Genomic DNA, 45,760 nt, shown 5'->3' with positions numbered 1-45,760 from the left:
CCACCTGCGAGGTGGCCGATCGCCCATGATCACGGAGGTGGGGTCAGAGCGGGTACTGGCCCGGCTCGCGCCGCAGGGTGATCCAGCGGGTCTCGGTGAAGGCCTCGACGTTGGCCTGCGCGCCGCCGTGCCGCGAGCCCGTGCCGGAGGCGCCCACGCCCCCGAAGGGGGTGTTGGCCTCGTCGTTCACCGTCTGGTCGTTGATGTGCACGATGCCGGTGGGGATGCGGCGCGCCAGCTCCAGCGCGCCGAGGGCGTCCTTGCTGACGATGCCCAGGGAGAGCCCGTACTCGGTGGCGGCCGCCAGCTCCACCGCCTCGTCGTCGGTGGCGTAGGAGACCACCGAGGCGACCGGGCCGAAGACCTCCTCGCAGTACGCCTGCGCGTCCTTCGGGGTGTGCGCGAGCACGGTCGGGCGGTAGAAGAGCCCCTCGTAGGTGCCGCCGGCGCGCAGCTGCGCGCCCTGGGCCACGGCGTCCTGCACCAGGGTGTGCACCCTGTCGCGCTGCACCTCGTCGATGAGCGGACCAAGGTGCACCTGGCCGGCGGCCGGGTCGCCGACGTGCATGGAGTCGGCCTTGGCGGCGAGCTTGTCCACGTACTCGTCGAAGACCGACTCGTGGACGATGTGGCGCCCCACGGTCATGCAGATCTGCCCCTGGTGCAGGAACGAGCCCCACGTGGCCAGGTTCACGGCCTGGTCGACGTCGGCGTCCTCGCGGACCAGGAAGGCGCTGTTGCCGCCCAGCTCCAGGTGGGCGCGCTTGAGGTGTCGCCCGGCCAGCTCGCCCACGGAGCGCCCGGCGCGGGTGGAGCCGGTGAAGGCGATGACGCGCACGCGCGGGTCGGTGACCAGGGCCTCGCCGACGTCGGCGCCACCGGGCACCAGCTGCAGCAGCCCCGGGGGCAGGCCGGCCTCCTCGAAGATCCGCACGAAGGAGACGCCGCCGGTCACGACGGTGCGGGGGTCGGGCTTGAGCAGCACGGCGTTGCCCAGCGCCAGCGCCGGCGCCACCGCACGGATGCCGAGGATGAGCGGCACGTTGAAGGGGGAGATGACGCCGACGACGCCCACCGGCACCTGCTCGGCCAGCGACAGGCGCGGCTCCTCGCTGGACAGCACCGTCCCGCGCGGTGCTGACGGCAGCGAGGCGGCCTCGTAGCACTCCGCGGCGGTCACGTGCAGCGCGAAGCCGGCCAGCGGCGGGATCGCGCCGACCTCGCGCACGTTCCAGCCCATGACCTCCTCGGCGTGCTGCTCCCACAGCTGCCCGGCGCGGCGCAGGACGGCGGCGCGCTGGGGGTGCGGGGTGGCCGCCCAGGCCTTCTGCGCCCGGGCGGCGCCCTCGGCGGCGCGGGCGACGTCGTCCGGACCCGCCATCCCGACGGTGACGAGGGTCTCGCCGGTCGCGGGGGCGGTGGAGGGGGCGGTCGAGGTCCCCTCGACCCACTGCCCGTCGATGAAGATCCTTCCGGCGAAGACGGCCTCGTCGAGGAGGCTGCCGGTCTCGGCGGGGGTGGTCGTGCTGTTCTCGGCGGTGGCGGTCATCGTCGAACCTCCTGCTCGGGCACTGCTGCGCGTGCCCGGACGGTAGGCGATGCCCCCGCGTGCGCGCACACCTGGTTCCGCCAGGTGGGAGGCTCCGCGCCATGACGCTGACCACCCGCACGCTGCAGGTGCTGGGAGCGTTCACCGCCCGGCACCCGCGGCTGCGGCTGGCCGAGGTGGCCGCGGCCAGCGGGCTGCCCCTGACCACCACCCACCGGATCGTGGCCGACCTGGTGGCCTGGGGGGCCCTCGAGCGGGCGCCGGACGGCACCCTGTCGGTGGGCCTGCGGCTGTGGGAGCTGGCCTCCCTCGCACCCCGCGGCCCGGAGCTGCGCGAGGTCGCGCTGCCCTTCCTGGAGGACCTGTACACCGCCACCCGCGAGAACGTGCAGCTGGCGGTCCGCGAGGACCTCGAGAGCGTCTTCGTCGAGAGGCTGACCGGCCCGGACGCCGTCGGCGTCATGACGCGCGTCGGCGCGCGCTTCCCGCTGCCCTCCACCGGCGTGGGGCGGGTGCTGCTCGCCCACGCGCCCGCCGACGTGCAGGACGCCGCGCTGGCGGTGCCCGTGCGCCGCTGGACCGAGCGCACCGAGACCGACCCCGAGCGCCTGCGCGCGCTGCTCGCCGAGGTGCGACGCGCCGGTGTCGCCGTCAGCGACCAGCAGGTCACCGACGGGGCGGCCTCCGTGGCGGCGCCGGTGCGCCGAGGCCGCGGGGAGGTGGTGGCCGCCGTCTCCGTCGTCTACGGCACCGCGCGCACCACGGCGGCGCCCCTCGTCCCGGCGGTGCGCGCCGCAGCACTGGGCATCTCCCGAGCCCTCGCCGCCCGCTCCGGCTCGCTGCCCTGAGCGGCCCTGCTTCCGCCTGTCGGAAGGCCGGCTGCAGCACCCCGCCGTCGTCGTCGATCCTCACCGCACCACGACGACGTGACGCAGCACGACGAGGAGCGCTCCCCATGACGGACGTGCACGCCGAGCCCCTCGCGGCGCCCGGGCAGGTCAGCGCCAAGATCTTCCCGTTCCCGCTCAACGCCTGGTACGCCGCCGCGTGGGACCACGAGGTGACCGCCAAGGAGCCGCTGGCCCGGACGGTGGCGGGCCAGCCGATGGCGCTGTACCGCACGCAGGACGGGCGCCCGGTCGCCCTGGCCGACGCGTGCTGGCACCGGCTGGCGCCGCTGTCGATGGGGAAGCTCGTCGGACGGGACGGCATCCAGTGCCCCTACCACGGCCTGCAGTACAACGCCGCCGGCCGGTGCACGAAGATGCCCGCGCAGGAGACGGTCAACCCCAGCGCGCTGGTGACCTCCTACCCGGTGGAGCAGCGGCACCGGTACGTGTGGGTGTGGCCCGGTGACCCGCTGCTGGCAGACCCGGCGTCGATCCCCGACATGCACCAGATGGACTCCCCGGAGTGGGCCGGGGACGGCCTGACCATCGAGGCGCCGTGCAACTACCAGCTGGTGCTCGACAACCTCATGGACCTCACGCACGAGGAGTTCGTGCACGGCTCGAGCATCGGCCAGGACGAGCTGAGCGAGTCCGACTTCACCACCCGCCGCGAGGCCGACGGCTCGGTGACGGTGACGCGGTGGATGCGGGACGTGGCGCCGCCGCCGTTCTGGCTGAAGAACATCCGCGACAGGTCCCCCGGCTTCGACGGCCGCGTGGACCGCTGGCAGATCATCCACTACTACGCCCCGTCGACCATCTGCATCGACGTCGGTGTCGCCCCCACCGGCACCGGCGCGCCCGAGGGCGACCGCAGCCAGGGCGTCAACGGGTACGTCATGAACACCATCACCCCGGAGACCGAGCGCAGCTCGCACTACTTCTGGGCGTTCATGCGCAACTACCGCCTCGACAGCCAGCTCATCACCACCCAGCTGCGCGAGGGCGTGCACGGGGTGTTCGCCGAGGACGAGGCGATGCTCGCCGCGCAGCAGCGCGCCATCGACGCCAACCCCCGCAAGGAGTTCTACAGCCTCAACATCGACGCCGGCGGGATGTGGGTGCGCCGCATCCTCGACCAGATGCTGCGCGCCGAGGGCCGCGCGTGAGCGCACCCGCGCCGGCCGGGGCCGCCTCGACGGCGCTGCGGCCCGCGCGCGTGGTCGAGGCGCGCGACGTCGCCGACGGCGTCCGCCGCGTCGTCCTCGAGCACGCGCCCGGGCGACCCGCCGAGCCCGGGGCGCACCTGCAGCTGGCCGTCCACGTCGACGCACCCGGCTCGCCCGGCGGCCCGCGCCGGGAGGTGCGCTCCTACTCCGTGGTCGACGCCAGCGCCGACGGCACCCGCTCGGCCATCTCGGTGCTGCTCACCCCGACCTCGCGCGGCGGCGGGCGCTACGTGCACTCGCTCGCGGTGGGGGACGACGTCGAGTGCAGCGCCCCGGTCCAGGGGTTCCCGCTGCGCCTGGGCGCCGGACGCTACCACCTGCTGGCGGGCGGCATCGGCATCACCGCGCTGCTGGCGATGGCCCGGCGCCTGGCTGCGCGGGGCGCCGACGTGGTCCTCGACCACGTGGTGCGCACGCGGTCTCGGGCGGCGTACGCCGACGAGCTCGCCGCCGTGCTGGGGGAGCGGTACCGCCTGCACGTCGACGACGAGCGCGGCGCCTTCGACGTCGCGGCCCTCCTCGACGCCGTCGCCGGTGACCACGACACGGTGCCGGGAGGGGTCGAGGCCTACGTCTGCGGGCCGATCCGCCTCATGGACGCCGTGCGCCGCGGCTGGGAGGCGCGCGGCCTGCCGGCCAGCACGCTGCGCTTCGAGACGTTCGGCAGCTCGGGCTGGTACGCCCCGCAGCCGTTCGAGGTGGCGGTCCCGGAGATCGGGCTGCGCACGACCGTCGGGCCCGGCACCACGCTGCTGGAGGCGCTGCAGCGAGCCGGAGCCGACCTCATGTACGACTGCCGCAAGGGCGAGTGCGGGCTGTGCCGCCTGGAGGTCGCCTCCGTGCGCGGCACCATCGACCACCGCGACGTGTTCCTCAGCCGCCGCCAGCAGGAGGCGGGCACGGCGGTGTGCGTGTGCGTCTCCCGCGTCGCAGCCGCCCCCGGCGCGGACGGTCACGACGCGGGCGCACCGCCCGAGCTGGTCCTCCGCCTGCCCTGACCGCACCGCCCGTTGTCATGGGCGTTGTCCACTCGACCGACCGTGATCATGGGCGTTCGCCCCCCGCTGGGCGGCTTCGCTCCACACCCGCGCGGGCGCAGGGTGGCCCTGGTCCCGCAGGAGTGGACCAGGGCCACCCTGCGCCCAGCAGGGTGGTCAGCCCCAGACGCGGTCGGCGACCCGGACGATGAGCTCGAGCTTGCGCCACTGCTCGTCCTCGGTGAGGTCGTTGCCCTCCTCGGTCGAGCTGAACCCGCACTGCCCGCTCAGCGCCAGCTGCTCCAGCGGCGCGTAGGTCGCGGCCTCCTCGATGCGGCGCACGAGCGCGTCCTCGTCCTCCAGGGCCGGCACCTTGGTGGTGACCAGTCCCAGCACCACGCGCTTGCCGGGCGGCAGGAAGCGCAGGACGTCGAGGGAGCCCGAGCGCTCGTCGTCGAACTCCAGGAAGTAGCCGTCCACGCCGAGGGTGTTGAACAGCATGTCCGCGATCTGCTCGTACCCGCCGGTCTGCGCCCACGAGGACCGGTAGTTGCCGCGGCACAGGTGGGTGGCCACCGCCAGGTCCGCCGGCCGGTCGGCGATAGCCGCGTTGAAGAGGTCGATGAACGCCGGCAGCTGCGTCTCGGCGGTGCCGGCGTTCTTGGGGTCGCCGAAGAAGGTCAGCGACACGTCGTCGAGCTGGGCGTACCGCAGGCCCTGGGCGTGCACCCGGCGCAGCTGCTCGGCGTAGGCGGCGGCGATGTCGGCGCGCAGCCTCGCGTCGGCCTCGGTGCCCGGGCCGCCCTCGCCGTAGGCCTCGGTGCCGTCGAGGGGGATGAAGGTGTTGTGCACCTGGTTGGGCGAGGGCATCGTCAGCTTGGGGGTCTGCCCGGCTCCGAGCTCCTCGGCGGCCCGCTGGAGGAAGGCGAGGTGGTCGGCGAAGACGGTCTGCTCCAGGTGGACCGGTGAGGTGGCCTTGACGCGGGTCAGCGGCACGTCGATCGGCTCGCCGTCCAGCGTGCGGAACTGGCGGGTGAACGCCTCCTTCGCCTCGACGCCGCCGAGGGAGAGGATGAAGTCCTCGTGCCAGTAGTGGCGCCGCAGCTCGCCGTCGGTGACCACGCGCAGGCCGAGGTCGGCCTGGCGGCGCACGACGTCGCGGACGGCGGCGTCCTCGACCTCGCGCAGCTGGTCGGCGGTGATCTCGCCGGCGGCCCGCTGGGCGCGGGCCCGCTTCAGCGCCGCGGGCCGCAGGAGGCTGCCGGTGTGGTCGGCGTGGAAGGGGACCACCTGGTCGCGGGCGGGAGCCTCGGTGCTCGACGTCATCGCCCCAGTCTGCCCGCGGTCCGCGCGGGGGTGTGCGCCGCCCGCGGTCACGGCTCCTGCCCGGGCACCTCCGGGCCGAAGACGAGCTTGCGCAGCAGCGTCCGCAGCGCGTCCCGCTCGGGCTGGCTCAGCGGCGCCAGCGCGGCCTCCTCGGAGGCCGCGGCGAGCGCCGCGGCCTGGCGCAGCACCTCCCGCCCGCGCGGCGAGGCCTGCACGAGGCGTCGGCGCCGGTCGCGGGGGTCGGTGACGCGGGTGACCAGACCGCGCTGCTCCAGCTCGTCGACCAGGGCCACCACCTGGCTGGGGTCGAGCTCGAGCAGGGTGGCCAGCTCGCGCTGCGTCAGCGGCTGCGGCTCGCAGGCGGTGGAGAGCACCGAGTACGAGCGCGCCCGCAGGTCCAGCGGGCGCAGCTCGTGGTTGAGGCGCCGGGTGCCGGCGGCGAAGGCCTTGACGGCCAGGAACTCCACGTCGTGCGCAAGGGCGGCCGAGGAGAACCTGCCCGCGAGCTCCACCGGCACCGCTCCTGACGCGTCGTCGACCACCCGTCGATCCTGCCCTGCCGCCACCCGGCCCAGAAACCGTTGATTTTCTCAACGGTTAGCCGTACGGTCCGTGGACACCGGGCAGCCGGCACACCGAGGTGCGGAGGACGACGACGTGACCACCACCCTGACCGACCGCGTGGCGATCGTGACCGGCAGCGGCGCCGGCCTGGGCGCCGCCTACGCCAGGGCCCTGGCCGCGGCGGGCGCCGCCGTCGTCGTCAACGACGTCAGCGCCGAGGCCACCGAGCGCACCGCGAGCGAGGTCCGCGCCGCGGGGGGCCGCGCCGCCGTCGTCGTCGCCCCGGTCGGCCCCACCGAGACCGCGCAGCAGCTGGTCGACACCGCCGTGAGCGAGTTCGGCCGCCTGGACGCGCTGGTCACCAACGCGGGCGTGCTGCGCGACAGGTCGCTGCTGAAGATGAGCGACGACGACTTCGACGTCGTCGTCGACGTCCACCTGCGCGGCACCTTCACCTGCGTGCGCGCCGCGTGGACCCACTTCAAGGCCACCGGCACCGCGGGGCGCATCGTCGCCGTCGGCTCGCCGACCGGCCAGCGCGGCAACTTCGGCCAGACCAGCTACGCCGCCGCCAAGGCCGGGATCGTCGGCATGGTCCGCACCTGGGCGCTGGAGGTGGGCCGCTCGGGCACCACCGTCAACGCGGTCGTGCCCGTCGCCGCCACCGCGATGACGCGCACCGTCCCCTACTTCGCCGCCGCCGTGGAGGCCGAGGACGCCGGCCGCCCGATGCCCGGCTTCTACCGCGAGGAGCTCGGCTTCGGCACCACCGACGACGTCGCCGGGCTGGTCGTCTACCTGGCCTCCGAGCAGGCCGAGGGCATCAACGGCCAGGTCATCGGGGTGGGCGGTGACCGGCTGCAGCTGTGGAGCCACCCGGAGCCCGTCCTGTCGCTGCACCACCCGGGCGGCTGGAGCGCCGAGGACGTCGCCGAGGTGGCCGCCAGCCAGCTGCGCGCGAACCTGCAGCCCGTGGGGGAGCGCTTCCCCTCGCTGCCCGCCGAGCTCGACCGCAGCACCCGGGCGTCATGACCACCGCCCTGGGCGGCGCGGGCAGCGCGAGCCGCCTCCGCGTCGAGGACCTCGACGCCGTCGACGTGCACGTGCACGTCGAGGAGGGCTGCCACGGCGAGACGGCGCTGCCCGGGGAGTTCGCCGCGGCCGCCGCGAGGTACTTCCGCAGCGACGGCGTCGGCCGCGACCTGGGCGCCATCGCCGAGCACTACCGCGAGCGCCGCACGGCCGCCGTCGTCTTCACCGTCGACGCGCGCACCCAGCTGGGGCGCGTGGGCGTGCCGGTGGCCGAGCTGCTCGACAGGGCCGCCGACCACGCCGACGTGCTCATCCCCTTCGCCTCGGTGGACCCGCGGCGGGGGAGCGCGGCGGTGGCCGAGGCGCGCAGCCTCGTGCGCGAGCACGGCGCCCGGGGCTTCAAGCTGCACCCGACCCTGCAGGGCTTCGACCCCAGCGACCCCGAGCTGCGCCCGCTGTGGGCCGAGGTCTCCGACCTGGGCGTGCCGGTGCTGGTGCACTCCGGGCAGACGGGCATCGGTGCGGGCCTGCCCGGCGGGGGAGGTCTGAAGCTGCGGTACTCGAACCCGATGCTGGTGGACGACGTCGCCGCCGACTTCCCCGACCTGCGGATCATCCTCGCGCACCCGTCGGTGCCCTGGCAGGACGAGGCGATCTCCATCGCCACCCACAAGCCGAACGTCTTCATCGACCTGTCCGGGTGGTCCCCCAAGCGCTTCCCCGACCAGCTCGTGCGCGCCGCGCGCACCTGGCTGCAGGACAAGGTGCTGTTCGGCTCCGACTTCCCCCTCATCACCCCCGACCGGTGGATGCGCGACTTCGAGGGCCTGGGCATCACGGGCCCGGTCCGGCAGAAGATCGTCAAGGACAACGCCGTCCGCCTGCTCGGGCTCGCCTGAGCCCCCCGCCACGCCACCCCGAGACCCAGGAGCACCCCGTGCCCGCACGCACCACCACCCTGGCCGAGCTGCCTGGCCTCGCCGGCACTGAGATCGGCACCTCCGCGTGGGTCACCGTGACCCAGGAGCGGATCGACACGTTCGCCGACGCCACCGACGACCACCAGTGGATCCACGTCGACCCCGCGCGCGCCGCCTCCGGTCCCTTCGGCGCCCCTGTGGCCCACGGCTTCCTGACCCTGTCGCTGTTCATCCCGCTGTGGTCGCAGCTGCTGGAGGTCACCGACGCCACGACGCTGGTCAACTACGGCCTCGACAAGGTCAGGTTCACGTCGCCGGTCACGGCAGGCTCGCGGATCCGGCTCGTGGCCTCGCTCACCTCGGTGACCGAGGTCAGGGGCGGCCTGCAGCTGGCCGTCTCCGGCGTGCTCGAGCTCGAGGGCAGCGAGCGCCCCGCCGTGGTCGTCGAGTTCCTCTCGCGCGCCCTCGCCTGACCCAGGGCGGTCCCAGAGCACCCCAGATCACCGCGACGAGGCGGAGGGAGACGACGTGGTCCACACCGTGGAGGGCCGGGGCATCGGCAGCTGGCCGCGGCTGCGCGCCGTGAGGTCGGCGGGCCGCCCGGCGCTGGTCTTCGACGGCGAGGCGCTCACCTACGAGGCGCTCGCCGACAGGGTCGACGCCCTGGCCGCCGGCCTGCGCGCCCGCGGGGTCTCCCGCGGCGACCGGGTGGCCTACCTGGGCGACAACCACCCCTCCTTCGTGGAGGCGCTGTTCGCCACCACGCGGCTGAGCGCCCTCTTCGTGCCGCTCAACACGCGGCTGGCGGCCCCCGAGCTCGGCTACGTCCTCGCCGACTGCGGCGCCGGCGCGCTCATCAGCACCCCGGCCCTGCGCGAGAAGGGCGACGCCGCCCTCGCGGACGCGGCCCCGCAGGTGCTGCGGGTGCACGTGGGCGGCGACGGCGAGGCCGGCTACGAGGCGCTGCTGGGCGGGGACGCGCTGGACGACCTGCCGGACGTGGGTCTGGACGACCCCGCGCTGGTCGTCTACACCTCCGGGACCACCGGGCGCCCCAAGGGCGCGGTGCTCACCCACGGCAACCTCACCTGGAACGCCCTCAACGTCCTGGTCGACTACGACCTCACCAGCGCCGACCGCGCCCTCATGGTCTCCCCGCTCTTCCACGTCGCCTCGCTGGGCATGGGGTGCCTGCCGGTGCTGCTCAAGGGCGCCACGGTGCTCCTGCAGGAGCGGTTCGTGCCGGCCGAGGCGCTGGCGGCCGTCGAGGCCCTCAGGGCGACGACGATCAGCGGCGTCCCCACGACGTTCCAGCTCATGGCCGAGGACCCGGCCTGGCCGACGACCGACCTGTCCTCCCTGCGGCTCATGACGTGCGGCGGCTCACCGGTGCCGGACCGGGTGCGCGAGGCGTACGAGGCGCGCGGCCTGGCGTTCTCGGGCGGCTACGGCATGACCGAGGCCTCCCCGGGCATCACCCTGCTCCCCCCGCAGCACACGGCGGCGCACCCGCGCTCGGCGGGCCTGGCGCACTTCTTCACCCGGGTCCGCGTCCGCGACACCGCCACCGGCGAGCTGGCGGGCCCCGGAGCGGCCGGAGAGGTGGAGGCGGCCGGGCCCAACACCTTCCTGGAGTACTGGGGGGACCCCGCTGCCACCGCCGGCGCCCGCACGCCCGACGGGTGGCTGCGCACCGGTGACGTGGGCGTGCTGGACGAGGACGGCTTCCTGCGCATCGCCGACCGCCTCAAGGACATGATCATCTCCGGCGGGGAGAACGTGTACCCCGCCGAGGTGGAGAACGCCCTCCTCGGCCTGCCCGGCGTCACCGGCGCCGCCGTCATCGGCCTCCCGCACGAGCGCTGGGGGGAGGTGCCCCACGCCGTCGTCACCCTCGCGCCCGGCACCCGCCTGGACGTGGAGACCGTGGTCGAGCAGCTGTCGGCGTCGCTGGCCCGGTACAAGGTGCCGCGCACGCTCGAGGTGGTCGCCGAGCTGCCGCGCACGGCCAGCGGGAAGGTGCCCAAGCGCCTGCTGCGCCAGCGCCTGGCCGCCGGCGGTGCGTCGTGAGCACCTCCGGCGGCACCCCCGCCGGTCCTGCTGCCCCTGCAGCCCCCGCTGCTCCGGGCGGCCCGTCAGCCGAGCGCGTAGAACCTGATGCAGACGAAGCCCGGCTCCGGGCGCGCCATGCCCACCACCACCGTGCTCGTCAGCCAGGCGTGGGCGGGGGCGTCGGTGGAGAACTGCGCCGAGGTCCGGTAGTAGAACTCCCGCTCGTCGACGGGCTCGCCGGCGTCGGCGCGGGCCTCCACCGCCGGGTCGGCCCTCCACACGCCGCGGTTGCGGATGTCGATGACGGTGCCGTCGTCGGCGCGCAGCAGGTAGCGCGCGTCCAGCTCGGTCTCGCCCGCGCGGGTCGTGTACCAGTCACCGCCGTGGGGCAGGACGACGCCGGACAGCCGCGGACCGTCCACGGTGCCGCCCGTGATGGGGCAGAACCACAGCTCCTCGTGCTCCCCGCGGCCGATGCGCAGCGGCGGCGCCACGGCCACGCGGGCCTCGAAGGCGAAGGTCAGCGACGGCTCGAGCAGGTCGGGCACAGGTCCTCCTGGGGTCAGCGGGCGGCGCGCCGGCGCCGGTTCCCGTGGTGCGCGGCGACACCGCTGCGGCACCTGAACAGGTGAACGGTCGTACGAGATGATGGCCAGGTCAAGAGGTGTGACAGCTGTGTGAACAGGTCACCGGCGGTGCTCGTCACGCGCCCGCACCTGTGATGAAGTCAGACGAACGTACGAGAACAAGCCCAGGGGGCGCGGCGAGGGAGCCGGCGCCGCCCGACGTCCGAGAGGAAGTCCCGTGTCGACGACCCCACCCCCGCTCCACGTCCCCGCCGGCGACGACGTCCACCTCCGCAAGGGGGTCCTGGGCACCGGCAGCATCGTCTTCATGGTGGTCGCCGCCGCCGGCCCGCTGACCGTCCTGGCCGGGGTCGCGCCGCTGGCCATCGCCATCGGCGGCGTCGGAGCGCCCGTCGCCTACCTGTTCAGCGGCTTCGCGCTGGTGCTGTTCGCCGTCGCCTTCACCCGCATGACCAAGCACGTCGGCAGCGTCGGCGCCTTCTACTCCTACGTGACCAAGGGCCTGGGCAAGGGGTGGGGCCTGGCCGCCGCCCTGCTCGCGCTGATGTCGTACAACACCCTGCAGATCGGGGTCTACGGCCTGCTCGCCGTGCAGACCCAGGCCACGCTGCGCGACCTGTTCGGCGTGGACGTGCCCTGGTGGGCCATCGCCGTCGTCGCCATCGGCCTGGTCTACCTCGTCGGGTGGGCCGGCATCGACGTGGGCGCCAAGGTCCTCGGCGTCCTGCTCGTGGCGGAGACCTCGGTGCTGCTGCTGCTGGCCGTCTCGGTGCTCGCCCGGGGCGGCACCGGCACCGTGGACCTCGCCAGCTTCACCCCCTCCGCGGTCTTCAGCCCCGGCATGGGCGCCGCGCTCGCGTTCGCCTTCGCGGCGTACACCGGCTTCGAGTCCACCGCCATCTACCGCCGCGAGGCGCGCGACCCCGCCCGCACCATCCCGCGGGCCACCTACATCGCCATCATCGGCATGGCCGCCTCCTACGCCTTCATCCTGTGGGCCGTCATCCAGGCCTTCGGCTCCTCCGCGGTGCAGGCCGCCGCCCAGGACGACCCGCCGGCGCTGTTCTTCATCGCGATGGAGCAGTACGTCGGGCCCTGGGCTTCCACCCTGATGGCGGTGCTCATCGTCACCAGCGTCTACGCCGCCCAGCTGGCGTTCCACAACACGATCAACCGGTACGCCTTCGCCCTGGCCAAGGAGGGCCTGCTGCCCTCCTTCCTCGCCGCCACCCACCCGAAGCACCGCTCGCCCTACCGGGCCGGCCAGGTGCAGTCGCTGCTGGCGCTGGTCGTGGTGGTGGGCTTCGCCGTCGCCGGCGCCGACCCCTACCTCCAGCTGCTGCTGTGGGTCAACACGCCCGGGGCCCTGGGGATCTCGGCGCTCATGCTGCTCACCGCCGTCGCCTCGGTCGTGTACTTCACCCGGCGCAACCCCGCCGCCGGCTCGCGCGGCACGGTGGTCGCGGGCGTCCTCGCGGCTGTGCTGCTGGGCGTGGGGCTCTTCGTCGCGGTGGACAACATCGCCCTCATCACCGCCCAGGGCCCGCTGACCAACGCCCTGCTCGCCGGCATCGTCCCGCTGACCGTGGTGGCCGGGCTGTTCTACGCCCGCCACCTGCGGCGCCACCGCCCGGCGGTCTACGCCCAGATCGGCGAGGGCCGTGACGAGGAGCCGGCCACCGGCGACCCCCGGGCCGCGGCGCCCGAGGGCTCCGACGCGCCCGGCCCCGTGCCCACGGCCTGAGACCCCCACCCGATCCCGACTCCCGGACGGAACCCCCATGACCACCACCAGCTCCGGCGCCCGCACCAGCGGGCGGGCGCTCGGCACCCTGGCCGACCTCGACCTGTTCAGCGGCGCCCCGCAGGTGGCGAACTTCTGCCGCATGGCCGAGCTCGTGCCCACGGCCGCGATGGCCCCCTCCTCCCACCCGCGCCCGTGGCCCCAGGGGGAGCCCGTGCAGCTGCCGGAGACCTTCTCCTTCGAGGGCGCGCAGCACTCCGTGGCGCAGTTCCTCGACGAGACCGAGACCTCCGCCGTCCTCGTGCTGCACGAGGGCCGGGTGGTGCACGAGAGCTACTACCGCACCGGCGGACCCGAGGTCCCCTGGATCTCGATGTCGGTGGCCAAGAGCTTCGTGGCCACGCTGGTCGGCGTGGCGGTGGCCGAGGGGCTCATCGGCGACGTCGAGGGCCCGATCAGCGACCACGTGCGCGTGGAACCCGGGTCCGCCTACGACGGGGTGAGCATCCGCAGCGTGCTGCAGATGTCCTCGGGAGCGCGGTGGAACGAGGACTACAGCGACCCCGACGCCGACCCGCTGCGCATCGCCGACGCCACCTCCGGGCTCCGCGGCGACCACGACACGATCGTCGCGACGATGCCGCGCGAGGCCGCCCCGGACACCGTGTGCCGCTACAACTCCTGCGACACCCAGGCGCTGGCGGCCCTGGTCCGCGCCGCGACGGGTCGCTCGATGGCCGACTACATGGCCGAGAAGCTCTGCGAGCCGCTCGGCTTCGAGGCGCCCGGGCACTGGATCGTCGACCCGAGGGGCGTGGAGATGGGGTACGCCGGCCTCAACCTCGTGGCGCGCGACTTCGCCCGCCTGGGAGAGCTCTACCGGCGCCGCGGCGAGTGGGACGGCGTGCAGGTGGTGCCCGCGGCCTGGGTGGACGCCGCCACCACGGCCTCGCTGCCCCACCTGCAGCCGGGCCGGGTGCTCGTGGGCACCGGCACCACGCCCGAGGGCTACGGCTACCAGTGGTGGCTGCCGCCGGGCGGGCGCGCGGAGTGGATGGCCGCCGGCGTCTACAACCAGTACGTCTTCGTCGACCCCGCCGCGGGCGTGACGGTGGTGAAGCTCTCCGCCAACCGGCGCTACGGCACGGCCGACGCCGAGCACGCCCACCGCGAGGGCCAGTCGCTGGAGCTGCTGCGGGCGCTCGTCCGGGCCGTCGAGGAGGCCGCCGGCTGACCCGCGCGGGCGCCCGGGGTGCGCCGCCGCGAGGCGCGCCCCGGGAGCCCGCTGCCGTCAGGGGGCAGCGGTGGGGGCGGAGCGCTCCTCGGCCCAGGTGCGCGCGAGCACCGCCAGCAGCCTGCGCAGGGTGTCGCGCACGGCGCGCTCGGCGGCGGCGTCGAGCGGGACGGCGAGGTTGTCGACCTCCAGGCCCGCGAGCACCGCCAGCAGGAGGCGCGCGTCGGTGCGGGGCTGGGCGGAGGCCAGGGCCGTGACGGCCGCCTCCAGGTGCGCCTGCAGGCCCTGCAGCCACGCGGCCGACGCCCGCTGCAGCCCCTCCCGGCGGGTGGACTCGGTGAGGAACTGGTACTCCACCACCAGCTGGGCGCGGTGGGTCGTCAGGCCCTGCACGACGTGGTCGGCGAGCTGGGAGGCCAGCTGCTCGCTGCTCGCGCTGGGCCCGGCGCGGGAGATGGCCGCTACGACGCGGGCGGTCTCGACCTGGGTGTGGCGCAGGAAGGCCGCCTCGACCAGCTCGTCCTTGTCCGCGAAGTAGTACGTCACCGTGCCCAGCGGCAGGCCGGCCTCGGCGGCCACGGTGCGCATGGTGACCGCCTGCAGCCCACCGCCGGCGATGAGGCGCACGGCGGCGTCGATGATGGCGCCCTTGCGCACCGCCCCCTTGCGGCTCGGGGGGACGCGGGGCAGCCCCTGCGGCAGGTCCTCAGCCGCCACGGGGCGCGTCCCCGGCCGCGCGGGACGCGGTGGTGCTCACGCCCGTCCCCGCTCCTCGGCGACGGAGTTGCCCCCGTCGACCACGAGCACCTGGCCCGTGACGTAGGAGGCGCCGGGGGAGGCCAGGAAGGCCACCACCGCGGCCACCTCCTCCGCGCGGCCCGGGCGGCCCAGCGGGGTGGCCCGCCCCGCCCGGAGCTCGTCCTCGGTGGAGGAGGCCGTCGCGATCCAGCCCGGCGCGACGGCGTTGCAGGTGATGCCGCGCGGCCCGAGGTCGACGGCCAGCGACCGCGTGAGCCCCACGACGGCGGCCTTGGCCGCGTGGTAGGCGGCGTCCCCGCCGTAGGCCATCACCGCCCCCGAGACCGAGGACGTGCTGATGATGCGCCCGCTGCCCTCGGGCAGGTGGGGCAGCGCCGCGCGCGTGACGAAGAAGGTCGTGTCCAGGTTGCGCGAGATGCTGGCCCGCCAGTCTTCGTCGGTGGTCGACCCCACCGGCGCTGCCTGCTCCTGGCCCGAGACCGCCAGCATCCCGGCGTTGTTCACCAGCACGTCGAGGCCGCCGAACGCGCCGAGCGCCGTCTCCACCAGCGCCCGCGCGGCCCCGGGGTCGGTCAGGTCACCGGTGAAGCCGACGGCCCTGCCGCCGGCCTCCACCAGCTCCGCGACGCGCTCCTCGATGCGCGCGGTGGTCGAGGCGACGACCACGGCGTGGTCGGCGGCCAGCGCGCGGGCGCAGGCGAAGCCGATGCCCTCCCTGCTGCCCGCTCCGGTGACCACGGCCACGCGGTGGAGCCCCTCCTGTGCCGGCACTGGCGTCCCCTCCCGAGTCGTACGGTCGTACGGGATCCTTGCGGCCCGCGCCGCTCGGCGCAAGGGCCGGCCGGGGGCGGGCCGCCGGGTGCGGCAGCGCACCAGGCGCGGACGGGTCCACGCGCCTGGTGCGCTGGTCTGCGGGCGGGGCGCTCCAGCCCCTGCTCGGCGACGGCCGGGTCAGGCCGGCTGCTGCTGGGTGATGCAGTGGATGCCGCCGCCGAACGCGAAGATGTCGCGGGCGTCCACGAGCACCACCTCGCGGCCGGGGTAGGCCCGCGAGAGCACGCGCGCGGCCGCCGCGTCGCGCTCGTCGTCGTCGAAGGCGCACAGCACCACCGCGCCGTTGGCGACGTAGTGGTTGACGTAGGAGAAGTCGACCAGCTCCCCGTCCACCTCGACGGCGCGCGGTGCCAGCAGCTCGGTGACCTCCAGGCGGCGGCCGCGGGCGTCGGTGGCGGTCCGCAGCAGCTCGAGCACCTCCGCGGAGACCTCGTGGTCGGGGTGGGCGGGGTCGGTCTGGGTGTGCACCAGCACCGCGCCGGGGCGGGTGAAGGCGGCGACGATGTCGACGTGGCCGCGGGTGCCGAACTCCCCGTAGTCGGCGGTCAGGCCGCGCGGCAGCCAGATCGCCGCCGTGGTCCCCAGGTGCGCGTGCAGCTCGGCCTCGACCTGCTCGCGGGTCCAGCCGGGGTTGCGCCCGGGGTCCAGCTGCACGGTGTCGGTGAGCAGCACCGTGCCCTCGCCGTCGACGTGCAGCCCGCCGCCCTCCTGCACCAGCGAGGAGGAGGCCGCGGGCACCCCGGCCAGGCCCGCCACGTGGCGCCCCAGCCGGGAGTCCTGCCCCCAGGCCGCCCAGTCCTGGGCGCCCCAGCCGTTGAAGGTCCAGGCCACGGCGCGCACGCCCTGCTCGCCGCGCACGAAGGTCGGCCCCGAGTCGCGCAGCCAGGCGTCGTCCAGGCCCACCTCGTCGAGCTGCACGCGGGGGTCGAGCAGCTCCCGGGCCGCGCCGACGTCCTGCGGGCGCACGAGCATCCTCACCGGCTCGTGCTGCACCACGGTGTTGGCCACCCGGCTCCACGCGAGGCGGGCGCGGTCCAGGTCAGCGCCGCCGACCTCGCCGAAGGTCTGGTTGGGCGGGGGGAAGGCCATCCACGTGCGGGCGTGCGGCTGCCACTCGGCGGGCATCGTCGTCGTCATCGGTCCTCGCTCCTGGTCGGTCGCCACGGGGCCGGTCACCAGCCGGTGGTCAGGACGTGGTCGAGGGCGTCGGCGAAGGCGTCGGCCGACTGCTGGCTCAGGCACAGCGGCGGCTTGACCTTCAGGACGTTGAGGTGGTCGCCGGTGGGCTGCATGACCACCCCCAGCTCGAGGAGCCGGTCGCAGATCGCGGCGGTCTCCTCGGTGGCCGGCTCGAGGGTCTCCCGGTCGCGCACGAACTCCACCCCGAGGTAGAGGCCCGACCCGTGCACGGTGCCGACCAGGTCGTGGCGGTCACCGAGCTCGGTCAGCCGCTCCTTGAGGTGGGCCCCCACCACGCGCGCGTTCTCCTGCAGGTGCTCGGTCTGGATGACGTCGAGCACCGCGCTGCCGATGGCGGCCGAGACCGGCGAGCCGCCGGTGGAGGAGAAGAAGTAGCCCTGGGTGCGGTACCTGTCGGCGATCTCGCGCCGCGTGATGACGGCACCGAGGGGGTGCCCCGCCCCGATCGACTTGGCCACCGCGACGACGTCGGGCAGCACGCCCTGCTGCTCGAAGCCCCAGAACCACCCGCCCAGGCGGCCGAAGCCCACCTGCACCTCGTCGGCGACGGCGATCCCGCCGTGGCGGCGGACGGCGGCGTACACCTGCTCCAGGTAGCCCTCCGGCAGCGCCACGCCTCCGGCGTTGCCGAAGAACGTCTCGCAGATGAGACCCGCCGGGGGGCGCCCGGAGGCGGCGAGCTCGTCGATGACGGCCACGGCCTCGGGGGCGTAGCGCCACGCGTCCTGGCCGCGGTGGCGGCCGCGGTAGGAGTTGGCGGCGTCGACGGTGTGCACCCAGTCCGGCCGGGTCTCCAGGGCGTTCGGGTTGTCCTGGATCGAGGTCGAGACGGCGTCGCTGGCGTAGGTCCACCCGTGGTAGGCCTCGCGCATCGCGACGACGTCGCGCCGCCCGGTGCTGGCCATCGCCAGGCGGATGGCCAGGTCGGTGGCCTCCGAGCCGGAGTTGACGAAGAAGACCGTGTCGAGCTCGTCGGGCAGGGTGGCGGCCAGGCGCTCGGCGTAGTCGGTGATGGCGCGGTAGTGGAACCGCGAGTTGGTGTTGAGCAGGTGCATCTGGCGGGTGCCCGCCTCCACCACGCGCGGGTGGGCGTGCCCGACGGAGGCGACGTTGTTGACCATGTCGAGCAGCACGCGCCCGTCGACGGTCACGAGGTGCTCGCGCCAGCCGCGCTCGATGCGCGGCGGGGCGCCGTAGTAGTGCTCCTGCACCTCGGCGAGCACGCGGTGGCGGCGCGCGAGCACGTCGTCCTCGGCGCCGCCGGCAGGCGACGGGGACGACGGCGGCGGCGAGGAGGGCAGCCCGAGGGCCGCGCCGGGGTCGCCCACCACCGCGCGCCAGGCCCGCGCCAGGCGCGGCGTGACCCGCGCCGGCGGCGGGGTGCTGCCGGCGGGGTGGCGCTGCACGAGCAGCGGGGTCCGCGCCGGCAGGACGTGCGCGCCACCAGGAGCGCCGTCGTCGCCGGCGTCCTCGCCGAGGGCCCCCGAGACCGTGACGGCCCCACCGCCCGCGGTCCACGTGAGCGACCCGCGGGCCCGGGCCACCCGTCCGCCGCCGGGGGTGAGCGGGGTCGCCCGGGCCAACCACACCGTGGTGCCCGTGGGGGTGCGGTCCGGGCCGGTGGGCAGCGGCTCGCCGGCGGCGGCCAGCACCGGCACCCAGGCCGGCAGCCCGACGACGTCGGCGCCGGCGTCGAGGGCCGCGAGCGCGGCGGCGTCCAGGGTGCCCGCCTCCCGCCAGGCGCCCGCGTCGTTCAGCGGTGACTCCGTGGAGGCGTCCAGCTGCACGGTCCGGACGGGCGGCGGCAGCAGCGGCTCCCCGCTCCACGCGGGCCCCGCCGGCCCGTCGGCCTGGCGGCGGCCCAGGGCCTCGCGCGTCATGGCCGTCAGCACCGCCAGCGGCACCGACACCGCCTGCTGCAGCACGCGCAGCTCCCGGTCCAGCGCCGCGGAGGCGTAGTCGTTGCCCTCGTCCAGGCGCACCTGGGCGCGCCCGCTGAGCACGAGCACCGCGCCGCGCAGCACCACCAGCGGCCACAGGGCGCTCACCTCGGCGTCCAGGAGGTGGCGGCGGGCGTCGAAGGCGCGCACCGCGGGCAGCGCGCTCTCGGGGGAGGCGCCGTCGTGGTGGAGCACCGAGGACACCGTCACGGCGATCTCCGCCACCCGCCAGGAGGCCGTGACGTCACCGAAGTCGATGACGGCGTCGGGGACGGCCGCGCCCTCGCGGCGCAGGACGTTGTCATCGGTGACGTCGAAGTGGCCCGCCTGCACCGGCAGGTGCCCGGCGACCGGGGCCAGCGCCTCCCGTGCGGCGCTCGCGGCCTCCTGGACCAGCTCGCGCACGGCGGGGTCGGGCTCGGAGGGCAGCAGGACGTCGACGACGCGGGAGGCGTGGCGCAGGTCCCACTGCAGCACCCGGGCGGTGGCGGGGTGGGTGAAGTCCTCCAGCGCCCGGCTGACCGCCGCGGCCAGCTCGCCCATCCCCGCGACGACGGCGGGGGAGAGGTAGCCCGAGCCCATCAGCGTGCGCCCGGCCACGTTCTCGATGACGCGCGCGTGCAGACGGCCCTGGGAGGTCTGCCACCACGCCGACATCGGTCCCCGCGGCCCCTCGACCAGGCGCGGCACCCGCAGCTGGGGGCTGCGCTCGGCCACCACGGCCGCCGCCCGGTCCTGCAGGTCGACCTCGGCCTCGCTGAAGGCGGGGTTGCTGATCTTCAGCACCCCGAGGGGCTCGGGGTGCCCGCTGCGGAACAGGCGCAGGTTCTGGTCCTGCTGGCTGCCCAGGCCCTGCACGTCCACCTCGACGCCGAAGACGTCGGCGACCAGGGCGCGGACCTCGGCCTCGGGCAGGGTCGGGGTGGGCAGGTCCACCTGCGAGAAGTAGTCGAAGACCTGGGTCACGGGTGCTCCCTCGGGCGTCCGGGGCAGGGCGGGGGTGGTCACAGCGGCGCCCCGGGGGCGGTGGCGACGTCGCCGGCCACCGCTCCCGCCGCGTCGCGCACGACCACCACGACGAGGGGACCGTACGGGGCGACCCACGCGCTGGCAGCGGGGCCGTGGGCGCCGGCGGGCACGCGCGCGGTGGCGCGCAGCACCGCGCCGTCCGGACCGCCCTCCAGCCGGGCCGGCACGCGCACCCCGTCGACGAACACGGCGTGGTCGCGAGCCCGCCCGCCGGTCACGACAGCGGTGGTGCTGACCACGGTCTCCGCGCCGTCCACCACGGCGCTGACGCCCTCCACGGTGACGGCCAGCTCGCCGCCGGCGGCGGGCCGGGGCTCGCCGAAGGCCGCCTCGTCGGGCAGGGCCGGGGTGCGCGGCGGTGGGGTGCGGCGCGCGCGCAGGGCCTCGACGGCCGAGGCCAGCTGCACCAGCCGCGCGTCGGTGTGCGCGGCGCCGGCGATGGTGAGCCCGACCGGCATCCCGGTGTCGGCCATGGTGCCCATCGGCACGGTGACGGTGGGGATGCCGAGGTGGCGGGGCACGAGGTTGCCGTTGGAGACCCACACGCCGTTGCGCCAGGCGACCTCCGCGGAGGCCGGGTCGGTGTCGGCGTCGGCCGGCCCGACGTCGGCGGCGGCGGGGAAGACCACCGCGTCGAAGCCCTCGGCGGCGAGCCACTCCTCGAAGTCGGTGCGGCGGGCCTCCTCCAGGCCGCGCAGACCGCCCTCCAGGGTGGCCACGTCGCGCCAGTCGGGCTCCCACTCCTGCGCCCTGGTGACGTAGTCGGCGATGTCGTAGGCGATGTCGAAGGGCAGCGCGCCGTAGCGGTCGGGCAGCGCCCCCGGGGGGTGCGGGAAGATGAGCGGCGCCTCGACGTCGGCGAGGCGGTGCAGCGCCGGGTCGCCGTTCTGGCGCAGGAAGGCGTCCATCGCCCACACGGCCAGGTCGCCCACCTCGTCCTGCAGGTACTGCTGGGTGACCAGGCCCCGGGCGACCAGGCCGCGGTCGCCCTCGTGCAGCTCCTCGTACCGCTCGACCACGGGGAAGGGGACCACCACCACCTCCGCGCCGGCGGCCTCGAGGTCGGTGCGCAGCTGCTCCCACAGCGCCATGACGCTCGGCCGGGTGCGGATGGGGTTGGCGCTGTCCGGGTCCGCGTTGACGTACGTGCGCGGCACGGCGAGGCGCAGCCCGGCCAGCGGCAGGTCCTCCAGCGCGGCGAAGGAGTCCGGGCGCACCTGGGAGGGCCGCGGCAGCTGCACCCACGGTTGCGTGCGCCACAGGTCGCCGTCGGTGACCGGGTCGTCGGCGACGACGGCGTCCAGCACGCGGCGGAGGTCGGCGACCGAGCGGGTGTGCGGCACCACGACGTCCATCGTGGGCACCAGCGGCCAGTTGCCCCGCACGGAGATGACGCCGCGCGAGGGGGTGTAGGCGACCAGGGCGTTGTTGGACGCCGGGGCGCGCCCCGAGCTCCAGGTCTCCTCCCCGAGCCCGAAGGCCGCGAAGCTCGCCGCCGTGGCGGTGCCCGAGCCGTTGGAGGACCCGGAGCCGAAGGCCGCGGTGAGGAAGTCCGCGCTGTAGGGGGACTCGGCACGGCCGTAGACGCCGCGCTGCATGCCGCCGGCGGCCATGGGGGGCATGTTGGTCAGGCCGAGCAGCACCGCTCCGGCGGCGCGCAGCCGGGCGACGGCGAAGGCGTCGTCCTGGGCCACGAGGTCGCGGAAGGCCGGGGAGCCGCTGGCCACGGTCAGGCCGCGGACCCGGTAGCTGTCCTTGGCGGTGTAGGGGATGCCGTCCAGCGGGCCGAGCACCTCCCCGCGGGCGCGGCGCAGGTCGGCGGCGCGCGCCTCGGCGAAGGCGGACGGGTTGAGCACGGGCACGGCGTTCAGGCGCGGGCCGGACCTGTCGTAGCGGCCGAGGCGGTTGAGGTAGCGGGCCACGAGCTCGACGCTGGTGACCTGCCCGGAGGCCAGCGCCGCGCCCAGCTGCTCGACGTCGGCCTCGACCACGGTGAAGACCTCGGTGTCCACAGCAGGAAACCTACACCGTACGTTTAACCGGCGTAAGGGGTTGGCGCGCAGGCGCCGGCACCTGCGTAGGCTCGGCGCCCGACGCAGGGAGGACCCCATCGCCCGTCCCCGGCAGCCGCTGCTCAGCCGAGACCTCATCGCCCGCACGGCGCTGGCCCTGGTGGACCGCCACGGTCCCGAGGGCGCCAGCATCCGCAGGGTGGCCGCACGGCTGCAGGTCAACCCCACCTCGCTGTACAACCACGTGCCCGACCGCGCCGCCATGGTCGAGGACGTGCGGGCCCTGGTCTCGGCGCCGATCGACTCCGCGCCGCTGCGGACCCTGGCGTGGGAGGACGGGCTGCGGGCGTGGGCCCGCAGCTACCGCCGCGCCTTCGCCAGCCACCCGCGGGCGATCCCGCTGCTCATGACCCACCGCGTCTCGGCGCCGCTGCTGCTGGCGCAGTACGAGGACTTCGCCGTGGCCGCCGAGGCCGCCGGCTGGGCCAGCAGCGACGTGCTGCCGCTCCTGACCGCCTTCGAGTCCTTCGTCCTGGGCAGCGTGCTCGACATGTCGGGCCCGAGCGTCGTCTTCGACCCCACCGGCCAGGAGGAGGCGTTCCCGCGGTTCGCCGCCGCCTACGCCACCCTGGACGGGCAGGACCCGCTCGACCCGGTCGCCACGCGCGCCTTCGAGATGGGCCTGGGGATGATGGTCGCCTCGGCCCGCCCCGCGCCCCGCTGAGGCCGCGCGCGGGCCGGCGGGCTGAAGCTCAGGCGGCTGCGCCCTGCGGGTGCAGGCGCACGGCCAGCAGCGCGACGTCGTCCTCGCCGTGCTCGGGCACCAGCTCGTCCAGGAGGGCGTCGACGAGCCGCTCGGGGTCGTCGACGGTCGGCGTGCCGGCGGCGCCCAGCCGGTACAGGGCCGCGGTGAGCCGGCCGAGCCCCTCCTCCAGGGACTCCCCGCGGCGCTCCACGAGGCCGTCGGTGCACAGCAGCACCGTGCTCCCGCGCGGCACCACCCGGGTCCAGTCGTGGCGCTCGGTGTCGGGCCACAGCCCCAGCAGCAGGTCGGCCTCGGCGCCGGCCAGGGAGGTCACGCCGCCGTCGGGCCCCAGCACCACCGCCGGCAGGTGCCCGGCGCTGGACCAGCGCAGCAGGCTCGTGCCCGCGCGGCGCTGGGCCTCGTCCTGCTCCAGGCGCAGCACCAGCGCCGTGGCGGTGGTGGGCAGCAGCAGCTGGTGCATGGCGCGGTCGGTGGCCGCCAGCAGCTGGGCGGGCCCCAGCCCGGCGTGCACGCCGATGGCCCGCAGCGTCCCCCGCACCTGCCCCATGGCCGCTGCTGCGGTGGAGTCGTGGCCGATGACGTCCCCGATCACCAGCACGGTGTCGCCGCCGGGCTGCAGGAAGGAGTCGTACCAGTCGCCCCCCACCTGGGCGGCGTGCGCGGCGGGGCGGTAGCGGACCGCCACCTGCAGGTGGTCCACCTGCACCGGCGCGGTCAGCAGCGAGCGCTGCAGCGCCTCGGACATGTCCACCGCCTGCTGGGCGCGCTCGGCCTCGGCGCGCCGCGCGGTGATGCGCGCGAGCGCCTGGGCGCACTGCGCGGCGAAGGAGTCGAGCAGCTCCACCGCGGCCGGCTCGAAGGACTGGGGCTCGGCGTAGCCGACCGAGAGGGAGCCCAGCGGCCGCCCGCCGACCTCCAGCGGCAGGAAGGCCCACGCCTGGCAGCCCGTCATGCGCGCCGCCTCCAGCATCCCGTGCCCGTAGTCGCTGCACGCCTGCCAGTCGGCCAGGAAGGTCCGGCGGCCGGAGGTGGCCGCCACGGGGGAGGGCAGCGGGTCGTCGGCGCGCATCTCGGCGTAGGCCACCGGCGCCCGGGTGCCCAGCTCGGACATCGACAGCCTCACGACGTCGCCGTCGCGGACCGCGACGGCGCCGCCCTGGGCGCCGAGGGCGCTCAGGCCGCGGCGCACGACCACCTCGGTGAGCTCCTCCACGGTGGCCACGTGCGCGAGCTGGACCGCCACGTCGGACTGGGCGGCCAGGGCGCGGGCCGCGGCCCGCTCCGCGGACCGGGCCGCCTGCAGCTCCTGCAGGCGCTGCACCAGGTCGGCCTCGACCTGCGCCACCCGGTCTCGCCAGGCCCGCACCTCGGGGGCCTCACCGCCGGGCCCGGGCGCGGTGGCGCCCTCCCCGCGGGCGGCCAGGACGTAGTCGCTGATCTCCTCCACCCGCTGCACCAGCAGCTCCACCGCACCGCGCTCGTCGAGCAGCGGGAAGACCACCGAGGTCCAGTACCGCTCGCGGACCTCGCCGGTGACCGGGTCGGGAGCGGGGTAGGTCATGACCGGGATGACGTCGGGCGCCCGCGTCTGCAGCGCCCGCTCGAAGGAGCGCTGCAGGTGGGAGACCCCCTCCTCGTCGAGGGCCTCCGGGGTGGGCGGATAGGCGTCGGACAGGTGCCGCCCGCAGACGTCGGCGGCGGCGGCTCCGGTGAGGTCGAGGTAGGCCTGGTTGGGCTCGAGCAGCACCAGGTCCGGGCCGTAGAAGGCCAGCGGGCTGGGCATGGCGGCGAACAGGCGGGCGTGCCGGTCGAGGGGCGCGGACACGGGCACTTCCTAGCACCCCGCGGGGCGGGCGTCACAGCGAGCGTGCGCCAGCTCACGGCGGGTGCCCGCGCCGTCCGTACGATCCCCGCGTGGTGGTGCTGCACACGACCCTGGGCCCGCTGACCGCCGACGCCGTCGGGCTGGTGCTGCCGCACGAGCACGTGCTCGTGGACTTCCGGCTGCCCGGCGAGGCGCCTGCGGACGCCGCCGACCCCGGCGCGGTGGTCGCGCGGATGGCGCCCGCCCTGCGCGCCGCGGCCGCCGGGGGCGTCACGGCGGTGGTCGAGTGCACACCGCCCGGCCTGGGGCGCCGGGTCGACGTCCTGGAGGCGGTGAGCCGCGCCGCGGGGCTGCCGGTGGTGGTCGCCACCGGCGTGTACCGCGAGCCGTGGGTGCCGGACTGGGTCTACGCGGCCAGCGACGCCGACCTCGAGCGCTTCCTGGCCTCCGAGCTCACCGAGGGCGCCGGCGGCACGGGCGTCGTGGCGGGCTTCATCAAGGTCTCCGCCGGCGACGACGGGCTGCGGCCGGTGGAGGAGCGGGTGCTGCGCGCCGCCGCCCGGGCCGCGGCGAGCACGGGAGCGCTCATCGGCTCCCACACCGCCGACGGGCGCGTCGTGCTGCGCCAGCTCGACGTCCTGGCGTCCGAGGGCCTGCCGCCCGAGCGGTTCCTCTCCATCCACACCCAGCTGGTCACCGACCCCGGCCTGCGCCAGGAGGTCGTCGACCGCGGGGCCTGGATCGAGTACGACCACGTCGGCCAGGGCGACGACGAGGCGGCGCTCGCGCTGGTCCTGGCCTCGCTCGAGGCGGGTCACCTGAGCCGGCTGCTGCTCTCCCACGACGCCGGGTGGTACGACCCGGCGCTGCCCGGCGGCGGGGAGCAGCGGCCGTACACGACCCTGAACAGCACCTTCCTGCCGCGCCTGCGCGCGGCCGGGGTGGGCGGGCCGGACCTCGACCGGCTGACCCGCCTCAACCCCTTCGCGGCCTTCGCCCGCTGACCCCCGCCGGCCTCAGAGCGGCGGCAGCGCGTTCCCCGCGGCCAGCCGGGAGTACCACAGGGCGCTGTCCTTGGGGGTGCGCCGCTGGGTGCCGTAGTCGACGTGGACGACGCCGAAGCGCTTGCTGTACCCGTAGGCCCACTCGAAGTTGTCCAGCAGGCTCCACACGAAGTAGGCGCGCACGTCAGCGCCCTGCTGGACGGCGTCGTGCACGGCGGAGACGTGCGCGTGCAGGTAGGCGGTGCGGTCCGCGTCGTGGACCCGGGGCTCGCCGTCCGGGCCCTGCTCCACCTCGTCGGGGTAGGCGGCGCCGTTCTCGGTGACCATGAGCGGCACCCCGGGGGCCTCGTCGCGCAGGCGCAGCAGCAGCTCGGTCATGCCGCGCGGGTCGATGGCCCAGTCCATGGCCGTGCGCGGCCCGGGCAGGTCCACGAACTGCACCAGCTCCGCCGAGCCCACCCACGGCGAGGCGGCCCCCGCCCCGTGCCCGTCGGCGCCCGGGCGCGCCTCCGTGGCGCGCGGGGAGGTCACCGAGCGCACCACGGTGGGGGAGTAGTAGTTCAGCCCGAGAGCGTCCAGGGGCTGGTGGACGACGTCGAGGTCGCCGTCGCGCACGAAGGCCCAGTCGGTGACCCCGGCGGTGTCCTCCAGGACGTCGGCGGGGTACTCCCCGCGCAGCACCGGCCCGAGGAAGACGCGGTTCTGCAGCCCGTCGATGCGGCGTGCGGCGTCGACGTCGGCCGGGGAGGACTCGTCCTCCGGGCGCACCCACGCGAGGTTGAGGGTGAGGGCGACCCGCGCCTCCGGGGCGGCGCGCCTCACCGCCCGCGAGCCCAGGCCGTGCGCGAGGTTGAGGTGGTGCACGGCGGCCAGCGCCGCCGCCGGCTCGGTGCGCCCGGGGGCGTGCACGCCGGCGGCGTAGCCGAGGTAGGCCGAGCACCACGGCTCGTTGAGGGTGATGAAGGTCTTCACGCGGTCCCCGAGTGCACCGGCCACCACCTCGGCGTACTCCGCGAAGCGCTCGGCGGTGCGCCGGTCGGCCCAGCCGCCGGCGTCCTCCAGGGCCTGGGGCAGGTCCCAGTGGTACAGCGTCACGGCGGGCTCGATGCCGGCGGCCAGCAGCTCGTCGACGAGCGCGGAGTAGAAGTCCAGGCCGCGCTGCTCCACCGGGCCCAGCGCCTCGGGGGTGACCGCCGGGGTGATGCGCGGCCAGGCCACGGAGAACCTGTAGGCCTGCAGCCCCAGGCGCTGCATGAGGGCGACGTCCTCGCGGAAGCGGCGGTAGTGGTCGTCGGCCACCTCGCCGGTGTCGCCGCCCACCACCTTCCCGGGCGTGGCGGAGAAGACGTCCCAGATGGAGGGCGTGCGCCCGTCGGCGTCCACCGAGCCCTCCACCTGGTAGCTGGCGGTGGCCGAGCCCCAGGTGAAGCCGGCGGGGAAGGCGGGTCCGGTGGTCATGGGTGTGCTCCAGGTGTCGGTGCGGGGGCCGGCGCCGTGCTGGCGCGGACCCTCAGGTCGGGGGTCGTGGTGGTGGTGGCCGGCTCCTCGCCGTTGAGCAGGGCGAACAGCGACTCACCGGCGGCGCGCCCGAAGGCGACCACGTCGTAGCCGGTGGCGGTCAGGGCCGGGTTGGTGGCGCGGCAGGTGGCGGAGTCGTCCCACGCCACCAGCGAGACGTCCTGCGGCACGCGCAGGCCCATCCCCGTCAGCTGGGACAGCCCGGCGACCGCCATGAGGTCGTTGTCGTAGACGATCGCCGTGGGGCGGGGGCGGCGGCCGGCCTGCTCGCCGACCAGGTCGGCGGTGGCCCGCGCACCGGCGGCGCCGCTGTAGTCGGCGTGCACCGTGCGGGCGTGCAGCCGCCGGCGGCGGCACGCGGCGGCGAAGGCCCGGTCGCGGCGGACGGTGTGCTGCAGGTGGGCGGGCCCGGCCACCCGGGCCACGGCGGTGTGGCCGAGGTCGGCGAGGTGGTCCACCACGGTGCGCATCGCCGCGGCGTCGTCGGTCGCGACACCGGTCACCCCGGCGCTGGTCTCGGCCCGCCCGACGACCACGGCCGCCAGCCCCAGCGCCTCCAGGGCGGCCGGGCGCGGGTCGTCGGTGACGGGGTCGAGGACCACCACGCCGTCGACGCGCCGCTGACCGGCCCAGGCGCGGTAGGTCTCCAGCTCCGCCTCGGCGTGGGTGGGCAGCTGCAGCAGCAGGGCGTAGCCGCGCGGCTGCAGCGCCGACTCCAGACCGGCCACGAAGGCCATGAAGAACGGCTCGTCGCCCAGCGTCTCGGGGCGGCGGGTCAGGGCCAGCCCCACCGTGGACGTGCGGTTGCCGGCGAGCATGCGGGCCGCGCTGCTGGGCGCCCAGTGCAGCTCGCGGGCGGCCTGCAGCACCCGGCGCCGCGTCTCCTCCGACACCCCCGGCTTGCCGTTGAGCGCGTACGAGACCGCGCCCTTGGTGACCCCGACGCGTCGGGCGATGTCGGCGATGGTCGCGCGCCGGGCGGGCGGGCGCTCGGGACTCGCGCTCATCCCCGCGGCGCGAGGAGGTCGTTGCTGCACCGCAGCACGGGAGCGGCGCACGCCCGCGCCAGCTCGGCGGCCGTCCACGGCCGCGACGTCGTCACGGTGAAGACGTGCTGCTGGCCGGCGAGCAGGCTCACCATCCCGGAGTCGACGCGGGCGCCGGCGTCGAGGCGGTCGGGGAACAGGCACACGTCCTCGAGGAGGGCTCGCGCCGTGACGGTGACGAGCACGGTGCCGGGCGCTGCGCCGGCCCGGGCGGTGGCCGTGAGGGCCTCGTGCGGGGCCACGAGCCGCAGGCGCGCCGTCTCCGCCCAGCGCCACAGCGCCGGCCGGGGGCCCGCCGCGCCCTCCGCGGCGGCGACCAGCACCTCCGAGCGCTCGTCCCGCGACACGGCGACGGCGTCGGGCAGGGGCAGCTCCACGGCGGACCGCGCCGCGGCGACCACGTCGAGGACCGCCTCGCCGAGCACCGGCGAACCCGGGCCGGTGCCCACGCGCACGAGCCGGACCCTGCCGGTCCAGCCGTGCGCGGAGTCGGCGTGCACGCACAGGGCGGGGCGGCCGTCGCGCGGCTGGAGCGTGAGGAGGACCTCGGCGCTGGCCCGCTGGACGGCGTACCAGACGGGCTTGCGGATGCCCGCGGAGTCGACCAGCGCCCAGGAGACCACCGGCCAGGAGTCGTTGAGCTGCCAGACCACCGCGCCGCTGCACAGGGGATGCAGCGAGCGCCAGTGCTCCAGCCCGAGGGCGACGGCGCGGGCCTGGTTGAGCTGGGTGGCCCAGTGCCACTCCTCGACGTCGCGCCAGCGCGGCAGGTGCTCGCCGAGGCCGCGCTCGAGCTTGCCGTTCCCGTCCTCCGCCTTCTGGTGCACGAGCATCTGCGGGCCGTACGGGTCGAGCGGCTCGTCGTGGACGACGGCCGTCAGGGTCGACCAGGCGGGCGGGCCCTGGAAGCCGAACTCGGAGACGAAGCGCGGGCGCAGGTCGCGGTAGCGGTCCTGGTCCTGCCGGTTCCACACCTCCCACTCGTGGACCGGCCCCTGCGCGGGGTCGTTGGGGTGCACGCCGGGGTCGGGGCTGAACGGGCTGCCGGGCACGTAGGGGGTGCGCGGGTCGAGCTCGGCGACCACGGCGGGGAAGAGCTCGCGGTAGTAGCCCTCGCCCCAGCTGCGCCCGGCCAGCTCCTCCTTCCAGCCCCAGTCCTCGAAGCCCCACAGGTTCTCGTTGCCGCCGCACCACAGCGCCAGGCTGGCGTGCGCCGAGAGCCGGGAGACGGCCTCGCGGGCCTCCGCCTCGACCTCCGAGCGCAGGGGCTCCTCCTCGGCGTAGGCGGCGCAGGCCAGCAGGAAGTCCTGCCACACGAGCACCCCCCGCTCGTCGCAGGCCCGGTAGAACGCCTCGGACTCGTACAGCCCGCCGCCCCAGACGCGCAGCAGGTTCAGGCCCGCCTCGCACGTGTCGTCCAGGGCGCGGCGCACGTCGTCGTCGTCGACCCGGGTCAGCAGCGCGTCGTCGGGGATCCAGTTGGCGCCGCGCACGTGCACGTCCTCGCCGTTGACGCGCAGCTGGAAGCGGCGGCTGCGCCCGCCTCCGGGCAGCGGGGCGGCGAGGTCGTCGGGGCTCTGGTCGAGCTCGACGGTGCGGAAGCCCACCCTGCCGGACCACGCGTCCACGGGGGCACCGCCCACCAGCAGCTCCACCCGGGCCTCGTGCAGCGCCGGGTCGCCGTGCCCGCGCGGCCACCACAGCGCCGCGCCCGGGGCCGGCAGGCGCACCACCTCGGCGGTGGAGGTGACCGGGACGGTCACCTCGCGGTCCCCGACGACGACGCGGAGCGCGGCGCCCGCGCCGGCGGGGCCCCCGGGGTCGAGGACGACGTCGGCGCGGACCTCCAGCACGGGCTCGCCGTCCTCGACCAGGCCGAGCGGGCGCACCGAGGCCAGGCGCGCCCCGCTCCAGGACTCCACCCGCACGGGGCGCCACACCCCGGAGGTGGCCACGTCGATGCCCCAGTCCCACCCGAAGCTGCACGCCGTCTTGCGCAGCGCGTTGTACGGGTGGTGGTTGACCTGCGGGCGGGCGCCGAGCAGGTCGCGCGCCGCCTCGGCGGCCGGCACCGGAGCGCTGACCTCCACGCGCAGCTCGTTGGCGCCCTGGCGCAGCACGCCCGTGACGTCGACCCGGTGGGTGCGGTGGTGGTTCGCGGTGCGCGCGACCTCGGTGCCGTTGAGCACCAGGCGCGCGACGGTGTCGAGGCCCTCGGCGACGAGCTCGTGGTGCAGCTCGTCGCCGAGGTCGGCCTCGAACCGCGCCGTCCACGACCAGTCCGTGCGTCCGACCCAGGCGAGCAGGCTCTCGTGGTCGCCGTCGAAGGGGTCGGGCACGAGCCCCGCCGCCAGGAGGTCGGTGTGGACCTCCCCGGGCACCGTCGCGGCGACGCCGTGGTGGCGCAGCTGCTGCAGGTGCCCGGGCAGCGGGCCGTCACCGGCGCGCAGCTCCCACTGCGCGCCGGCGGCGGTGGACAGGTCGGTGCGGCGCACGGGTGCCGGTCAGCCCTTGACCGAGCCGGCGAGCAGGCCGCGCACGAAGAACCGCTGCAGGCCCAGGAAGACCACCAGCGGTACGACCATGGCGATGAAGGCGCCGGAGGCCAGCAGGTACCACGCGTTGTTGCGGGTGCCGGCGAGGTCGGCCACGCGCGCGGTCAGCGGCGAGGAGTCGTTGTTGGCGAAGACCAGGGCCACGAGCAGGTCGTTCCAGACCCAGAGGAACTGGAAGACGAAGAACGCGGCGATGGCCGGCACCAGCAGGGGCAGCAGCACCTTGAAGAAGATCGTCACGTGGCCCGCGCCGTCGACGCGGGCGGCCTCGACGAGCGAGGCGGGCACGTCCTTCATGAAGTTGTGCAGCAGGAAGATGGCCAGCGGGAGGCCGAACATCGTGTGGGAGAGCCACACCGGCCAGAAGCTGCCGTTGATGCCGATGTCGACGTACATCGTCAGCAGCGGGATCAGCGTCACCTGGATCGGGACCACCTGCAGCGCGAAGACCGCGACGAAGAGCAGGTCGCGCCCGGGGAACTGGATCCAGGCGAAGGCGTAGGCCGCCAGCAGGGCGATGGTGATCGGGATGATGACGGCCGGGATGGTGATGACGAAGGAGTTGACGAAGCCGTCGGCCAGTCCGCCCTGCAGCGCCTGCTGGTAGTTGAAGCCGGTGAACAGCGGGCGCACGAAGGCGTTCCACCACCCGTCGGCCTGCACGTCGTTGCGGGTGCGCAGCGAGGTGACGAACAGGCCCACCGTGGGGATGGTCCACAGCACGGCCACGGCGAGCGCGATCCACGACGCCGCGGGGGAGGTGAGGCGGGCCTTGGCGTCGATCGCCCGCTTCTCGGCGCGGGTGAGCTTGCGCGGACCCCGGAAGGTCTGCTGCTCGGTGGCCGCCTCGACGTCGGTGGGGTCGACCTGCCGGGTCGCCTGGCTGCTCATCGGACCTCCTCGGCGAGGCGCATCTGCCGGACGTTGTAGATGATGATCGGGACGACGAGCACGAACAGGAGCACGGCCAGCGCGGCGCCCAGGCCCTGGTTGGCCTGCACGAAGGACTGCCGGTAGAACTCGTTGGCCACCACGGACGTGCCGAAGTTGCCGCCGGTCATGACGAAGACGATGTCGAACACCTTCAGCGTGCTGATCGCGACGGTGGTGAGCACCACGACCAGGGCGGGGCGGATGGCCGGCACCGTGACGTAGCGGAACATCTGGATGCCCGAGACCCCGTCCAGGCGCGCGGCCTCGACCATGTCGTCGGGGATGGCCTTGATCGACGCCGAGAGCACCGTCATGGCGAAGCCGGCGTTGATCCAGATCATCACGGCGATGATGAAGAAGGTGTTCCACGGCTGGTTGAGCAGCCACTGCTGCGGCTCCAGGCCCAGCCACACCATGAGCTGGTTGAGCAGGCCGATCTGGGAGATGCCGGCCTGGTCGGGGCGGTACTCGTAGACGAACTTCCAGATCAGGCCGGCCGCCACGCCGGAGATGGCGAGCGGCAGGAAGATCAGCGTCTTCGCGAGGTTCTCGAAGCGCGTCCGGTCCACGACGTAGGCGTAGACCAGGCCGAAGGCCGTGGAGATCAGCGGGACGAGCACCACCCACAGCACGGTGTTGCCCAGCACGCCCTGCAGGCCCGGGTTGGTGAAGATCGCCGTGTAGTTGTCCAGGCCGACCGAGCGCGAGAGGTCCGGGCCGCGGAAGGAGTTCCAGATGGTGGCCAGCGCGGGGTAGATGAGGCCGATCGTCACGAGCAGCAGCGCGGGCCCGCAGAAGCCGGCCGCGACCACCCACGACGGCACCCGCTTGGGCCTGTCGACGGCGAAGAGGATGAGCGCCATCACGCCGGCGAACAGGGCGATGGCGACCACCATGAGGGCGAGCTTGTGCGGGGTGGTCTCCGCGTCGAGGAACCAGTCCACCTGGTCCTCCTCTCTGAGGCGTGGTTCTGGTGCGTGGGGGAGCCCGGGCCCCGCCCGCGCCGGAGGTCGGTCCGGGGGGCGGGGTCCGGGAGCCGGTGGTGGGCCGTCCGGCCGGTGGCCGGGGCCCGGTGGGCGGCTGGCACCTGCTCGCCGGTCGCCCAGCGGGTGCTCAGCCGGTGCCCAGCGGGCGGCCGGGGCCGCCCAGCACGGAGCCGGGCGGGGTCGCGAGGCGACCCCGCCCGGCTCTCGGGCTCAGGAGGCGGGCCAGGCCGCCTCGACCGCGTCGGCGACCTCCTGGGAGGACTTGCCCTCGGCGATCCACGCCGTCAGCTCGGTCCACTCGGCGCCGGAGCCGATGGCGGCCGGCATGAGGTCGGAGGCGTCGAAGCGGAAGGTGACGGAGTCGTCCTGCAGCTGCTCGGCCGCCAGCTTGTCGATCGGCGAGGAGAGGTTGTCCAGCTCCAGGCCCTTGTTGGCGTTGAACCAGCCGGGGCCGGTCGCCTTGGCCTTGAGGTTGGCCCAGTCGGCCGTGGAGATGTAGTACTGCAGCGCCTGGGTGGCCGGCTCGTCGTTGAAGGCCGCGACGAACTCACCGCCGCCGACGATGCCCTGGCCGATCTCGGAGCTGAACTCCGGGAACGGGAAGGCGAAGACGTCGCCGTCCTCGGCCACCGTGGTGCCGTCAGGCCAGTTGGCCTGGTAGAAGCTGGCCTGGCGGTGCAGCATGCACTGGCCCTGCAGGATCGGCAGGCCGGCGTCCTGGAACGGGGTCGTGGCGATGGAGGTCACGCCGCCCAGACCGCCGTTGACGTAGGTCTCGTTCTTGAGGACCTGGCCCACGGTGTCCAGCGACTGCACGATGCGCGGGTCGTTGAAGGGGATCTCGTGCGCGATCCACTGGTCGTACACGTCCGGGCCGTGCTGGCGCAGGACGGTGTCCTCCAGCCAGTCGGTGGCCGGCCAGCCGGTGGCGGCGTCGGAGCCGATGCCGGCGCACCACGGCTTCACGTCGGGGTTGTCGGCGACCATCTGGTCGGTCAGGGCGATGAGCTCGTCCCAGGTCTGGGGGATCTCGTAGCCGGCGTCGGTGAACGCCTTGGGGGAGTACCAGATGAAGGACTTGACGTTGGCGCCCAGCGGGGCGGCGTAGAACGTGCCGTCGACGCTGCCGTACTCCTTCCAGGCCGGCGTCCAGTTCTCGTCCACGTTGGCGGTGACGGAGGCGGGCGGCTCCACGACGGCGCCGGTGGCGACCATGCGCTGCAGCAGGCCGGGCTGAGGCAGGAAGGCGATGTCGGGGGCGTCACCGGACTGCACGCGCACCGGCAGCTGCGCCTCGAACTGCTTGGAGCCGTTGTAGTTCACCGTGATGCCGGTGCACTCGGTGAAGGGGGCGAAGGTGTCGATGAAGGGCTGGTCCTCGGGAGCGACGATGGTCGTGTAGACCTCGACCTCCTGGCCGTCCAGGGCGTCCTTGCCGCCGAACTCGTCGAACTGCGAGCAGTCGATCTCCGAGCTGGCGACCTCCTGGCCGGCGGTGTTCTCCGCGCTGGCGGCCCCCGACTCCTCGGCGCTGGCGCAGCTCGACAGCGCGATCGCCAGGCCGATGCTGCCGGCGGCGAGCGTCAGGGCGCGCCGGTGGGTGCTGAACGTCACGGGTGTCCTCCTCCTGGGCGGCGTCGTCGCCGCTCCGTACCGAGTCCGCGGCCTTCCGGCCGCAGGGAGGAGACAAGCACCTGCTTAACCGGTTGAGCAAGCCCCGTTACGGCTTCGTTACGGATCTCTGCCGCGAAGGAGGCTGGCGGTCGACGCCGCGCACGGCGGTCCGGGCTCAAGGAGCGGCCCGCGGGGTCGATGAGGGAGGGGACGGGAGGAGGAGGCGTGCACGTGGGGTCGCAGGCGCACGTGAGGTCGCTGGCGCTGGTGTACGCGCTCGGCGGCCTGCTGTGCCTGGCCTCGGCGGCCGCGCCCCTGAGCCCGCAGACCCCCGTCGGGCTGCTGCGGACGCTGGGCCTCACGGGTGTCGCGGTGGCGCCCCTGGTGCTGGTGCTCGGGCGGCGCTGGCCGCTGGCCGTCGTCCACGTCGCGCTCGCGGCGCTGTCGGGGCTGGTGGGCCTGGTGGCGGCCCGCTCGGTGACGCCGGTCGGCGTGGTGGGCCTCGGACCCGTGGTCATCGCCGCCTCCTCCTGCGCGGCCCACGCCCTCGGCGCGGCAGCGGGCCGGGCGCACGTCCTGGGGCTGCTCGCGGCGTCCTCGACCGGCGCGGCGCTGAGCCCTGCCGGCACCCCCGCCCTCCCCTGGCTCGTCGTGGTGCTCACCGCGGTGGCGGCCTACGAGGTGCAGGGGCTGCTGGTGCGCCGCCTGCGGGCGGCGGCGGAGGCGGACCCGCTCACCGGCGCGGCCAACCGCCGCTCGTGGCAGCAGCGCACCACCCAGGACCTGGTCCGCACCCGGCGCCGCGGACAGCCGCTCACCGTGGTGATCATCGACCTGGACGGGTTCAAGGACGTCAACGACTCCCTCGGGCACGCCGCCGGGGACGCGCTCCTGCAGGAGCTGGCGGCGGCCTGGCAGCAGCAGCTGCGCAGGGGGGACCTCCTGGGCCGCCACGGCGGGGACGAGTTCGTGCTGAGCCTCCCGGGCGCCGGTGCGGGGGAGGTCTCAGGCCTGCTGGCGCGGCTGCGCGCCTGCCACCCGATGACCTGGTCCGCGGGCGCTGCCACCTCGCGCGGGGACCTGGAGCTGCCCGCCCTGCTGGCCCGGGCGGACGCCGACCTCTACGCGCACAAGCGGGCCCGGCACCGCAGCGCGCCGCGCGGAGCGGCGGCGGACCTGCGCTGCTGAGGCGCCGGACCGCGGGGCGCTCCGCTCGTCAGACGAGCGCCTCCCAGGTCCCGGTGACCACCGACCGGCTCATCGCCTCCAGCGCCCGGGCGCTGGCGACGGCGTCGTCGAGCGTGGCGGGGCCCTGGTCGGACGGCAGGGAGGGGTCGGCGCAGGCGCGCAGGAAGCGCGCCGCCTCGACCACCTTGAGGTCGTCGTAGCCCATGGCGTTGCCGGCGCCCGGCTGGAAGGCCCCGAAGTCCCCGTGGCCGGGGCCGACGAGGAGCGTCTGCGTGGGGGCGTCCTGGTAGAGCACCGAGCCGTCCTCGGCCCGGCCGCCGCTGGCGCTGAGCTCGCCCATGCGCCGGAAGTCCCAGCGCAGCACGCCGCGCGCCCCCGCCACCTCGAAGCCGTAGGCGTTCTGCTCGCCCACCGCCACGCGGCTGGCCTCCAGCACCCCCCGCGCCCCGCACCTGAAGCGCAGCAGCGCCGTGACGGCGTCCTCGTTCTCCACCTCGCCCGTCACCGCTGCCTCGCCGGGCGCCACGCGCTGGTGCCCCGTCGTGGCGCCCGACGGCACGGGGCGCCGCGGGACGAGGACGGCGGTGTCGGCCACCACCGCGCTGAGGTCACCGACCAGGTAGCGGGCCAGGTCCACGCCGTGGGAGGCGAGGTCCCCCAGCACGCCCGCACCGCCGCGCTCGCGGGAGTAGCGCCAGCTCAGCGCGCCGGCGGGGTCCGCGGCGTAGTCCGACAGCAGCCGCACGCGCACGCTGTGCACGTCCCCGACGCCGCCCGCGGCGACCACCGCCCGCGCGTGCTGGACCGCGGGGGCCCAGCGGTAGTTGAAGCCGACGGCGGCCCGCACGCCGGCGGCGGCCACGGCGTCGCGCACCGCGGCGGCGTCGGCAGCGGACAGGCCCACCGGCTTCTCGATCCAGAGGTGCTTGCCCGCCTCGGCCACCGCGGTGCCGACCTCGCGGTGCAGGGAGTTGGGCGCGGTGACGCTGACGGCCTCCACGCGGGGGTCGGTGAGGACCTCGCGCCAGTCGCGCACCGCCGAGGCGGAGCCGTGCTGGGCCGCGGCGGCCTCGGCGCGCCCGGGGACGTCGTCGGCGACGGCCACGAGCTCCGGCCGCACGGGGAGGTCGGGGAAGTGGTGGGCCACCCGGGCGTAGGAGCGGGCGTGGACGCGGCCCATCCACCCGAAGCCCACGACGGCGACGCCCAGGGGGCGCGTCCGGGTCATGCCGGTGCCGTCCTAGAGGCCGAGCTCGGCCGCCAGCCGGCGGAGGTGGTCCGCGCTCGCCCCCGCAGCGGTCACCGGGCCCTCGCCGTCCTCGGGGAGCAGCTGGAGCACGGTGTCCTGCTCCAGGACGAACCAGCCGTCGTACCCGGAGCCCAGCAGGGACGCGAGCAGGGAGCGCACGTCGACGTCGCCCTGGCCGAGCGGGCGGTACAGGCCCTGCTGCACCGCCTGGTAGTAGGTGAGGTCTCCGTCGCGGACGCGCTGCGCGGTGGCGGCGTCGACGTCCTTGAGGTGCACGTGGCGGACCCGCTCGGGGTGCGCCTGCGCCAGCGCGACCGGGTCGGTGCCACCGATGAGCAGGTGGCCCGAGTCGAGGCACAGCCCGACGTCGCAGCCGGCGAGGACCCGCTCCACGTCGTCGGAGGACTCCACCAGCGTGCCGACGTGGGGGTGCAGGACGGCGAGGACGCCGACCTCCGCGGCGGCGTCGCGCAGCCGCACGAGGGTGGCCAGCAGCGTGCTCCACCCCGCCTCGTCGAGCTCGACCCGCTCGTCGTAGCCGGAGAGTCCCGAGTCGGCCGAGAGCACGACCACGCCGGCGCCGGCTGCCACGAACGCCTCCAGCTCGGTGCGCAGGGCGGGCACCGGGTCCCGCTCCGGGTCGTGCAGGACCACCGGCACGAAGCCGCCCACGGCCACCAGGCCGTGGTCGCGCAGCACGGCGGCGCGGTCGGCGGGGTCGACGGGCAGGAAGCCCTCGGGGCCGAACTCGGTGGCGCTCAGGCCGACCTCGCGCATCTCGCGCAGCACGCGCTCCACGGGCAGCTGGGTCCCCCAGCCGGGCACCTCGCACACGCCCCAGGTGATGGGGGCGCCAGCGATCTTGAGGTCGGTCACGGGTGTCGCCTCCGGGGTGTGGTCGGGACGCGGAGCGGGGCCCGCAGGGCGGCGCCGCACCGTCAGGCTGACAGGTCCACGCGGACGGTGCGGCCCTCGCGAGCCGACACCTCCGCGGCGTCGGCGAGCACGAGGGCGGCCCGGCCGTCCTCGAACCCGGGTCCGGTCAGCTCGCCGCCGCGCACCGCGGTGAGGAACGCCTCCAGCTCGGCGGCGTAGGCCCGGGCGTAGCGCTCCAGGAAGAAGGCCTGGAAGGGTGCGCCCGAGTCGCCCGAGGTGCCGGTGGAGGAGCGCACCAGGGAGTCGGTGGCGTTGCCGACGCTGAGGGAGCCCAGCGGGCCGGTGGCCTCCAGGCGCTGGTCGTAGCCGGCGGCGCAGTGGCGCGAGTTGGTGATGGTCACCGACTGCCCGCCCGCCCCGACCAGCGTGACGACGGCGCCGTCGTAGTCGTCCAGCCCTGCGATGACGTCGGAGAACTGCCGCAGGCCCACGGCGGTGACGGCCACGACGTCGGGCACGAACCAGCGGGCGGTGTCGAAGTCGTGGATGGTCATGTCGCGGAAGATGCCGCCGGAGGCCCTGAGGTAGTCCTCGGGGGCCGGCGCTGGGTCGCGGCTCGTGATGGTCAGCTGCTCCAGCGGCCCGATCTCGCCCGCCTGGACCCGCCGGTGCAGCTCGGCGAAGTGCGGGTCGAAGCGGCGGTTGAAGCCGAGCGCCACGGGCACCGGTGAGGCGGCGGCGCGCTCGCGCAGGCCGTCCACGCGGGAGACGTCCAGGTCGATCGGCTTCTCGCACAGCACCGGCCTGCCCGCGTCCAGGCAGGCGGCGATGAGGTCGACGTGCGTGGAGGTGGGGGAGGCGACCACCACGGCGTCGACGTCGGCGGCGGTGACGGCCTCCACGGCGTCGGTGGTGACCCTGGCCGAGGGGCCGCCGAACCGGTCGGCGAGGGCCTGCGCCCCCGCGAGGAACGGGTCGGCCACCACCTGGAGCACCGCTCGCTCGGAGCGGTGCGCGGTGGCCGCGTGCACCTGGCCGATGCGGCCGCTGCCGATGAGGGCGATCCGCACGGGGGAAGCGGGCGTGGTGGTGCCGGTCACCGGGAGGCTCCTCGTCGTCGAGCGGTGCAGGTGCGCCGGGGCGCCGGACGATGCTAGCGAATTGTCAGGTCAAAGTGGCGAGTCCCGCGGTCCGCCGCGGGCCCGGCCCCCCGCTCGCCCCGGGCGCGCCAGCCCGGGCTCACCGGTCCACGAGGGTCGTCTCGAAGGCGTACCGGCTCGCCCGGTACACGTGGTCGCCCACCTCGACCACGTGGCCGGCGCCGTCGTAGGCGGTGCGCCGCATCGTCACCAGCGCGGCGCGCGGGCGCTCGTGGAGCAGGCGGGCCTCGGCCGCGGTCGCCAGCCTCGCGCCCACCGTCTGGCGGGCCACCCGGAACTGCACGCCCCGCGCCCGCATCACCTCGTACAGCCCCTCGGTCTCGAGCTGCTCGCGGGTGGGGGCGGTGGCAGCGGGGATGTGGTTGGTCATGAGGGCCAGCGGCTCGCCGTCGGCCAGGCGGAGGCGGCGCACGGTCACGACCTCGGCGCCGGGCGCGAGGCCGAGGGCGGCGGCCAGCTCCGGCGGCGCCGGTGCCGAGGCGTGGCCGAGCACCTCGGTGCGCGGCACCCGCCCGCTGCGGGCCAGGTCGTCGTGCAGGCTGGTCAGGGCCATCGAGCGGCTGACGTGGGGGTGCACCACCTGCGTGCCCACGCCGCGGCGCCGGACCAGCAGGCCCCCGTCCACCAGCTCCTGCAGCGCCTGGCGGACGGTGGGTCGCGACAGGCCGAGCCGCCCGGCCACGGCCACCTCGTTCTCCAGGCGGCTGCCGGGCGCCAGGGTGCCGTCGGCGATGGCGGCGCGGAGCTGCTCCGCGAGCTGCTGGTAGAGCGGGACGGGGCTCGACCTGTCGATGCCGCGGGCGAGCCGCGCCACCAGGTCGGGCGCTCCGGGTGCAGCCATGTGGGGATCCTCGCAGGCGCGCCCGTGCTCGACCAGCGCCGAGCGGGTGCTGCGGTCCCGGCCACGGTCCTGTCATATGTCAGGACAACTCTTGACATCCCCTGCGGCGGGAGGGGATGGTCTGGGGCAGCGCCGGGGCCCGTCCGGCGCGGTCCGCACCCGCTCGCCCGAGGACGTGGAGGACGACGTGAGCACGTCCGAGCCGTCCTCGGTGGACGGTGCACCCGAGGTGCTCGTCCTGGGCCGCTGCGGCGTGGACGTCTACCCCCTGCAGACCGGCGTGGGCCTGGAGGACGTCGAGACCTTCGGCAAGTTCCTCGGCGGCAGCGCCGCCAACGTGGCCGTCGCCGCGGCCCGGCTCGGCCGGCGGGCCGCCCTGGTCTCCGGGGTGGGTGACGACCCGTTCGGCAGGTTCGTCCGGCGCTCCCTGCGCGAGCTCGGCGTGGACGACTCGAGGGTCGCCACCGACGCCGACCACCTCACGCCGGTGACCTTCTGCGAGGTCTTCCCCCCCGACCGGTTCCCGATCTGGTTCTACCGCCGCCCCACCGCGCCCGACCTGCAGCTCGACGAGTGCGCCCTCGACCTGGACGCCGTCACCGGCGCCGACCTCCTGTGGGTGACGCTCACGGGCCTGTCGGAGGAGCCCAGCCGCTCGGCCCACCACGCGGCCCTGGCCGCCCGCAGCGCGGCGGGTGCGGCGGGCGGAGCGCGCCGGCCGACCGTGCTGGACCTCGACCACCGCGCCGACTTCTGGCCCGGCGCCGGCGGCACCGAGGCGGCCCGCGAGCAGGCCCAGCGGGCGCTCGCGCACGCCACCGTCGCCGTCGGCAACCGCGAGGAGTGCTGGGTGGCCACCGGGCAGGACGACGCCGAGGCGGCCGCCGACGCGCTGCTCGAGCTGGGCGTCGAGGTGGCCGTGGTCAAGCAGGGACCCGCGGGGGTGCTGGGCGCCACGCGGTCCGAGCGCGTCGTCGTCCCCGCCACCCCGGTGGACGTGGTCAACGGCCTGGGCGCCGGAGACGCCTTCGGCGGCTCGCTGGTGGACGGCCTGCTCGCGGGCCTCCCGCTGGCGGAGCTCCTCGCCCGCTGCAACGCCGCCGGCGCCCTCGTCGCCTCCCGCCTCGAGTGCGCCACCGCCATGCCGACCGCGGAGGAGATCACCGCCCACGTCCACGCCCACGCCGCCCGCCGGACCCAGGAGGCTCAACGTGCCTGACGCGGCGCGCCCAGCGGCTGCGGCGCCGGGGTCCGTGGTCCCCCGTGCCCGCACCTACGCCGAGGTGACCGAGCTGCGGGCCCGGCACCCCGGGGCCGTCGCCGCGGCCCTCGCCGCTCGCGTGCGGCGCCCGTCGTTCCTGCCCGAGGACGGCCGCCTCATGGTGGTGGCCGCCGACCACCCCGCCCGCGGGGCGCTGTCCGCACGCGGCCGCCCCGACGCCATGGCCAGCCGCACCGAGCTGCTCGACAGGCTGCGTGAGGCGCTCGCGCGACCTGGCGTCGACGGCCTGCTCGCCACCGCCGACGTCGCCGAGGACCTCCTGCTGCTGGGCGCCCTGGAGGACAAGGTGGTCATCGGCTCGATGAACCGCGGCGGCCTGGCCGGCTCGGTCTTCGAGCTGGACGACCGCATGACCGCCTACGACGTCCCGGGCATCGTCGAGTCCGGGTTCGACGCGGGCAAGGTGCTGCTGCGCCTCGACAGGGACGACCCCGGCACCGTCGCCACCATGGAGGCCTGCGCCAAGGCGGTCACCGCCCTCAACCGGGCGGAGAAGGTCGCCGTGGTCGAGCCGTTCGTGAGCTCCCGCAGCGGGCGCACGGTCGTCAACGACCTCTCGCCCGAAGGCGTCATCACCTCCGTCCACGTCGGCCAGGGCCTGGGAGCCTCCTCGGCGCGCACCTGGCTGAAGCTGCCCGTGGTCGCGGAGATGGAGCGCGTCATGGAGGCGACCACGCTGCCCACGCTGATCCTCGGCGGCGACCCCGTCGCCGCTCCCGAGGCGACGTACGAGTCCTGGCGACGCGCGCTCGCGCTGCCCGCCGTCCGAGGCCTCGTCGTCGGCCGCGCCCTGCTGTTCCCCCCCGACGACGACGTCGCCGCAGCCGTCGACACCGCCGTCTCCCTCGTCCGCTGACCGCCCCGACCCGCGCAGACCCCCGGAGGACCGCCCCGTGACCACCACCGCACCGACCGCCGCCCCCGCCCCCGCCGGGCAGCGCGACCCCGGCGCCGACCCGCTGCCCAGCCTCGACCCGTCGCAGGCGCACCTGCCCACCGCCGTGGCCGCGGCCACGACGCCCACCGCGCTGTGGAACGACTCCGCCGCCCTCAGCGAGCTCACCCGCTCGATCGCCTGGGGCGCCGTCGGCGCCACCTGCAACCCCGTCATCGCCCTGGCCGCCATCAGGGCCGACCAGCCCCGCTGGACCGCCCGCCTGCGCGAGCTCGCCGCCGAGCACCCCACCGCGGGGGAGTCCGCCCTGGGCTGGATGGTCGTCGAGGAGCTGTCGGTCGAGGCCGCGACGCTGCTCGAGCCGGCCTTCGAGGCCTCCGGCGGCCGCAACGGGCGCCTGTCGATGCAGACCGACCCGCGCCTGCACCGCGACGCCGCGGCCCTGGCCGACCAGGCCGAGCGGTTCTCGGGGCTCGCCAAGAACATCATCGTGAAGATCCCCGCCACGAAGACCGGCATCGAGGCCATGGAGGAGGCCGCCTACCGCGGCGTCTCCCTCAACGCCACGGTGTCGTTCACCGTGCCGCAGGCGGTCGCGGTGGCCGAGGCCATCGAGCGCGGCATGCAGCGCCGCGAGGCCGAGGGCCTGCCCGTGCCCGAGTTCGGCCACGTCTGCACGATCATGGGCGGCCGCCTCGACGACTGGCTGAAGGCCTTCGTGGCGAAGGAGCGCATCCTCATCGACCCGGGCCACCTGGAGTGGGCCGGCGTCGCGGCGCTGAAGAAGGCCCACCACCTCTTCGTCGAGCGGGGCTACCGGGTGCGCATCCTCTCGGCCGCCTTCCGCAACTCCATGCAGTGGAGCGAGCTCCAGGGCGGGGACCTCGTGGTCTCCCCGCCGTTCGACTGGCAGGCGCGGATCAACGAGAACGACCTCCCCGTCGACCCGCACGCGATCGACGAGCCGGTCGCCGAGGAGCACCTGGCGGCGCTGCGGACGATCTCGGAGTTCACCAAGGCCTACGAGGTCGACGGCATGGCGGTGGAGGACTTCGAGCACTTCGGCGCCACCCGCCACACGCTGCGCCAGTTCCTCGACGCCGACGCCCAGCTCGACGCCGTCGTCCGCGACGTCCTGGTGCCTGCCCCGTGACCAGCACCACCGGCACGACGGCCGACCTGCACCTGCGTGCCGGCGCCACCGCCGACGGCGCCTGGGACGTCCGCGTCACCCCCGAGGTCGCGGGCTGGGGGTGGACGTCGCTGCGCGCCGCCGACCTCGCCCCCGGGCAGGAGGTCCACCTCGACACCGGCGACGACGAGGTGGTGCTCGTGCCGCTGCGCGGGAGCCTCACCGCCGTCGTCAGCGGCACGGAGGGGGAGAGCGCCCGCTACGAGCTCGCCGGGCGCGCGTCGGTGTTCGCCGGCCCGACCGACGTCCTCTACCTGCCCGCGGGCTCCACGGCCGTGCTGTCCACCTCACCCGACGACGACGGCGCGCGCGTCGGCGTGCCGGGCGCGAGGACCGGCGTGCTCCCTGACGGCGTCCGCAAGCCCGTCCGCCACATCACGGCCGACGAGGTGGCCGTGGAGCTGCGCGGCGCCGGCACGTGCACCCGCGAGGTGCGCAACTTCGCCTCCGCCGACGTCGACGTGGCCAGCAAGCTCGTCGCCGTCGAGGTCGTCACCCCGGGCGGCAACTGGTCGAGCTACCCGCCGCACAAGCACGACGAGACCAGCGAGCACGAGAGCGAGCTCGAGGAGGTCTACTACTACGAGGTCGCCCCCGGCCCCGACGGGCAGGCGGGAGTGGGCTACCACCGGACCTACTCGACCTCGGAGCGGGAGGACCGCCAGGTGGACGTGCTCGTCGAGGTCCGCGACCGCGACACCGTGCTGGTGCCCCACGGCTGGCACGGCCCGTGCATGGCCTCCCCGGGCAACCACCTCTACTACCTCAACGCCATGGCCGGACCCGCCGACGACCGCGCCTGGCGCATCGTCGACGACCCGGACCACGCCTGGGTGCGCTCCACCTGGGCCGACCAGCCCACCGACCCCCGCCTGCCGCTCGGAGGACCCCAGTGACCACGACGACGCGGCTCACCGTCGCGCAGGCGACCGTGAGGTTCCTCGCCCACCAGTTCGTCGAGCGCGACGGCGTGCGCACGAAGCTCTTCGCCGGCGCGCTCGGCATCTTCGGCCACGGCAACGTCGCCGGCCTCGGGCAGGCGCTGCTCCAGGACGAGCTGGAGGCCCTCGAGGCCGGGCGCAAGCCCGGCCTGCCCTACGTCCTCGGCCGCAACGAGCAGGCCATGGTGCACACCGCCGTGGCCTACGCCCGTGCCAAGGACCGCCTGCAGGCGTGGGCCGTCACCGCCTCGGTGGGCCCCGGGTCCACCAACATGCTCACCGGCGCGGCGCTGGCCACCATCAACCGGCTGCCGGTGCTGCTGCTGCCCGCTGACACCTTCGCCACCCGTTCCGCGGGGCCGCTCCTGCAGGAGCTGGAGCGCCCCGACTCCGGCGACGTGACCGTCAACGACGCCTTCCGCCCGCTGTCGCGCTACTTCGACAGGGTGTGGCGCCCCGAGCAGCTGCCGGGTGCGCTGCTCGGCGCCATGAGGGTCCTCACCGACCCGGCCGAGACCGGCGCCGTCACGGTCTGCTTCCCGCAGGACGTGCAGGCCGAGGCCCACGACTTCGACGACGACCTCTTCGCCGAGCGCACCTGGCACATCGGCCGGCCGCTGCCCGAGAAGGCGGCGCTGGCCCGGGCCGTGGAGGTCATCCGGTCGGCGAAGGCCCCGCTCATCGTCGCCGGCGGCGGCGTCCACCACTCCCGCGCGCAGGAGGCCCTGCGCGCGCTCGCCGAGGCCACGGGCATCCCGGTCGGCCAGAGCCAGGCCGGCAAGGGCGCGCTGCCCTTCGACCACCCGCAGTCCGTCGGTGCCATCGGCTCGACGGGCACGACGGCCGCCAACGCCCTGGCGCGCGACGCGGACGTCGTCATCGGCGTCGGCACGCGCTTCCAGGACTTCACGACGGCGTCGCGGACGGCGTTCGCCGACCCCGGCGTCCGCTTCGTCACCCTCAACGTCGCCTCGCTCGACGCGGTGAAGCACTCCGCCGTCGCCGTCGTCGCCGACGCCCGCGAGGGCCTCGAGGCGCTCGCGGAGGCGCTGGAGGGCTACGACGTCGGCGAGGCGCACCGCGCCCGCACCGCGCAGCTGAAGGCGGCGTGGGACGCCACCGTCGCGTCGGTCTACGCGCGCGACTCCGGGGACCTGGACGTCCAGCCCGACCAGAACCGGGTGCTGGGCGCCGTCAACGAGCTGTCCGACCCGCGCGACGTCGTCGTGTGCGCCGCCGGCTCGATGCCCGGTGACCTGCACAAGCTCTGGCAGGTCCGCGACGCGAAGGGGTACCACGTCGAGTACGGGTACTCCTGCATGGGCTACGAGGTGGCCGGTGGCATCGGCGTCGCGATGGCGGCGCAGGACGACGTGCGCCGCGGCGCGCAGCCCCGCGACGTCTTCGTCCTGGTCGGTGACGGCTCCTACCTCATGATGGCCACCGAGCTGGTGACCGCCGTCCAGGAGGGCGTCAAGATCATCGTGGTGCTCGTGCAGAACCACGGGTACGCCTCCATCGGCTCGCTGTCGGAGTCGCTCGGCAGCCAGCGGTTCGGCACCCGCTACCGCGCCCGCACCTCCTCCGGCAGGCTCGACGGCGACCTCCTGCCCGTCGACCTGGCCGCCAACGCCGCCAGCCTCGGCGTGCACGTGGTGCGGACCAGCACCCGCAAGGAGCTGGAGGCCGCGATCCTCGACGCCAAGGCGTCACCCACCTCCACCGTCATCCACGTCGAGACCGACCCCTTCGTCGACGCCCCCTCGTCGACGAGCTGGTGGGAGGTCCCCGTCAGCGAGGTGTCCACCCTCGAGAGCACGCAGCGCGCTCGCGTGGTCTACGAGGAGCACAAGGCGCGCCAGCGCACGTACCTGAAGCCGTCCGAGACGAACTGAGGCGAGAGAGAGCCATGAGCCAGATCGTGCAGCACTGGATCGACGGGGTCGCCACCTCCGGCGCCTCCACGCGCACCGCCGACGTCTTCGACCCCGCCACCGGGCAGGTCGCCCGT

The 45,760-nt window shown here is 75.3% G+C and carries 37 protein-coding genes; 17 read left to right on the top strand and 20 right to left on the bottom strand.

Translation table 11 applies throughout. The annotated features are described in order from the left end of the window. Nucleotides 1-43 precede the first annotated feature (43 nt). Nucleotides 44-1,549 carry a benzaldehyde dehydrogenase gene (locus tag ACUN9U_RS17290; protein ID WP_445486234.1) on the bottom strand — a complete coding sequence of 502 codons (1,506 nt, stop codon included), beginning with the start codon at nucleotides 1,547-1,549 and terminating at the stop codon, nucleotides 44-46. Between the two features lie 101 nt (nucleotides 1,550-1,650). Here ACUN9U_RS17290 and ACUN9U_RS17285 point away from each other — a divergent pair, with 101 nt between their 5' ends. From ACUN9U_RS17285 to ACUN9U_RS17275, 3 genes are all read left to right on the top strand, one after another. Then, nucleotides 1,651-2,397, top strand: coding sequence for an IclR family transcriptional regulator (locus ACUN9U_RS17285; protein ID WP_445486233.1), 747 nt, complete (start codon nucleotides 1,651-1,653; stop codon nucleotides 2,395-2,397). 107 nt (nucleotides 2,398-2,504) lie between these two features. Next, nucleotides 2,505-3,608: an aromatic ring-hydroxylating dioxygenase subunit alpha gene (locus tag ACUN9U_RS17280; RefSeq protein WP_445486232.1), complete on the top strand. Its 1,104-nt coding sequence runs from the start codon at nucleotides 2,505-2,507 to the stop codon at nucleotides 3,606-3,608. Further along, nucleotides 3,605-4,666 carry a PDR/VanB family oxidoreductase gene (locus tag ACUN9U_RS17275; protein WP_445486231.1) on the top strand — a complete coding sequence of 354 codons (1,062 nt, stop codon included), beginning with the start codon at nucleotides 3,605-3,607 and terminating at the stop codon, nucleotides 4,664-4,666. Before ACUN9U_RS17280 ends, ACUN9U_RS17275 begins: the two co-directional genes overlap by 4 nt. Before the next feature lie 156 nt (nucleotides 4,667-4,822). Here ACUN9U_RS17275 and ACUN9U_RS17270 read toward each other — a convergent pair whose 3' ends face one another. Both ACUN9U_RS17270 and ACUN9U_RS17265 read right to left on the bottom strand, forming a co-directional pair. Continuing rightward, nucleotides 4,823-5,971: a 5-methyltetrahydropteroyltriglutamate--homocysteine S-methyltransferase gene (locus ACUN9U_RS17270; RefSeq protein ID WP_445486230.1), complete on the bottom strand. Its 1,149-nt coding sequence runs from the start codon at nucleotides 5,969-5,971 to the stop codon at nucleotides 4,823-4,825. 47 nt (nucleotides 5,972-6,018) lie between these two features. Beyond that, nucleotides 6,019-6,513: a MarR family winged helix-turn-helix transcriptional regulator gene (locus tag ACUN9U_RS17265; RefSeq protein ID WP_445486229.1), complete on the bottom strand. Its 495-nt coding sequence runs from the start codon at nucleotides 6,511-6,513 to the stop codon at nucleotides 6,019-6,021. 115 nt (nucleotides 6,514-6,628) lie between these two features. Between ACUN9U_RS17265 and ACUN9U_RS17260 the strand changes: the two genes are divergently transcribed. From ACUN9U_RS17260 to ACUN9U_RS17245, 4 genes are read left to right on the top strand one after another with little or no spacing between them, the layout of a single operon-like run. Further along, nucleotides 6,629-7,567 carry an SDR family NAD(P)-dependent oxidoreductase gene (locus ACUN9U_RS17260; protein WP_445486228.1) on the top strand — a complete coding sequence of 313 codons (939 nt, stop codon included), beginning with the start codon at nucleotides 6,629-6,631 and terminating at the stop codon, nucleotides 7,565-7,567. Then, complete coding sequence (locus tag ACUN9U_RS17255) at nucleotides 7,564-8,466, top strand: amidohydrolase family protein (protein ID WP_445486227.1); 903 nt, start codon at nucleotides 7,564-7,566, stop codon at nucleotides 8,464-8,466. Before ACUN9U_RS17260 ends, ACUN9U_RS17255 begins: the two co-directional genes overlap by 4 nt. Nucleotides 8,467-8,504: 38 nt before the next feature. Further along, nucleotides 8,505-8,960, top strand: coding sequence for a MaoC family dehydratase (locus ACUN9U_RS17250; protein WP_445486226.1), 456 nt, complete (start codon nucleotides 8,505-8,507; stop codon nucleotides 8,958-8,960). Between the two features lie 55 nt (nucleotides 8,961-9,015). Continuing rightward, complete coding sequence (locus tag ACUN9U_RS17245) at nucleotides 9,016-10,557, top strand: acyl-CoA synthetase (RefSeq protein ID WP_445486225.1); 1,542 nt, start codon at nucleotides 9,016-9,018, stop codon at nucleotides 10,555-10,557. A gap of 65 nt (nucleotides 10,558-10,622) precedes the next feature. Here the strand turns inward: ACUN9U_RS17245 and ACUN9U_RS17240 are convergent, their stop codons facing one another. Continuing rightward, nucleotides 10,623-11,087, bottom strand: coding sequence for a DUF3237 domain-containing protein (locus ACUN9U_RS17240; protein ID WP_445486224.1), 465 nt, complete (start codon nucleotides 11,085-11,087; stop codon nucleotides 10,623-10,625). Nucleotides 11,088-11,433: 346 nt separating this feature from the next. Between ACUN9U_RS17240 and ACUN9U_RS17235 the strand changes: the two genes are divergently transcribed. Further along, a complete protein-coding gene (locus ACUN9U_RS17235) occupies nucleotides 11,434-12,870 on the top strand; it encodes an APC family permease (RefSeq protein ID WP_445486237.1) in 1,437 nt (478 codons plus the stop codon). Nucleotides 12,871-12,907: 37 nt separating this feature from the next. Beyond that, a complete protein-coding gene (locus tag ACUN9U_RS17230) occupies nucleotides 12,908-14,104 on the top strand; it encodes a serine hydrolase domain-containing protein (RefSeq protein WP_445486223.1) in 1,197 nt (398 codons plus the stop codon). 57 nt (nucleotides 14,105-14,161) lie between these two features. Here the strand turns inward: ACUN9U_RS17230 and ACUN9U_RS17225 are convergent, their stop codons facing one another. From ACUN9U_RS17225 to ACUN9U_RS17205, 5 genes are all read right to left on the bottom strand, one after another. Beyond that, the gene (locus ACUN9U_RS17225) at nucleotides 14,162-14,821 is read right to left on the bottom strand and encodes a TetR/AcrR family transcriptional regulator (protein WP_445486222.1); all 660 of its coding nucleotides are present in this window, start codon (nucleotides 14,819-14,821) and stop codon (nucleotides 14,162-14,164) included. 36 nt (nucleotides 14,822-14,857) lie between these two features. Continuing rightward, nucleotides 14,858-15,634, bottom strand: coding sequence for an SDR family NAD(P)-dependent oxidoreductase (locus tag ACUN9U_RS17220; protein ID WP_445486221.1), 777 nt, complete (start codon nucleotides 15,632-15,634; stop codon nucleotides 14,858-14,860). A gap of 180 nt (nucleotides 15,635-15,814) precedes the next feature. Beyond that, complete coding sequence (locus ACUN9U_RS17215) at nucleotides 15,815-16,834, bottom strand: agmatine deiminase family protein (RefSeq protein WP_445486220.1); 1,020 nt, start codon at nucleotides 16,832-16,834, stop codon at nucleotides 15,815-15,817. Between the two features lie 35 nt (nucleotides 16,835-16,869). Next, nucleotides 16,870-19,803, bottom strand: a complete 2,934-nt coding sequence (locus tag ACUN9U_RS17210; protein WP_445486219.1) for an aminotransferase — start codon at nucleotides 19,801-19,803, stop codon at nucleotides 16,870-16,872. A gap of 38 nt (nucleotides 19,804-19,841) precedes the next feature. Then, the gene (locus ACUN9U_RS17205) at nucleotides 19,842-21,977 is read right to left on the bottom strand and encodes an amidase (RefSeq protein ID WP_445486218.1); all 2,136 of its coding nucleotides are present in this window, start codon (nucleotides 21,975-21,977) and stop codon (nucleotides 19,842-19,844) included. Between ACUN9U_RS17205 and ACUN9U_RS17200 the strand changes: the two genes are divergently transcribed. Next, nucleotides 21,859-22,602 carry a TetR/AcrR family transcriptional regulator gene (locus tag ACUN9U_RS17200; RefSeq protein WP_445486217.1) on the top strand — a complete coding sequence of 248 codons (744 nt, stop codon included), beginning with the start codon at nucleotides 21,859-21,861 and terminating at the stop codon, nucleotides 22,600-22,602. The genes ACUN9U_RS17205 and ACUN9U_RS17200 overlap by 119 nt on opposite strands. A gap of 28 nt (nucleotides 22,603-22,630) precedes the next feature. Here ACUN9U_RS17200 and ACUN9U_RS17195 read toward each other — a convergent pair whose 3' ends face one another. After that, nucleotides 22,631-24,469 (bottom strand): SpoIIE family protein phosphatase, encoded by a 1,839-nt coding sequence (locus ACUN9U_RS17195; RefSeq protein ID WP_445486216.1) that lies wholly within the window; start codon nucleotides 24,467-24,469, stop codon nucleotides 22,631-22,633. A gap of 89 nt (nucleotides 24,470-24,558) precedes the next feature. On the opposite strand from ACUN9U_RS17195, the gene ACUN9U_RS17190 reads away from it, so the two are divergent. After that, nucleotides 24,559-25,473 carry a phosphotriesterase family protein gene (locus ACUN9U_RS17190; RefSeq protein WP_445486215.1) on the top strand — a complete coding sequence of 305 codons (915 nt, stop codon included), beginning with the start codon at nucleotides 24,559-24,561 and terminating at the stop codon, nucleotides 25,471-25,473. Nucleotides 25,474-25,485: 12 nt separating this feature from the next. On the opposite strand, the gene ACUN9U_RS17185 is transcribed toward ACUN9U_RS17190, so the two are convergent. From ACUN9U_RS17185 to ACUN9U_RS17160, 6 genes are all read right to left on the bottom strand, one after another. After that, nucleotides 25,486-26,931, bottom strand: a complete 1,446-nt coding sequence (locus ACUN9U_RS17185; RefSeq protein WP_445486214.1) for a glycoside hydrolase family 1 protein — start codon at nucleotides 26,929-26,931, stop codon at nucleotides 25,486-25,488. After that, a complete protein-coding gene (locus ACUN9U_RS17180) occupies nucleotides 26,928-27,998 on the bottom strand; it encodes a LacI family DNA-binding transcriptional regulator (protein ID WP_445486213.1) in 1,071 nt (356 codons plus the stop codon). The genes ACUN9U_RS17185 and ACUN9U_RS17180 overlap by 4 nt, the downstream gene beginning before the upstream one ends. Further along, nucleotides 27,995-30,532, bottom strand: coding sequence for a glycoside hydrolase family 2 protein (locus ACUN9U_RS17175; protein ID WP_445486212.1), 2,538 nt, complete (start codon nucleotides 30,530-30,532; stop codon nucleotides 27,995-27,997). The genes ACUN9U_RS17180 and ACUN9U_RS17175 overlap by 4 nt, the downstream gene beginning before the upstream one ends. 9 nt (nucleotides 30,533-30,541) lie before the next feature. Beyond that, nucleotides 30,542-31,483: a carbohydrate ABC transporter permease gene (locus tag ACUN9U_RS17170; RefSeq protein WP_445486211.1), complete on the bottom strand. Its 942-nt coding sequence runs from the start codon at nucleotides 31,481-31,483 to the stop codon at nucleotides 30,542-30,544. After that, complete coding sequence (locus tag ACUN9U_RS17165; protein WP_445486210.1) at nucleotides 31,480-32,469, bottom strand: carbohydrate ABC transporter permease; 990 nt, start codon at nucleotides 32,467-32,469, stop codon at nucleotides 31,480-31,482. The genes ACUN9U_RS17170 and ACUN9U_RS17165 overlap by 4 nt, the downstream gene beginning before the upstream one ends. Nucleotides 32,470-32,721: 252 nt before the next feature. Continuing rightward, the gene (locus tag ACUN9U_RS17160; RefSeq protein WP_445486209.1) at nucleotides 32,722-34,125 is read right to left on the bottom strand and encodes an ABC transporter substrate-binding protein; all 1,404 of its coding nucleotides are present in this window, start codon (nucleotides 34,123-34,125) and stop codon (nucleotides 32,722-32,724) included. Between the two features lie 225 nt (nucleotides 34,126-34,350). Here ACUN9U_RS17160 and ACUN9U_RS17155 point away from each other — a divergent pair, with 225 nt between their 5' ends. Continuing rightward, nucleotides 34,351-35,313, top strand: coding sequence for a diguanylate cyclase (locus tag ACUN9U_RS17155; RefSeq protein WP_445486208.1), 963 nt, complete (start codon nucleotides 34,351-34,353; stop codon nucleotides 35,311-35,313). 28 nt (nucleotides 35,314-35,341) lie between these two features. Here ACUN9U_RS17155 and ACUN9U_RS17150 read toward each other — a convergent pair whose 3' ends face one another. The 4 genes from ACUN9U_RS17150 to ACUN9U_RS17135 all read right to left on the bottom strand — a co-directional run bounded on the left by ACUN9U_RS17150 (nucleotide 35,342) and on the right by ACUN9U_RS17135 (nucleotide 39,439). Further along, nucleotides 35,342-36,541 carry a Gfo/Idh/MocA family protein gene (locus ACUN9U_RS17150; protein ID WP_445486207.1) on the bottom strand — a complete coding sequence of 400 codons (1,200 nt, stop codon included), beginning with the start codon at nucleotides 36,539-36,541 and terminating at the stop codon, nucleotides 35,342-35,344. 12 nt (nucleotides 36,542-36,553) lie between these two features. Further along, on the bottom strand, nucleotides 36,554-37,438 hold the full coding sequence (locus ACUN9U_RS17145) for a sugar phosphate isomerase/epimerase family protein (RefSeq protein WP_445486206.1): 885 nt from the start codon (nucleotides 37,436-37,438) through the stop codon (nucleotides 36,554-36,556). Nucleotides 37,439-37,500: 62 nt separating this feature from the next. After that, nucleotides 37,501-38,538 carry a Gfo/Idh/MocA family protein gene (locus tag ACUN9U_RS17140; protein ID WP_445486205.1) on the bottom strand — a complete coding sequence of 346 codons (1,038 nt, stop codon included), beginning with the start codon at nucleotides 38,536-38,538 and terminating at the stop codon, nucleotides 37,501-37,503. A gap of 139 nt (nucleotides 38,539-38,677) precedes the next feature. Continuing rightward, nucleotides 38,678-39,439 (bottom strand): GntR family transcriptional regulator, encoded by a 762-nt coding sequence (locus tag ACUN9U_RS17135; RefSeq protein ID WP_445486204.1) that lies wholly within the window; start codon nucleotides 39,437-39,439, stop codon nucleotides 38,678-38,680. A gap of 187 nt (nucleotides 39,440-39,626) precedes the next feature. Here ACUN9U_RS17135 and iolC point away from each other — a divergent pair, with 187 nt between their 5' ends. The 5 genes from iolC (at nucleotide 39,627) to iolD (ending at nucleotide 45,644) form a co-directional block, all read left to right on the top strand. Continuing rightward, nucleotides 39,627-40,658 carry a 5-dehydro-2-deoxygluconokinase gene (iolC, locus tag ACUN9U_RS17130; protein WP_445486203.1) on the top strand — a complete coding sequence of 344 codons (1,032 nt, stop codon included), beginning with the start codon at nucleotides 39,627-39,629 and terminating at the stop codon, nucleotides 40,656-40,658. 34 nt (nucleotides 40,659-40,692) lie between these two features. Further along, on the top strand, nucleotides 40,693-41,577 hold the full coding sequence (locus tag ACUN9U_RS17125) for a Cgl0159 family (beta/alpha)8-fold protein (RefSeq protein WP_445486236.1): 885 nt from the start codon (nucleotides 40,693-40,695) through the stop codon (nucleotides 41,575-41,577). Nucleotides 41,578-41,710: 133 nt separating this feature from the next. Beyond that, nucleotides 41,711-42,769 (top strand): transaldolase family protein, encoded by a 1,059-nt coding sequence (locus ACUN9U_RS17120; RefSeq protein WP_445486235.1) that lies wholly within the window; start codon nucleotides 41,711-41,713, stop codon nucleotides 42,767-42,769. After that, the gene (iolB, locus tag ACUN9U_RS17115) at nucleotides 42,766-43,704 is read left to right on the top strand and encodes a 5-deoxy-glucuronate isomerase (protein WP_445486202.1); all 939 of its coding nucleotides are present in this window, start codon (nucleotides 42,766-42,768) and stop codon (nucleotides 43,702-43,704) included. Before ACUN9U_RS17120 ends, iolB begins: the two co-directional genes overlap by 4 nt. Next, nucleotides 43,701-45,644 (top strand): 3D-(3,5/4)-trihydroxycyclohexane-1,2-dione acylhydrolase (decyclizing), encoded by a 1,944-nt coding sequence (iolD, locus tag ACUN9U_RS17110; RefSeq protein ID WP_445486201.1) that lies wholly within the window; start codon nucleotides 43,701-43,703, stop codon nucleotides 45,642-45,644. The genes iolB and iolD overlap by 4 nt, the downstream gene beginning before the upstream one ends. Nucleotides 45,645-45,760: the final 116 nt, after the last annotated feature.

The organism is Quadrisphaera sp. KR29 (assembly GCF_052644995.1).
Note: the sequence above shows the minus strand (reverse complement) of the source record. Positions and strands in the feature narration are given on the sequence as shown.

Bases quoted from the DNA above. Each gene is read 5' to 3' on its own strand.
- ACUN9U_RS17290 (WP_445486234.1), bottom strand. From the start codon at position 1,549: ATGACCGCCACCGCCGAGAACAGCACGACCACCCCCGCCGAGACCGGC.
- ACUN9U_RS17285 (WP_445486233.1), top strand. From the start codon at position 1,651: ATGACGCTGACCACCCGCACGCTGCAGGTGCTGGGAGCGTTCACCGCC.
- ACUN9U_RS17280 (WP_445486232.1), top strand. From the start codon at position 2,505: ATGACGGACGTGCACGCCGAGCCCCTCGCGGCGCCCGGGCAGGTCAGC.
- ACUN9U_RS17270 (WP_445486230.1), bottom strand. From the start codon at position 5,971: ATGACGTCGAGCACCGAGGCTCCCGCCCGCGACCAGGTGGTCCCCTTC.
- ACUN9U_RS17255 (WP_445486227.1), top strand. From the start codon at position 7,564: ATGACCACCGCCCTGGGCGGCGCGGGCAGCGCGAGCCGCCTCCGCGTC.
- ACUN9U_RS17235 (WP_445486237.1), top strand. From the start codon at position 11,434: ATGGTGGTCGCCGCCGCCGGCCCGCTGACCGTCCTGGCCGGGGTCGCG.
- ACUN9U_RS17230 (WP_445486223.1), top strand. From the start codon at position 12,908: ATGACCACCACCAGCTCCGGCGCCCGCACCAGCGGGCGGGCGCTCGGC.
- ACUN9U_RS17215 (WP_445486220.1), bottom strand. From the start codon at position 16,834: ATGACGACGACGATGCCCGCCGAGTGGCAGCCGCACGCCCGCACGTGG.
- ACUN9U_RS17205 (WP_445486218.1), bottom strand. From the start codon at position 21,977: ATGGGGTCCTCCCTGCGTCGGGCGCCGAGCCTACGCAGGTGCCGGCGC.
- ACUN9U_RS17185 (WP_445486214.1), bottom strand. From the start codon at position 26,931: ATGACCACCGGACCCGCCTTCCCCGCCGGCTTCACCTGGGGCTCGGCC.
- ACUN9U_RS17180 (WP_445486213.1), bottom strand. From the start codon at position 27,998: ATGAGCGCGAGTCCCGAGCGCCCGCCCGCCCGGCGCGCGACCATCGCC.
- ACUN9U_RS17170 (WP_445486211.1), bottom strand. From the start codon at position 31,483: ATGAGCAGCCAGGCGACCCGGCAGGTCGACCCCACCGACGTCGAGGCG.
- ACUN9U_RS17150 (WP_445486207.1), bottom strand. From the start codon at position 36,541: ATGACCCGGACGCGCCCCCTGGGCGTCGCCGTCGTGGGCTTCGGGTGG.
- ACUN9U_RS17135 (WP_445486204.1), bottom strand. From the start codon at position 39,439: ATGGCTGCACCCGGAGCGCCCGACCTGGTGGCGCGGCTCGCCCGCGGC.